This is a genomic window from Rubrobacter taiwanensis (assembly GCF_004337705.1).
Lineage (GTDB): Bacteria > Actinomycetota > Rubrobacteria > Rubrobacterales > Rubrobacteraceae > Rubrobacter_C > Rubrobacter_C taiwanensis.
This window is the reverse complement of record NZ_SKBU01000038.1, coordinates 1-54752: the sequence shown is the minus strand read 5'-3', so window position 1 is coordinate 54752 and position 54752 is coordinate 1. Positions and strand designations below refer to the sequence as shown.

Sequence of the window (54752 nt, the reverse complement as noted above, 5' to 3'; positions counted from 1 at the left end):
GGAGGGGCGACTCCTCCTTTCCCTTTCCCCACCTATCACCCCTAAAGACCCTCCGGACTCCTCCTTCCCCACCCCTTTCCCGGAGCTCTGGGCTCCGGGCCTTTCTTTTCGTTCATCTTCTGTGGGAGAGTCCGGCGCGCTGTTTGAGGATCGTGTGGTAGAGATCTCCGCCGACGGTGCGTGCTATGCCGAGAAGGGCGATCTCGGCGTCGGCGGGGAGGGTCTGGAGGCGGTCTTCTGAGATTGCGAACGCCAGCAGGAGGGCGGAGCCGTCCCGGGAGACGGAGCCTGTGACGGCTGGCTCGCCGGGGATGCTGCGGAGGTGATTCAGGACGGCTCCTATACGGGAGGCGGGGATGAGGATCCGGCCCGGGGACGGCGTCGGCCGGGCCGGCACGACGGGGAAGAACCTGCTGCCCCAGATCCTGTAGGCTTCGGCGGGGGCGAGGGGCCGGCCGCGGTTTTGTCCCAGCGCTTTCAGGAGTTCGTTCTCGGCCGGAGCGGCCCCGCTCGCCGGGTAGGCTCCGAAGATCAGGTACCGCTCCTGCGAGTGCATGGCGCGCGCCATCGGGGGGTTCATGAAGCCCAGATGCCAGAGGGGGGGATGGCGCTCCAGCAGCGAGCCGATGGCGTTCTGGAGGGCTTCCGCTGCGGTGAAGGTCGCGGCGAAGGGCCGGTCTCCCCGCGTCTGGCGCAGTTTCAGGGTGGCGTGCACGATCAGGCCGCTCTTCCCCATCGCGCCCACGGCGAGGTCGAGGTCTTCGCCGGTGAGGGTGCGTGGTTCTCCGGCGGGTGTGATCACCCTCGCGCAGAGAACGTTTTCTTTAAGCCAGCCGTGGGCGAAGGAGCCGAGTCCCAGACCGTCGCGGGCGATCCAGCCCCCGACCGTGCTCCGGGGTGCGCTGGAGGGGTAGACGGTGAGCGCCCGGTGCGAGGCGCGGAGTTCGTCTTCGAGGTCCACCCAGAGCACGCCCGGCTCCACCTCCACCGCGACGCGTTCGTCATCCGGGAAGCGGATGGTCCGCATCATGCCGGTGCTCACCAGCACGATGTCTCCCGCGGGCTCCGGGAGGTCGGGGTCCACGCCGGCTCCGGCCGGGCTCAGCTTTACGGAGTATTGGCGGGCCGTGCGTGCCAGGTACTCGGCCTCCCCGGCGTTCACCGGCGAGACCGTGGCCAGCGCCCCCGCGCGCCCGGCGGCCGGTTTGCAGCGGCTCCCGAAGCGCTCCCCGAGCTTCCTCAGCAGTTCTTGGCGGGCAGTGACGTCCATGGCTTTACCTCTCAGTAGATTCTTCCGGCGCTCTCAGGCTACCGCCGCGATCCCGGAGCCGGGGGCCCTGGGGCCCCCGGCTCACTTCGCCTCCCGGTCTCAGGCCTGCGAGTCGGCCTCCTCGCCGCGGCCTCCGGTGGTGCGCTCCCTCCGGAGCAGGGGGCCCGGAGCGCCGGGGACTCCTATGAGCGGCAGAGCCCAGCGGTCGAGGCCCCAGTGTCCGGCCACCCGCCAGCTCATCATGAGCAGGATGGCCAGGATGAACATCAGGGGGTTTGCCCCGGCCGTGCCGGCGAACATGAAGCTGGCGTTCATGAAGCCTCCGAAGAAGGCCGCTATGCCGGTGAACAGGCCCGCGATCAGGGCCGCTCCCACCAGGATCTCCCCGAAGACCACCAGATAGGAGAAGAGGGTGGCGTTGGGGATGACGATGCTCTCCAGGAACCAGGCGTACCAGCCGGTGACCTGCGGGTGTTCTCCCCCGGTTAGCTGCAGCGCTCCCTGCGAGAAGCCCCTCACCGCGGCTCCGGCCTCGGCGCCGGTCCATGCCGGATCGAAGAGCTTCCCCCAGCCGGACATGAGCCACAGGATACCCAGGTAGAGCCTGACCAGCAGCCACACCGGGGCCATCCGGGCGTCGGCGAACAGGAAGCGCGTGATGTTCGGCTCGGGGATCTGGGATCTTCTCGCCTCCGCGTTCATCTCTTTCCTCCTTCGTTCTTCTTGCTGTCTCGGTTCAGAGGCTAGCAGGGGGGAGGTGAGGGGACATGATCAGGGTGCCCCATTTACATGGCCAGAATTGATCAGTACCGCCGGGAAGATGGGGTAATATGAGGGTAACGGAGTTTGGAAGCGAAGATCACCGGGGTACGGCTGATGGGGTCTGAAAGCGGGGTGCATGAGCTGCCCGAGGCGGTACGCAGGATAGTCGAGGCCCGCACGGGGGATGCGGTCTTCGTGGTGGGGCCGGACTACAGGGTCGTGCACTGGGACGGGGCGGCGGAGTCGCTCACCGGGATTCTGGCCGGGGAGGTTCTGGGCAAGCAGTGCTACGAGGTGATTCTGGGTGAACGCGAGGGGGGCGGGCCGTTCTGCACCTACGGGTGCTCGGTCATGCATCTGGCCCGGGCCGGACGGCCCGTCTCGAGCTACGACATGCGCATCACCACCCGCTCGGGAGAGAAGCGCTGGGTGAACGTGAGCATCCTGAGCCTGGAGGGCGGTGACGGTCCGTACCTCGTACACCTGCTGCGCGACGCGCAGGAGGCCCACGAGGCGCTGGAGATGGCCCGCGGGCTCATCCAGATCTCCTCCAAGCGGGACAGGCCCGCCGCTTCGGGCCGTAGGGACGTCCCGGCTCTGACGCCCCGGCAGCTGGAGGTGCTGGAGCTGCTCTCCAGGGGCAAGACGGTCCGGGAGGTCAGCCAGGAGCTCTACCTCTCTGAGGCCACGGTCAGAAACCACGTGAGCGCCGTGCTGCAGGCGCTCGGGGCGCACTCCCAGCTCGAGGCCGTCTCCCGGGCGCGGGAGCTCGGGATACTGCCCCGCTGATCAATTCTGATCATGCGAATGATGTGCCCTCATCATGGCAGTAGCCTCCCGCTCGTCTAAAGTTCGCCTTAAGAGAGCTTAAGGTATCCCCGAGCAGAGGGAGGAGGCGTAGAAGGAGATGGATGGTCCGGCGAGGAAGGTGCTGCTGGCGGCCGACGGCTCCGGAGAGGCCCGCCGCGCCGCCGGGATGGCCCGGGAGCTGTCGGAGGCGCTGGGGGCGGAGCTGCACCTAATCTACGTGAGAACCGTTCCGGAGGCTTACGTCAACCAGTGGTCCCTGGCCGAGCCCGGGATGCTGGAGGAGATCTTCGAGCGCGCGCGGGCCGAGGCGCAGGAGCGGGCGCAGGAGGAGGCGGCGAAGCTTGGTGAGGCGGGCGTGAAGGTGGCGGGTGTTCATGCGGCGGTGGGGCGCGCCGACGCGGAGATCGTGCGCCTTGCGGAAGAGCTGGGGGTGGAGATCGTGGCTGTGGGTAGCCGGGGCCTCGGAACCCTGCGGCGCGCCTTAGTGGGTAGCGTCTCGATCAGTGTGCTGCGCCACGCCCACACCTCTGTGCTGGTCGTGCGGGGGGAGCCGCAGAACGAATCCTATCTGCCGGGGAAGATCCTGGTCGCTGTGGACGGCTCCCGGGAGGCCGAAGCCGCCTCCCGGATGGCAGCCGAGATCTCGGCCGCTAGCGGCTCCGGGCTGCACCTCCTGTACGCGCTCCCGCTTACGGAGCGGCAGCCGTACACGCCCCCCGTTCTGATCGAGGGGTGGGAGAGCTACGTCGAGGAGGCCAAGAGGAAGGCCCGCTCGTTCATAGAGGAGAAGGCTCAGCAGATGAGGGCGGCGGGCACGGAGGTCGCCGTGGCTAAGGTCGCCTTTGGCGAGCCGGACGAGGAGATAGTAGAGGAGGCCGAGGAGCTAGGGGCGAGCCTGATCGTGATGGGCAGCCGGGGACTGGGCGGAGTGCGCCGGGCTCTCGTGGGCAGCGTCTCGGACTCCGTGGTGCGCCACGCGCACTGCCCGGTTCTGGTGGTCCGCCGGAGCCCCGCAGCCTAGCGGAGGCCGGAGGAGAGGAGGCTATGATGAACATGCAGCCCGCCCCGGTGGCGAACCTGCTGCACAGGATAGAAGGACGCATCGAGCAGTGGCGTCGGCAGGACGCGCTCCACAAGGCGGAGGCGCAGGCCAACAGAGAGCGGCTCTGGGAAGAGGCGCTCGAACGCGAGAGGCTGCTCAGGGAGGCGTTGAGCCGCGAGGAGGGCGAGGAGAGGTCGTTCGAGGAGGTGAGCGGGGAGCAGGGGACGGTCTTCGTCGTCCACTCCAGAGAGGCCGGCAGGGTCCTGGAGAGGTTCGCTGCGGAGGGCGGCCGGCTGGTGCGGGTGATCCCCGGCGGGGTGGACGGCCGCCAGACGGGAGAGATCTGCGGCTCGTGGCTCATCTTCAGCCGGGAGAGGTAGGCCGCCGGGTCGGACGCTGAGCCGGAATGGAGAACGGCTTGAGGGGTTCGGGGCATCGGCCGCGCCCTCCGGTAACCGGGGAGCTTCTGCGGCCTCTCGGGGAAGGGGCGGCCGGAAGAGACGCCGGTCTGGTAGGAGCTCTGGACCGGCTGGCGGGCGCCGGGCTGCCGGTGCCCGAAGGAGTGGTGCTCACCCGGGCGGCGCACGCGAGGTTTCTTAAGGAGAGCGGCCTCAGGGAGCGCCTCGCCGGGGCCGCTTCAGAGGCGCTCCGGTCTCAGGCGCGCGGGCATCCCGCTGCGCCTCTGAGCGACGAGATAAGGGAGGCGCTGTGTGAGGCGCTGGCCGAGCTCGGAGCCAGGAGCGCCCTTGTGCTCTCTGAGTACGGCCGGAGCGGCGATCTGAGTACCATCCCGGACATCCTAGACGCCGTGCGCGCGGCCTGGCTTGCGCCGCGGGGGCTTGAGCGCCAGATCCGGGCTCTCGCTGCCGGCAGGGAGCCTCCCTTATGGCCGGTCCTCGTGCAGAAGGAGCTTCGGCCGGAGCTAGCCGGCTGGACGGACGCGGAGCTCCGCGCGCCGGAGATCTGCCTCGCGCGGCCCGGGAGGGAGGAGCTGGAGCGGATGATCTCCAGAGCCCGCTCCGTGCTGGGCCGACCGGTGCGGCTGGAGTGGGGGTTTGAGGGGGGGAGGTGGCACATCCTCGGTATCGGCCCTCCGGGGCGGAGCCCCGCCGGGCGCGAGCGGTTCGCCCGCTACGTGGACCGGCTGGAGCTCGGCACGTGCGCCGGTATCCTGGCGGCCAGCCCCGTAAGCCTGGCCGCTCTGGTGTGGAGCAGCGCCGAAAGCCGGGTGGAGGCGGGGGATGTGCGGAGCTTCGAGGAGGTGATCCGGACCTGGACTCTGGAGGTTCTCTCCCGGATAGAGGGCGGGTAGCCGTTGGAAGTCGAAGCGGGAGGTTGAAGGTGTTGTCGGTGGAGGGCTTGCTGAGCGTCGTGAGGGCTACCGTTGAGCAGGCGGAGTACGGCTTCTTCGTGACGCTGAACGCGTCCGGAGCGCCCGACGTGCGGCTGATGCAGCACTTTCCCCCGGAAGAAGACCTGTCAGTCTGTCTGGGCACCAGCCGGGGATCCCGCAAGGTGGGCGAGGTGCGGAACGACGGCCGCAGCGCGCTGGCCTTCCAGGATCCGGTCGAAACGGCCTACACAGCGCTCTACGGTCTGGCGCGGGTGCGGGACGACGCCAGCGCGAAGGAGCGGTACTGGCGGGAAGAATGGAGCGCCTTCTGGCCTGCAGGGCCGGGTGCGGAGGACTATGTGCTCATAGAATTCGTGCCCCACCGGATCGAGCTCATGAACCTCTCCCGCGACATCGCGCCCGATCCCTACGGCCTGCGGGCCGTGACGCTAATCCGGAAGGGGGACCGCTGGGAGCCGGCGGAGGGATGAGGGTATATATATTGAGAAGAGAAAGGCAAACCCATCCCCGGACCGAAGCGGAGGCGGATATGACCCATGTCGAAAGTCTGGCACGGTTCGTCGCCCGCGCCTCTTACGAGCGCCTCTCGGAGGGGGCGGTGGAGGAGCTCAAGGTGCGGATTTTGGACTCCCTGGGGTGCGCCATAGGCGCTCTGGGAGGGGAGCCGGTGCGGATGATCCGGGAGCAGATCGCCGAGTTCGGGGGCAACCCTTTGGCCACGCTCGTAGGCGGGGGCAAGACCGCTCCCGACCGTGCCGCCTTCTACAACGGCGCGCTGGTGCGCTACCTGGACTACAACGACTCCTTCCTGGCCGGAGGGGAGACCTGTCACCCCTCCGACAACCTCGGAGCGGTCCTGGCCGCGAGCGAGTACGCCGGTGGGAGCGGGCGGGAGCTGCTCACGGCCCTGGCCGTGGCCTACCAGGTGCAGGGGCGGCTCTCGGAGGAGGCTCCGGTGCGGGCGAAGGGCTTCGACCACACCACTCAGGGGGCTTATGCGGCCGCGGCTGGGGTCGCCCGGGCGTTGGGCCTCGACGAGGAGAAGACGGCCAACGCCATCTCCATCAGCGGCACGGCCAACAACGCCCTGCGTGTCACGCGCACCGGGGCGCTCTCGCACTGGAAGGGGCTGGCCTACCCCAACACCGCATTTGCGGCTACCCACGCGGCGTTTCTGGCGATGCGGGGCATAACCGGCCCTCCCGAGGTCTTCGAGGGGAACAAGGGTTTCATGCAGGCCATCGCCGGCCGCTTCGAGATCGACTGGGAGGGTGAGGATCTGGAGCTGGTCAGGCGCACGATTCTGAAGAAGTACAACGCCGAGATCCACTCCCAGTCCGCCCTCGAAGGCATCCTGGGGCTCAAAGAGCGGCACGGACTCTCCGGCGGGCAGATAGAGCGCATCGAGCTCGACACCTTCGATGTGGCGTACAACATCATCGGCGGGGGAGAGGAAGGGGACAAGCGCCGGGTGCGCACCAAGGAGGAGGCCGACCACAGCCTGCCCTACATGCTGGCCGTGGCGCTTTTGGACGGGGAGGTCGGCCCCGGTCAGTACCGGCCGGAGCGGATAGGGAGCGAGGACGTGCAGGACCTTCTGCGCCGGGTTGTGGTCCGGCCCGCCTACGACCTGAGCCGGCGCTTCCCGCAGGAGATGCCCTGCCGCATCCGCGTCTTCCTGCAGGACGGCCGAACCCTGGAGGCCGAGAAGCGCGACTACGAGGGCTTCTTCACCCGGCCCATGTCCTGGGAGCGGGTGGTGGAGAAGTTCGAGCGTCTGGCGGCGCCTCACGCCGACGGAAAGCTCCTTGAGGCTACGGCGGATGCCGTCGGTCGGCTGGATGAGATAGAGGTCCGGGAGCTAACCGGGCTGCTCGAAAAAGTCGGCGAGCGATAGAGAGAGAGGAGGCGATGCGATGAGCGAGACGGCCATCACCAACAGGACCGCCTTCGGCTTCCTGCGGATGAACGAGCGGGAGGGCAAGCCGAGGAGCCGCGGCATAACCGAGATCCGGGGCCCTTACTACTCGGCCATGGGCAGGCGTTACCTCAAAGACGTGCTGGAGACCATGGGCGAGTACGTGGACTCCCTGAAGTTCGCGGGCGGGTCCTTCACGCTGATGCCGGATGAGGCGCTCAAAGAGATCATCGAGACGGCCCACGAGCACGACGTGCTGGTCTCCACCGGCGGGTTCATCGAGTACGTCTTGACCCAGGGGCCGGAGGCCGTGGACAAATACATTCAGGCATGCCGGGAGGTGGGCTTCGACATGATCGAGATCTCGGGCGGATTCATCACCATCCCCACCGACGACTGGCTCCGGCTGGTAGAGCGGGTTCAGAAGGCGGGCCTTAAGGCCAAGCCGGAGGTCGGCATCCAGTTCGGCGCCGGGGGTGACACCGCCGCCGGGGAGCTTCAGGCCGAGGGCACCCGCGATCCGGAGTGGATGATCTCCCAGGCCCGGCGCTTCTTGGAGGCCGGTGCCTACATGGTCATGATCGAGTCCGAGGGCATAACCGAGAACGCCGACCCCTGGCGCACCGACGTGCCGGCGGAGGTCATCAACGCTCTGGGGCTGGAGAAGGTCATGTTCGAGGCCGCAGACCCGGAGGTCTTTGAGTGGTATGTGAAGAACTACGGGCCCGAGGTGAACCTGTTTGTGGACCACTCCCAGATCGTGCAGCTTGAGACCCTGCGGCGCGGCATCTGGGGCACCAAGAGCCTGTGGGGCCGCGTGCTCACCTATAAGGGCTAGAGGAGACGGAGGGAAGATGTCACAGACGCTTATGCAGCGCTTCGTCGACGCTCTCCCCTTCCTGGACGGGGTGGCGGAGAAGGTGCAGCCCCGGGTGCGGGAGGCGGTCGAGGCGGGCGGGAGCCGGGTCCGCAACGTCCTGGACGGGGTCTGGTTCGAGGCACCGCTGCACCCGGCCCTCACGGACGTTCCCATCGGGTCCTGGACCGCGGCGGCCGTCTTCGACGGGCTGGATGCCGCCGGCGGCTCCCGGGCCGTGAGAAACGCGGCTGACGCCTCGGTCGCGCTGGGGGTGGTCGGCGCGGCGGGTGCGGCCGTGACCGGGCTCTCCGACTGGCGCTACCTCAGCGGCGGGTCGAGGAGGATGGGGACGGCGCACGGGCTCCTGAACGCGCTCGGGCTCCTGCTCGCCGGCGCCTCGCTCCTCCTGCGGGCCGCCGGGCGCCGGCGGGCCGGACGCCTCACCTTCCTGGCCGGCTATTCGGTGACGGGTATGGCCGCCCACCTCGGTGGAGAGCTCTCCTACCACTACGGCCTGAGGGTCAGCAGGAACGTCTTCGAAGGGAGCGGCCCCGAGGAGTTCACCCCGGTTCTGGACGAGGCGGAGCTGGACGGCGGCGGCCTGCGGCGGGTCGAGGCCGCGGGGGTGGGCATCCTGCTCGGCCGTGCTTCGAGCGGACGGCTTTGCGCCATCTCCGCGACCTGCAACCACTTCGGGGGTCCCCTGGAGCAGGGGGAGCGGAGGGGCGACACCGTCGTCTGCCCTCTGCACGGCTCCCGTTTCGACCTGTGCAGCGGAGAAGTACTGGACGGTCCCGCCGTCTTCCCCCAGCCGCGCTACGAGGTTCGGGTGCGCGGCGGCAGGGTTGAGGTGAGGGCCGCCGCGGATAACATTCAGAACAGGGTGGTGTAGCCCGAGATCAGCTCCCGATACGCCCCCGATCCTGCCTGAAGACGCTCACCACCGAGGGGCGCGGCTGTTCGCCGTCAGGCCAGCGGCTGGCCGGGTCGTCCGGGGAGGCTCCGTCCACCTCGCCGGGGTGCTGCACCGCGCAGAAGATGGTTCTCTCATCCGGCGTGATCCGGGGCCCGCAGGCCTCGGCCCCGAAGGGGACTGTGAGGAACTGGCGCAGATACCCCCGCTCGGGGCCCTCGACGGGGACGGCGAAGAAGCCGTCGTTCTGCGGCAGCGCGCGGGCGCTGTCCGAGGCGATCCAGAGGTTCCCCCGCTCGTCGAAGGTTACGTTGTCCGGCGAGGAGATGGGGCTGACCTGCGACTTATCGAAGCCGGCGAAGTAGGTGGAGGAGTCGTCCGGGTCGCCGCAGAGCAGGAAGACCTTCCAGGTGAAGCGGGTTGCGGCCGGGTCGTCGCCCTCCTCGGAGATCTCCAGCACGTGCCCGTGCTTGTTGTCGGTGCGGGGGTTGGCCTCGTCGGGGCCGGGGTTGCCGGGCGCGCCGCGCCGGGTGTTGTTGGTGAGCGCGGCGTAGACCCTGCCGTTCACCGGGTTGCGCTCGATGTCTTCGGGGCGGTCCATCTTGGTCGCCCCTACCTTATCTGCGGCGACTCGCGTGTTGATGAGCACCTCGGCCGCGCTCATGCCGGGCACGAAGCTCTTCTCGCCGCTGACGAGCGGCACCCACTCGCCGGTGCCGTCGAATGCCCCGTCGGAGGGCAGCTCTCCGCTGCCGTCTATCTCCTGCTGCGGGCTGTCGCCGCTGAAGCGGGCGACGTAGAGCGTTCCGTGATCCAGGAGCGTGAGGTTGTGCTTGCGGGCGCGCGGACCGTTGCCCTTGGCCATCTTGCGGGAGCTTACGAACTTGTAAATGTAGTCGAAGCGCTCGTCGTCGCCCATGTACGCGACGGGCCGTCCGTCGCGGGAGAGCGTGGTCTCCGCGCCCTCGTGCTTGAAGCGCCCGAGCGCCGTGCGCTTGCGCGGGGTGAAGTCCGGGTCGAACGGGTCCACCTCCACTACGTATCCGAACCGGAAGCCCTCGTTGGGTTCTTCGGCGAGGTCGAAGCGCTCCTCGGTGCGCTCCCAGCCCCGGTAGCCGAAGGGCGGCAGCGTCTCTCCGAAGCCGTAGCGCTCGTAGGACTCCCGCTTGGCCCGGTCCTCCACCATCCCGGCGTTGACGAAGTACTGGTTGAAGTTCTCCTCGCCCGAGAGGTAGGTGCCCCAGGGGGTGTGTCCCCCGGCGCAGTTGTTCAGGCACCCGAGCACCGTGCGCCCCTCGGGGTCGGTGCTGGTGCGCAGCCACGGATGTCCTGCGGCCGGTCCGGTGAGCTCCATCGGCGTCTGCGCGGTGATGCGGCGGTTGTAGCGCCGGGAGCGCACCATCTCGTAGCCGCCCTGCCGCCGCCTGCGGATCTCCACGACCGAGATGCCGTGCGCCATCAGCTCTATCTGGATGCGCTCCAGATCTTCCTGGGAGGTGCCCTCGGGATCGAAATCGCGGAACATCAGCTCGCTGTTGGTGTACTCGTGGTTGACCACCAAAAGCGCGCGCTCGCTCTCGCGCCCGCGGCGGCTCAGCGGGAAGAAGGCCACGTAGTCGCAGTTGTAACCGAACTGCCTGGATTGGGCCTCTGCTGTCTGGTTCTCGAAGTCGAACTCGGGAGCTCCGGGCAGGATCGGATCCCCCCACCGCACGACCACGTTGTAGTCGTAGCCTGAGGGTACGATCATGTCGTCGAGATCGTTGGGCGGCACCGGCTCGAAGGTGAGCCCGGAGCGCCGGCCGCCGTTCCGCGCCGGTTGGGCCCCGGCCGGTGAGGGACGGGCTCCTGCATAGAGCACGATCGCCGCTGCCGCTCCCAGCTTCAGAAATCCGCGCCGGCTCAGGACCTGATCGAGTATATCGCCGAAGTACGGGTTGTCGCTGGTGTTCGGCGCTTCTCTGGCGCACGCACTGCCGCAACGGTAGGCACAGGTCATGGCCGAGCGCCCGCTGTGACCGAGGATGGGCAGGGATTCTGCGGTCTCCGGTCGCTTCTTCATGGTTCTCGCCCCCTCCTTCATCGCCACCCCATCAGCTCCGGGACGACTAAAAACTATAGTGATCGCGCGGATTCCGGTCAATCATGGCGAGCTCAATCTACAGGATGCGTCCGGAGGCCGTGTTAAAGGGCCATAAAATGCGGGATAAATCCGGGTAAACTGTTGCCCGGACTCTCTCCGGGGTGGTAAATTTCCGTATCCGTTCGTTCTGAGAGGAGGGTCGACGCGATGCGCAGGGGTGCCGCCGTTCTGCTTGTTCTCGCCGTCGCCGTGTTCGGCACGGCTCTGCCGGCCGCCGGTCAGCAGGGAGCGTGGTGGAACACCGTACCGGAGGAGAACCGGGATCTGCCGCCGGGCCTCGTCGCCTACCACGAGATCGGTCCCAAGCTGCGGGAGATCGAGCGCCGGAGCAACCGGGTGCAGGTGGAGGTGATCGGGCAGTCGGTGCAGGGGCGGGACCTCTACCTGGTCACGGTCTCCGACCCCCGGTCCTTCGGGAAGTTCGGGCGCTACAAGGCGCTCCGGAACACGATGCTCCGCGATCCCGAGCGGGCCCGGCGGATGGCGGCGGAGTTTGAGGACTTCAAGGTGCCCTTCTTCGTGAACGCCTCGATCCACGGTGACGAGTGGGAGGGGGTGGATGCTTCGCTGCGGCTCATAGAGCGTCTGGCGTTCTCGGACGATCCGGAGACGCGGAAGATCCTCGCCAACACCGTCGTGCTGTTCAACGTCTCGCAGAACCCCGACGGGCGGGTCCTGGGCACCCGGGCCAACGCCAACGGGTTCGACGTGAACCGGGACTTCATTACCCTCTCGCAGCCCGAGTCGCGCCTCACGGTGGAGCAGATCCTGGAGTGGCACCCGATGGTCTTCCTGGACCTGCACGGCTATGTGAACCCGTACCTGATCGAGCCCGCAACCCCGCCCCACAACCCGAACTACGAGTACGACCTGTACATCAAGTGGGCCCTCGACCAGGCCGAGGCGATGGAGGAGGCGCTGCAGCGGGAGATGGGGCTTGGCGCCGTGATCCCGTTCCGGGACTGGGAGGACGGCTGGGACGACTGGCCGCCGATCTTCACCCCGATGTACGCGATGTATCACGGGGCCTACGCGCACACGCTGGAATCCCCGTTCCGCGTTAACCGCTCGGACGTGAATCTCCCGCCCGGGGAGCGGCAGCGGCGGGCGGAGCTGAACGTCCGGTCCCACATGACCACGGTCTGGGCATCACTGCTCTTCGCCTCGGAGAACCGCCGGGAGATGGTCCGCGACCAGATCGAGGTCTTCCGCCGCGGGTGGCTGGGCGAGCCCCAGGTCCCGATCGGTGACACCTACGGGGAGCAGCACGAGTTCCTGGCCGAGTTCCCAGAGGCGTACGTGATCCCCGCCGGAGAGAGCCAGCGGAGCCTCTCGGCCGCCGCCGGGCTCGTAAACCACCTCCTGGACAACGGCATCGAGGTGGAGCGGGCCGCCCGGCCCTTCTCCGCCGGGGGCGAGACCTACCCCGCAGGGTCGTACGTCGTCCGCATGCAGCAGCCCAAGCGGGGACTGGCGAATACGATCCTCGAGCCGGGCTGGGATATCACGGAGGTCGTGCCGGTGATGTACGACATCTCCGCCTGGAGCCACGCGCTGCTGTGGGGCGCCACCGTGGACGTCATCCCCAAGGGCACGCCGCTCTCGGCCTCCACCCGGCCCGTCACCCGCCACGAGCGGGCTCAGGGTTCGGTGGCCGGCGGCCCGACCCCTTACTACGAGCTCCTGGTGAACAGCCCCGCCGCGGTCCGGGCCGTCAACCACCTCCTGCAGTCCGGCATCGAGCTGCAACGCTCGGATGACGGCCGGGTGTTCGTGCCCTCCGCGGCCCGCACGGAGGTGCAGCGCCTCGCCCGAGATGAGGGCCTGACCTTCGCCGCCGCAGCACCGGATGCCGCCGAACCGCTGGACGCCGTGCGGGTGGCCGGGGCCATCTCCGATGAGGAGTATTTCGTGCTCACGAACCTCGGCTTCGAGGTGGACCGGATCTCGACCTCCGTGCTGAACGGGGGCTTCCAGCTCGATGAGTACGACGTCCTGTTCGTGAGCACCGGGCTGAACTACGTCGCCCTGAACGGCGCCGCAAGAGCCGAGGTGGACGAGTTTCTCTCCTCCGGCGGCGGTCTGGTCGCCCGGGGAGCCGTGGGAGCGCGGTTCAACCGGGATGCCGGCGTGCTGGACGTGAGCTACGCGACCGGGCCCTCCCGCGCCAACGGCATCGTCCGGGTCGAGAACGCCGCAGACTCGCCGGTGACCTCCACCGCGCCGACCCACGGCTTCGTGTACGCGCCGCTGTGGTTCACCGATCCCGGCGCGGGCGTGGAGGTCTCCCAGCGGTTTGCGGGCGGCGACTTCTTCGTGGCCGGACACTGGACCGGTCAGGAGAACGCGGCGGGCAGGATCAGCGCCGTCCACGGAACCTCAGCCGCCGGAGGCCGGGCGGTGCTCTTCGGCACCGACCCGCTCTTCAGAGCGCACCCCCGCGGCCTGTTCCCCCAGGCCGCTCACGCTCTGTGGTGGGCGGCGAACTAACGGAGACGCGGCACCCGTAAGAGAGGAGAGCGAAGGGCCTCCGGCCGGAGGCCCTCCCGCCAAGGTTACTCCCGTTCGCTCTTCTCCTCTTCCTCCACCTGAGTCAGGTAGTAGAGGGTGTGCATGAGCTGGGCGGTGGGGTCTATGCGGTGGGTCTCGATGCCCGGCGGGACGTGCAGCAGCACGTCGGTATAGTTGAGGATGACCTTGATCCCCGCCTTCACCATCCGCTCGGCCACCTCCTGCGCGGCAGAGGCGGGGGTGGCGATGATGCCGATGATCTCATCAGCCTCGGCGACGCTCTTCTCCAGCTCGTCGATGTGCTTGACGACCACGTTGCCGACGGTGCGCCCGATCTTCTTCGGATCGTTGTCGAAGACGTCGTGAATGATGAAACCCCGCTTGGGCAACATCGCGCTGCTCGCGATCGCCGCCCCGAGATTCCCCGCCCCGACCAGCGCCAGATTGTAGGTCTGCCGCAACCCGAGGATGTTGCGCACAGCCTCCACCAGATCATGCGCCTGATAGCCCACGCCCCGGGTCCCGGAGAAGTCTATCGCGTTCAGATCCCGCCGCACCTGTACGGGGTTGATCCCCGTGTACTCCCCAAGCTCCTTGCTGGAGACCGCATCCCGCCCCTCTTCTATGAGCTGCTGCGTCGTCCTCAGATACTTGGTCAGGCGGTTGGTCAATCCGGGTTGTAGCGTGGCCTTCATCTTGGGAACAACTCCTTTTGTTCGGTTGCGCCGTAAACATTGTAATAGAAAGCCGGGTGCTTGCAATGGCTGTGTTCTTAGCACGAAACTAAGCTAAAAGCAAGACCTATTGCAGGCACGCCCTGGATTGTAAAGGGGTATGACGATCGTTGCAAGTCTGTTGGCGGGGCCTTCCGCGGGCGGCTCGGCTGGTGTAACATGAGAAGCGTGGGTGGAGTTCTCACAGGGTTTGGCTGCGGGCGGCTGGCTCGACCGTCCATGCCCCGCGCGGGCGTCTTTTAGGGTCGTCTGCGCTGGGGCTTCCTTCGGTTCTTTTCTCTCTTTGGTATCCGGATATACGTCAAGAGCATCGGGGGAGACTTGCTAGCTTCGAGACCGGGGATCTCGCACCTGGAGCGCGCGGCCGGCTTTCGGGTGCGACCCATGAATGATGTGGATCTGGAGAGCATTTTGGAGCTGCGCGCGGCTGTGCGGTGGAGTGCGGATCCGGGGGCCTTCGAGCTTCTGCGGGGGTTCCGGGACGCCCGCTGGGCCGTAGCCGAGGCTCCGGGGGGTGCGCTGGTGGGGATGGTCGGTGCCGTGCCGTTCGGGGGGGTTGGGGTTTTGTGTCATCTGGCGGTGCACCACTCCTGCCGGCGGCGGGGTCTGGGCCGCCGGCTCGCCGGGTGGGCCGTTGCTTACCTGCGTTCTCAGGGGGCGCGGGTTGTGAGGTTGGAGTCCACTCCGGAGGCCGAGGGGCTCTACCGTTCGCTCGGCTTCCGGGAGGTCTCCCGGCGGAGGCTCTATCGGCTGCAGCATCCCCGCGGGGGAGTGTTCGAGAGCTCCCGGTATGGGATCTCGCCGCTGCTCGTGGGCGACCTGCCGGAGCTGTATGGCCTGGATCTCTGGTCCTTCGGGGCCGACCGATCCCGGCTGCTGCAGACCATCCTGCGGCTGCATCCCGGTTGGGGGATAGCTGCGCGGGATGCGGCCGGCCGGATGGCCGGCTATCTGTTGCGCACCGGGAGGCGCATCGGGCCGTTTATGGCCGAGAACGACGAGGCGGCGCGTGCTCTGCTCTCCCGGGCGCTCGCCGGGCGGGGGGAGGGGCCGCTGGAGGTCATGGTCCCCGGGGAGAGTCCGGCGCACGGGCTGCTGGAAGAGTTTGGGTTCAGCGGCGTTCCCGACCGGCTGCGGATGGAGTTGGGTGAGGCTCCTGAGCCCCGGGGGCTTAGCGCCTACGGCATGACGCCGTACCTGGCCACGTAGAGCAGAGCGGCTATTTCAGCCGGTACAGTATCGCCTCGGAGTCGCCGATCACCCGTTCGAGGTTCGGGTTCGCGTCGGCGGCCCGGATTCGGGCTGAGCCGTCTTCGCCGTCCTCGTCGTATTCGCCGGGGTGCAGGATGATGTACCGTACGCCCAGATTTTGTGCCCGCTTTAGGCTCCGGTCGTCCGGGAAGGTATTGAGCGCCGTGCGGGTCTCGGCGTAGCCCTCCGGGAAGTAGCTGGCGTAGCCGTTGACGAGCCTCCACCAGCCGTAGGTGGAGCGGTACATGCGCGGGGTCTCGCGGAAGGGGTCGTTATCGCTGGCGAACGGCACCTCGGCCACCACGGTGTCCGGGTCGTTCTCCGCCAGCCACGCGTAGGCCGGCTCCGGCGTGGCCGGGCCGCGGTCTATGTAGCGGTCCCACGGCAGGGTGGGCATGAACTCCAGGGCGGCGAAGACCGAGACGGCCGCCAGCGCCAGCGCCGCCTTCCGGCCCCGGAGCTTCTCCAGCAGCGCCCGGAGGCCGAAGCCCGCCAGGACGGCTATGCACAGCATGACTATCGCCCACATCCGGGCGGGGACCCGCAGGTTTCCGAAGCCCGGCAGGTACTCGTAGAGCAGTGCGTAGGGGGTGGGGATCTCAGCGAGGCCGAACGGGGAGATACGGGGTCCGAGCGAGAGGAGGGCGAGGGTGAGCCCGATCCCGGCGTAGAGCGCGGCGTGGCGGGGGATGCGGTGCCGGAGACCGTAGAGGGCGAGCAGGGCGGCTGCCAGCCCCGGGTAGAGTGTGAGCTCGTAGAGCGGGCGGCCGCCGCCGTGCGGGAGGCCGAGGGCCTCCGGGGTCCAGCCCAGGAGCAGGCTCTCCGGCGGGGAGACCAGGAGCGCTCGCGGGATGAAGGAGCCCCCGATTACCTGCTCTATGTCGCGGCTGTGCTCCTGGCCGCCGCTCAGGGCGATGTACGGGTAGAGCAGGAAGGTCAGGACCGCTCCGAACACCGCGGCGGCCGGGAACGCCCGGAGTGCGTCTCTCGCTTCGGGCAGGCTGCGGCGCAGGGCGAACCAGATCGCCAGGAACGCCGCCACCATGAGGGTGGCGAAGACGCCGTAGTAGAGACCGGAGACCGCGTTCAGGGTGAAGAAGAGTCCGGCGAGCCAGAGGTCGCGCTTTCTGCGGCCGCGTTCCAGGTAGCGGTGCATGAAGAGCAGGATCAGGGGCAGCCAGTAGGTGGTCATGGAGTTGAGCTGGGTTATGTGACCCATGCGATAGGGAGAGAACGCGTAGACGGCCCCGGCGAACAGAGCCGCGGGTACGGCGTAGGGGCGCTCCGCAAGCAGGTGTCGGACGAGCAGGAACGTGGTGTACCCCGAGAGCACGAACGTCAGAAAGAGGACGACGTTCATCCCGAGCAGGGCGTTGCCGGTCAGGTGGTAGAAGGGGGCGGCGGCGAGCGCACTCGGGAGCAGGATGTCCGTGTAGGCGAGCGAATTCTCGGTCGGGAAGAAGATGTTGGCGTCGTAGAGGGAGAGCGGGTCGGTGGCCAGAGCGTGCGCGATCCAGGCCATGCTCCAGACCATCACGGCCGGATCTCCCGCGGCGTTCACCCGGTCCAGGTTCAGCGCCAGCGGGAAGGTGAACACGAACGCCAGAACGGTGTAGAGCCCCAGCGCCAGCAGGTGCGGGGCGGCCGTGCTCCGCTGTTTCTCTCCCATACCCTCCGTTTTCTACCCGCCCGACGCGCGAAAACGAAGACGGACCGGCCGTGCGTGGAGGGGGGATGCAGAATATGACCGGTCCGCCGGTATGCGCCTTTACCAAATTACTACCCGTTGTGCGGTTCGCTAAACCTGCTCCTCCTCAATTAACAGGATCGAAACACGCCCTTGAACGCCGTTTAACATTCCTCCTGTAGAATACCGCCCGAAGACGGCATCTCTGTCTGGAGGAAGAGGGTGTTCAGGAAGATCATCGGGGTTCTGCTGCTGGCTCTGATCTTGACGGCCTTCGGCTGCGGGACGGCTCCGCAGGAGGACGGCGAGGCGGGCACCGCCCGGAGCGGCGACGAAGCGGCGGAAGAGACGGTCGACGGGACCACGACCCGGACCGAACAGGACCGCGAGGCGACGACCGGGGTCTTGCCGGAGGATGAGACGACGGCAGGTCAGGCCGGCTCCGACGAGGAAGAGCAGTACGCCGGCGGGCAGACTGCGGACGAGGCTCCCGCGGCGGCCGGCGGGCCGGATTTTACCGCCGCGGTACAGATGCGGGGCGGCTCCAGCACCGAGGCGAACGGCATACTGGCCGTGCGGTTCGGCAGCCACGAGGGCTTCGAGCGCGCGGTAATAGATCTCGGTTCCGGGAACAGCCCGGCCGGCCGGGTCCCGGAGTGGACGATCAGCAGCCCGGAGGGCGAGGGGTACGTGCGGGTGAGCCTCCCGTCGGTGAACTCCACGCTGGTCTCCGACGGGCTCTTCCCGGGGGACGTGCTGCGGGACTTCTACGTGGTGCGCTCCCCGGACGGCGGGATGTTCGTGGATCTCATCGCCCGGCAGGGCTTCCTCTACCGGGTGATCGAGCTCTCCGACCCCGCCCGGCTGGTCGTGGACTTCAAGCCTTCCGGGATACCGCTCGCCGTACCGCTCCCGGTCCGGGAGGGGAACACGGTGCTGGTGAGCCCTGCGAGCGGGGCCCGGGTCAGCAGTCCGCTCACCGTGAGCGGCTACTCCCGCAACTTCGAGGCGACGAACGTCGTAATCCTCCGGGACGCCGGCGGGGAGGTCATCGCGGAGAAGACCGTCCAGGGCAACGACTGGAGCGCCACCTGGGGCTACTTCGACACGACCCTGGACTTCCCGCCGTTCCGGGGTGAGGGTACGCTGCAGGTCGGGGCGCTGAGTGCCCGGGACGGCTCGTTTGAGGGCGTGAGCATCCCGATCTCTTCCGGCCGGTAGGCCCGCTTTATTAGCCGAGCGACCGCACGAAGTGCGCGGGGTCGAGCTCCTCTCCGGTGGCGCGGACGACCGTAGCGTCCCAGCTCTCCCGCGCTCCGGGGGCGAAGAAGGCCTCCTTCAGGTGGTCGCCGGCGTCTTCGCTCAGGAAGAAGGGGCCTCCGGCCACTTCCCGCTCCAGGTATGCCCGGAGCTGCGCGGCGGTCAGGTCTCCGAGCACGTAGTTGTGGTAGTAGACCGGTGCGGTGGCTATGTGGATCTTGGCCGCCCAGTCCGGCTCGTCGCGCTCCGGCGGGCGCTCTACGAGCTGCAGCCGCTCTACCAGATCCCACCAGACCCGGTTCAGGTCGTCCCGGTCCGGGTTCTCGTACAGGACTTGCTCGAAGTGGAACATCACGAGCGCCCAGCGGGTGAAGACGAGCCGGTCGGCCCGGCGGCGGAGATCCAGCTTCGGGGCGTCGGCGGCGAGCTCTTCCCGCGGGACGCCGGCGATCTCGCGCAGCCATCCCTCGTCGTCGGCCAGAGCGCCCATCATGAGCGCGATGGCCTCGGTGGAGCTGGTGTGGGCCACGGTGCGCAGCAGGTAGGGCAGGGAGGGGTCTATGTACTTGTCGTAGACGGCGTGCCCGAACTCGTGCAGCATGGTGTTCATCCAGTAAGAGTCGGGGCGGACGTTGGCCAGCACCCGCACGTCGTAGGGGTGCTCCCGCCCGATAACGGTACAGAAGGCGTGCTGGTCCTTGTTCGGCCGCTCGTAGAGGTCGCTCTTCTGCATGACGTCCCGGACCTCCAGCCCCATCGAGCCGTAGGTGCGGGCCGTAAGATCCTCCAGGCTCTTGCCCCGGAAGTAGCGGTCTACGTCCAGGTCCGGCTGCTCGGGCGGCTCCTGGAAGAAGGGATCGGAGAGAAGCCACGGGTGGACGGCCTCTACGCCGAACCGCTCTTCCAGCTCCGCGTCCAGCCCCTCTTTGAACTTTCGGAAGGGCTCTTCGGTGGACCGCTCCAGCTCGGCCATGATGCTCCGGAGCCTGCCGCCGTCTATCTCCTGCAGGTCGAGTGAGCGCTCGTAGTGGTTCTCATAGCCCTGCTCGCGGGCGAGCTCGTTGCGCAGGCGGGCGAGCTGGCGCACCACCGGCTCCACCTCCCGGCCGACCGTCTTGGAGGCCTCCCACGCCTCGCGGCGCAGCTCCGGGTCGCCGGAGAGGCGCAGGATCTCCCGGATCTCGTTCTCCCCGACCTCCCGGCCGCGCAGGACGCTCCGGTGGTTGCTGTAGATGGCGTTGGCTTTGGCTTCCAGCTCCTCGACGTGTTCCAGGACCTCCCGGGCGCCCTGATTGCCGGCGAACATCCGGTAGAGGATCTCCACCTGCCGCCGGAGCGCGGGGTCCCGGATGTCCTCCCGCTCACCGTACCAGCCGCGCACCCGCTCGAACTCGCCGGTGTCGGCGAAGAGCTCCGTATAGGCGAGGCCGGCGCGCACGAGCTCGTTTTGAGCCTCCTCGGTGCCCGTGGTGGCGAGCCTCCACCGGGCTTCCCTGTAGGCGCGCTCGGCCGGAGAGAGACGCTTCGTAAAGCGCCGGATGAAGTCTTCTATCCCGGAGTGCATGATCTTAGAAACCCCCTCCCTCTCGAATCCTCAAGAGCGGCTCACCGGCGGCGGCGGTTGCCGAGGTAGATCAGGACCAGGACGAGGACGATGCCGAGCGTGACGTACTGGAGCAGACCCTCCGGGCCGCCGGAGCCGCTGACGACCAGCCCCGCCACGAACGTCAGGCCGACGGCCGCATACCCGGCCGAGCGGTAGGCAAAGTACGCCGCTACGAGCCCGGCCACCAGGTAGAGGACGGGCATGAAGGGCGTGAGGTTCAGGACCCAGGGCTGCAGGAAGCCCGGCGTGTCCACGCCCTGAGTCCACCACCCGAGCTGGCCGACCAGTATGAAGCCGAAGAACGCCGCCAGGAAGGTCACCGCGGCGCTCTTGAGCGTGATCGGCTCGGGGTCGAACTCGGAGAGTTCGTGCCACCGGGGCTCCTCACGTCTCCGCCGCCTCCCCTGCCGGATGTCTTCCGGTTCGGAGCGGCGGAACTTCTCCCGCAGGCGCTCGCCGAGGCTCGGACCCCTCTCCTCCCTCTCCGCGCGCTTGGCGGCGAGCTCGTCCTCCAGCTTGCTGAACTCCGCCTCCAGGTCGGAGAGCTGGTCGGCGGCGTAGGCCAGATCTAAAGCCTCGTTGTGCTGCTCCCGCCGGTTGGGGTCGGAGAGGACCTCGTACGCTTCCTGAATGCGGGAGAACTCGGCCTCACTGCCGCCCGGGCTGTCCGGGTGCTTGTCCTTGGCGAGCCGCCGGTAGGCGGCCTTTATCTCGTCCTGCGAGGCGTCGCGGGAGACTCCGAGGACCTCGTAGTAGTTGACCCGTTCGCCGTTCATTGCAGGTCATTTTAACCCACGAAGGCCTCTCCGACTTCAGGGAGATCGGGGCGCCGACTTCTTCGCGCAGGAGGTCTCCGCTGCGCGGATCTCCTCCCGGCAGCGGGGGTCGCCTTCCGCCTCTGCCGCCCGCCGGAGCGCGGCTCCGGCCGCCGCGCCCCCGATCTCACCCAGCGCCCACGCCGCGTGAGCGCGCACCACTGGAGACTCGTCTTCGGTCAGGCACCGGATGAGAGCCGGGACCGCAGCTTCGAGCCTCAGGTTCCCGGCGACCACGCAGCAGTTGCGCACCAGCCCGGCGCGGCCGGGGCGGGTGAGCGGCGTGCCGGCGAAGTGCCGCTCGAACGCTTCTTCGTCCCGGATCTCCAGCACCTCCAGGAGGTCCAGGTACTCTCCGGCGCCGGCCTCGGCGGAGAACTCCGGCCAGCGGCTCTTCTGCGCCTTGCGCTTGTTGTACGGGCAGACCTCCTGGCAGACGTCGCAGCCGAAGGCCCAGTCCCCGACGAGCGGCCGCAGCTTGCGTGGGATCTCGCCCCGGTTCTCGATGGTGAGGTAGGAGATGCAGAGCCGGGCGTCCACCACGCCGGGGGCCTTTATGGCGCCGGTCGGGCAGGCGCTCATACAGCGGGTGCAGCGCCCGCAGGTCCCGCTGCCGGGCTCGTCCGGCTCCAGCTCCAGGTCTACTATCAGGTCCGCTATGAAGAAGTAGGAGCCGATCTCGCCGTTGATCAGGCACGAGTTGCGCCCGAAGAAGCCCAGGCCCGCGCGCTGGGCCGCCGAGCGCTCCAAAAGCGGTACGGCGTCGGTGAAGGCGCGGGCCTTTATCTTCACCCCCAGCTCTTCTTCCAGCTCCCGCCGCAGCCGGAACAGCCGCTCTTTGATGACCTCGTGGTAGTCCCGGCCCCAGGCGTAGCGGGCGACCCGCCCGCCGCTCCCGGGGTTCTCCGGGTGCTCTCCGGGGTAGTAGGAGACGCCCAAAGAGATTACGCTTCGCGCGCTCTTCTGAAGCTTGCGCGGGTCCGAAAGCAGCTCCACCGGACGGTTCATGTACGCCATCTCCCCGGCCATCCCGGCCGCCTGCCACTCGCGCAGGCGCTCGCCGCCGGCCTCCAGCGGCTCCGCCCGCGACACTCCCACGAGGTCGAAGCCGAGCGCCCGGGCCTTCTCCGCGATGATCTCCTTTGCGCTCCCGCTCATGGGACTGAGTGTATATCCTTGATGCCGCTTCTGACGTTGACCGGATCGGCTGCCCAGAAGATGGTTCCCCGGCGGCTGATAGCCTCTGCCATCGGAGCGCCGGCGGGATGTTACACTCCCCGGGCAGGAGGTGTATCCGGGGTGCGAGGCCTGTCTTACAAAGACCGGCGGGAGCTCTATGGCCTCGCCATACTGGCCGGGGTTCTGGCCCTGGTCGGGCTTGCGGCGAAGACCGGATCTGCGCGGGCCGGGGAGGTCTTTCAGTACGGGGTCGGGTTTCTGGGCGGCTACGCGCTGGTCTTCCTGCTCACCCTCTCGAAACGGTGGGGCCGCCGGGTGGCCGCTCTGCTCGCCCTGATCTTTCTCGCCTACCTCGCCTCCCGGCCATCTCTGGAGGTCTCCGGGGCCTCGCTTGCGGCAGGGACCGGCTTCGGGTTCTCCATAGCGGTGGTCAGGCGCCTCTTCCCTTCGCCGTTCGAGCCGCGTTCCCCGGAGGAGGCCCGCCGCCGGGGCAGAGAGGCTCTCCGTAACTGGCTGGTCGTGGGTAGCCTGTGGCTGGGGCTGGCCGTCCTGGTCCTGACCCTGTTCGGCGTCCTGGTCCTCTTCGTCTACGCCGTCGGGACGTTCGCGGAAAGGGGATGGTAACCGCGCCGGCTTCGACTGCCGGGACCGGATCGCTCCCCCTTGAGGGACGTCGAGAAGAGGGATCAGGCACGTCCGTCGACCCTGGAACGCTCCGGCCGGCGATCCGGGTCTCTCGCGTGCGTTGCGGTCAGCAGAAGCTGCGCCGCCAGGGGCCGGATCACCTCCCGCGCCGCCCGCCTTGCGCGCTCCCGGCCGGACTCACGCGGTTCTCCCGGCACCAGCCGGGCAGCGGCCTCCAGCGCCTCCGGCACGTCGCCGTTGGCGTGCTCCACCTCGTCCGCCAGTTGTGTCAGCCAGACCCCGGCCGCCAGCAGGCGCCGTGCCGCCTCCCGTTTCTCGGCCTCGGCGGCGAACGAGGTGAGCCTGAGCGGCAGCTCCTTGATGAACAGCGTGGCCGCGAAAGCCAGCAGGGCCAGCGGGATGCCGGCGAGGAAGACCGGCTGCATCGCGGCGGCCAGCCCCTCCCGGATACCGGCCTCGACGGCGGGGGAGAGGCCGGTAAGTGTCTCCGGGTCCAGTACCGCTCCCACTCCGCCGCCGTTGGCAAGCTGCGCAGGGGCGGCCCCTTCCGGCAGGTATCTCGGCATCTCGCGCGCCATCCCGCCGGTCATTATGGTGCCGAAGAGCGAGATGCCGAGCGTCGCTCCCGCCGAGCGGGAGAACTGGGTGGTCGCGGTCGCCACGCCCAGATCCTCCCGCGAGGTGGCGTTCTGCACGATGAGCGTGTAGGTCTGGATGACGGCCCCGAGCCCGATCCCTATGACCGCCATCGCCAGCGTGAGGTCGAGCTGTGTGGAGCCCGGGCCGAGCCGGGCGAGCAGAATGTAGCCGAGCGCCACGGCGAGCGTCCCGGCCAGTACGAAGGCTTTGTAGCGCCCGGTGCGGGTGATGAGCCGCCCCACCAGGATGCTGACGAGGATCATGGAGAGCATTAGCGGCACGATGACCGCCCCGGAGCCGGTGACGCTCATCCCGATCACGCCCTGCGCGAAGACCGGGATGTAGATCGTGGCTCCGAAGAACGTCATGATGATCGTCATGCTGGCGAGATTGGAGAGCGTGAAGACGGGGTTTCTCCAAAGGCGGGGCGGTATGACGGGGTCCGGAGCCCGCGTTTCGTTGACGGCGAAGGCCGCCAGAGCGAGAATCCCGGCCGCGTACAACCCGAGTATCTGCCACGAGCCCCACGGGTAGACCGTCCCGCCCCAGGAGGTGGCTAGCAGCACGGCCGTGAGCCCGAGGCCCAGCGTGACGAACCCGATGTAGTCTATCTTGTGCCGCCGAACGAGCTGCGGCGGGTGGAGGTACATCGCGATGAACGCCAGAGCCGCTATCCCGATGGGCAGGTTCACATAGAAGAGCCATCGCCAGCTCGCATTGTCCGTTATCAGGCCTCCGGCGAGCGGCCCCGTTACCGAAGCGAGCCCGAAGACCGCCCCCATATACCCCATGTACCGTCCGCGCTCCCGCGGCGAGATGATGTCCCCGATTATGGTCTGGGAGAGCGGCATGATCGTCCCCATCCCCATACCCTGTACCACCCGGGCCGCCACCAGCCACCAGAAGTCCTGAGCCGCCCCGGCCAGAGCCGAGCCGGTTAGGAAGAGCACAAACCCCCCGATGTAGAAGCCACGCCGGCCGTACATGTCCGAGAGCTTCCCGACGATGGGTACGGTCACCGCCGAAGCGAGCAGCCCCGAAGTGGGCAGCCAGCTGTAGTGGTCCATGCCGCCCAGCTCGGCGACCATGACCGGCAGGGCGGGGGAGATGATGGTCTGGCTGCTCGCGGCGACGAGCATCCCCGCCATCAGCGCGATGAATATGACGTTCTCCCGGCGCAAGCCGGTCACCTCTTCATCGCCTCCGCCAGCGCCTCCAGCATCCGCTTGAGCTCCGCCTGCTCAGCCTCGCCGAGCGCCTCCCGAATGCGCCGGTGGATGCCCTCCCGAAAGGCGGGAAGCCTCTCGAGATGCTCCCGACCCTTGTCCGTCAGGTACATGCGCACCACCCGGTTGTCCGCCTCGCACCGGTCGCGCCGGATGAAACCGTCGCTCTCCAGCGCCTGACCGATCCGGGTGACCCGCGAAGGATCCAGCTCAAAGAGCTGCGATACCTCGCCCTGACTCAGCCCGTCTTCCCGCTCCAGTACCGCCAGAATGAACCACTTGGGCGCCGAAAAACCCGACTCCCGCTCAAAGAGCCGCAGAAAGCGCCGGGTCGCCAGCCCCAGCGGTGCCAGCAACGGATGAAACGGACTGAAACCTTCGAACTTCTCCGCCAGCTTCTCGCCTCTCGTCATTCTCCGCTCGCAGTCTCTGAAAATACTTGCCCCAGCAAGTATACGCCCGTCGCCTGCGAGGGCAAGCGGTCTGCTAGAGCCTCACGCCCTCGAGGGCGAGGAGGTGGAGTTTAAGCTTGAGTCCTTCTGCGGGTGGCAGGGAGCGGACGGCGTAGCTGCCTGGGGTTCCGTCGCTCCGGATGACGCGGTGACACGGGATGATGAGCGGCACCGGGTTGGTGGCGACGGCGTTACCGGCGGCGCGGGCGGCGCGGGGATGGCCGGCGCGGTAGGCCAGCTCGCCGTAAGATACGACCTCTCCGAAGCGGGTCTTGTAGAGGGTGAGCAGGATATCGCGCCGGAACCCGCCGATGCCGGAGAGGTCTGGCGGGGCGTCGAGGCTGGGGCGCTCGCCGGTGAGGTACTCTGTGAGCTCGCGCTCCAGGGCCTGCAGGCGCTCCGGGGTGTGTTCGGGCCGCAGTGCGCGGGCGGTCAGGGAGCGGCGAAGGTCTTCTTCGGTACGGTGGAGTTCGATGGCGCAGACTCCGGCGTCCGTCGCGGCGGCCCAGAGGGGGCCGAGCGGGGTGGAGATCCTGTGGTAGCAGGCCGTCGCGTTCGCCATGGGAGGGGATTCTAGCAGAGGGTGGTGAAAAATATTGCTGCAGGAGCCCTCCGGCGTGCTACCTTCTGTAGTGATCGGGCGCGGGGGTTTTTGCGCCCGTTGCGGGGGCTCTGTCCGGTCCGCCGCCGCAACGCTTAACAAACCGGATGGTTCATACGGAGGATGACAGGTGATGTTGTTCGGCAGGTTGCTAGGAGTCGGGCTGGTGTACGGGGTGGCCTTCACGGTCATAAAGTCCTTCTTCCCGTTCCCGCTGGTCATGCTGTTCACGGTGCAGGGGGAGCACCCGGAGGGTGATCTGGGACTGCTGGCCACGGTGTATCTGGCTTCGGGGTTGCTGGCCGGTCTCGTCGGGGGGCCTCTCTACGGGCTTCTGCTGCTGTGGCGGGGCGGTAACACCCGGTACGCCGTCTCCTCGGCGCGCCGGCTGCCGCTCAGCCTCGGGCTGGGGATCTTCATAGGGGTCATCTCAACGGCGCTTACCGTCGCGGCGTACCTCACCGGGCTGCTGCCGCCCGGCGGTGTGATGGACCCGCTCAACCTCATCCGCGCCTCCATCCACGAGGGCGGGGGCATACCGCTCCTGATCGGCTGGACGCTGGCGCGGGATCTGTTGCCGGCGGGCCTTACGGGCCTCTTCCTGGCTCCCATCGGCGGGGGGCTGCTGCTCAAGCTGCGGGCGAAGGGCGGGGGCGAGACCCGGGTCTCCGGCGAGGGCGGCCTGTAGCCCGCACTGGCGCGCTGCTATATTACTCCGGTGGCTTCTTCGTCTGCCGGAGGTGCTTCGGGTATGGCTCGTCGGATCTCGACAGGGTAGGCCGTGGAGTCGGTCCACTCGGCCGCTCTGGCGGTTCTGCTACAGCTCGTGGCCCTGTACGCGCTGGGCTCCTACGCGCTCTCGCATCTGGGCGGGATGGCGTACGGGTCGTCCGGGAGGCGTCTGATCTTCTACCTCTTCGTGGCCCCCGGGGTCATCCTGCACGAGACGGCGCACTATCTGGCGTGTCTGGCCACCGGGACCCGGGTCGCCGGTTTCGCCCCGTTCAAGCCCGGTGTGCGTCCGGACGGCCGGATACAGCTCGGCTACGTGCGCCACGCCCGGCGCGGGGTACTGGTGGAGGCGTTCATCGGGCTGGCGCCGCTCCTGCTCAACTCTCTGGGCGTGTGGCTGGTGACCATGTGGCTCACGCCGGTGAACCCGTCCGAGCTGGTGGGTCTGGGGGCGGGGGAGATGCTGGAGCGGCTGCGGCAGGCCTTCGAGCAGCCGCTGCTGGGAGCTCTGTGGCTGTATGTAGCGGGGTCGTTCGCCCTGGGTGCGGTCCCGAGCCAAGAGGACCTCGTGGGCGCTCCGGCGGCCCTGATCGCCGGCGGGGCGCTGGTGCTGAGTGCCGGCGCTCTCTCGCCACAGCCGGCGCTGGAGGCGGCCCGGCTCGCGCTCTCCGGAGCCTTCGCCCTGCTGCTGCTCCCGACGCTGCTCGCCGGAGTGCTGGCGATCCTGGCGGCCGTGGCGGGAGATTAGACTTCTACTTGCGTGCGAAGAGCAGCGGCAGCCCGCCCAGGATGAGGAGCACCGGCCAGAACGAGGCAACCGCCGGGTTCAGCAGCCCCTGCTCCACCAGCAGGTAGAAGGTCCCCAGCGGGGTGAGCACCAGCCCCAGCGCCAGCGCCGAGGCGCCGGTGGAGCGGTCCACGCCGTAACGGGCCAGGAACGCCAGGCCCGCTACGAAGAAGACGGCCGGCAGAAGATCCCCCACGCCCGCTCCGTAGCCGCGAAGGGTGTGCAGGAGCAGCACGGCTCCGAGGCCGGTCAGGGCGAGGCCGAAGAAGATCTCCTCCGGACCGCCCCGCCGGGAGAAGTAGGCCCAGAGCGAGATGATGCCGGCCAGCAGGATGGGAGCGGGCCAGTAGGCCCCTATGGGAGGAAGCCCGAGAACCCCGAAGCCGGGGAGGAGCAGGTAGATCCCGGCTGCTACCAGGACGATCCCGCTTGCAACCAGCGCCCGCATGATGGCGGATTATATAGGAGAACGCCCCCGGCGGACGAGGCCGCTAGAGGATGCTTACCAGAGGCCGGATACGGCACTCGGGGAGCGTGTAGCTCTCCCGCTTGCGGAAGGACTCCACCATGTACTCGATGCAGTTGGCCCGGCAGTCCACCTCCCCGCAGGGGATCTCCACGGTCCCCAGATCCTCTACTATGCGCACCACCGGGTCCACGTTGTTGCCCGGCTCGGCATCCTTGCGCCGGACGTAGTCTCCCTCCCGGAGCTCCCTCTCGTACCGGAATATCGTCATGTATGTGATTTTACCCGCATTCTCCCCGAGTTGCATCAATAATTCTTCCTGATTTTCTGCCCCGGCGGGGCTCCCTTATCCCGGATTCTCCGCCCCGGTAGAATTACCCCATGCGGGATGAGCGCGAAAGGGAGCGGCGGGAGGAGGGCGGGGAGGGACGCGGGCGGCGGACCCTGATCCTGGCCGCCGTCCTTGCGGCGCTCATCGGGCTGGCGGCGGCAGGCCTCTACCTCTGGCGCTCCTACGACACGCGGGCCGGAGGCACGAGCGAGTACGGCGAATCGGTCAACACCGGTGAAGAGCCGGCCGTGACCGTCCGGGGCGGCGTGGGGCGCGTGATCGTGGAGGGGCGGGAGGGACTTGAGGCGGTGGAGATTACGGCCCGCCGGCACGCCCGCGGCCCGGATGAGGCCGCCGCGGAGCAGCGGGCGGCCGGCATCCCGATAGACATCGAGCGCGAGGGCGACACGCTCTACATTGAGAGCGGCGGCGGCCGCAACACTGCCGTAGATTACGAGCTGGCCGTGCCCGCCGGGAGCTCGGTGACGGTGGAGACGGGCTCGGGGGCGGTGGAGGTCCGCGGCGTGCTCGGGGACGTGACGGCGGGCACCGGAGCCGGCGACGTCACCGTCGCCGGATCGCGGGGCTCGGTAACGGTGGAGACCTCCGCCGGCGACGCTACGGTAGAGAACGTGACAACCGAGACCGGTCGGCTCTCCCTGCGCGCCGACGCCGGCAGCGTGGAGCTGCGGGACCTCACCCTGGGGACGCTGGACGTGCGGGTCGGTGCCGGGGACGTCGAGCTTGCGGGCCGCATCCGGGGAAGCGGCGAGATCCGGATCGAGCGCGGCAACGTGATCGTGGGCGTACCCGAGGAGGACACGGCGAGCCTGAGCTTCGAGGTCTGGCTCGGAGAGGTGATGCGGGAGGGGGAGGAGTAGTGGGACGCCGGGTGGCAGGCTACCGCTCGCCGGAGGGCTTCCGGGAGGCGCTCGGGGGCGTGTGGCTCAGGCCGCGGCGCTTCTTCCGGGGTCTGGACCCCGAGGGCGGGCCGTTGCGCCCGGCACTCTTCGCCGCCGGAGTGCTGTACGTCAACCTGGTGCTGAGCGCGCTGCTGGAAGCGGTGTGGGCGCGGGAGTTCAACCCCGTGCTGCTCTACGCACCGGTGGTCGGGCTCGTTGTGGCCGCGGTGCTGGGACCGGCGTTCGTGGCGGGGCTCGCGGCGCTCTCGCTCATGGTCCTCAACCCCGACAACTCTCCGACCCGCGGGTTCCTGCCCACCTTCCGGGCCTACGGCTTCGCCACGGCCATAGCGGCGGTGCTCTGGGTTCCCTACGCACCACTCGTCGCCGTCCCCTACGGGCTGTACGTGGCAACGGCCGCGATGCAGGAGACGCACCGCCTGAGCTTCGGGCGGGCAGCGGCAGCGGCGCTGATCCCGCTCGGGGCGCTCCTGCTTATTATCCTGCTGCTCACCGGCCCGGCCGACGCGTGGGAGCTGTTGAAGAACCCGCCGGGGTAGCGGGCCCGTTGCCGGAGGACCGGCACGGGTGCTAGATTCGCGGGGAAGGGGCTGCTTATGGTATGAAGGCAGGGTCCGGCTCATGGACCAGACACGCCTCCCGCAGGAGGATCGCCGAGCTGGGCGTGGTCCGTCCCGGCGAGGAGAACCTGCGCGCCTTCCTGGAGTCCGCGGCGCGCTACCAGCCCGCCGGCCCCGGGGGCGCTTCGCCGCCACCTTCGAGGTGAGCGGTGGAGCCCAGCTCCAGCAGCCGAGGGGCGGGATCTGCGAGGAGCAGGCGGGTCACGGAAGCGTTGGGCAGCCGGCGGCCACCGAGCGCCTCCGCGCCTAGCAGGTCCATCAGCAGGGTCTCCAGCAGCCCCCCGTGCGAGACGACAACGGCCGCTTCGTCCGGCCCGTGACGGCCCCGGATCTCCTCCAGGGCCTGCCGGGACCGCTCTACGACCGCCGGGGTGCTCTCGGCTCCGAGGAGCTGCCAGCGTTCCCCGTCCGGCAGGCTCCAGAACCTCCGTACCAGCTCCGGGTCGCGCGCCTCCAGCTCTGCCCAGGCAGTGCCCTGCAGGATACCTCCGTGGCGCTCGGCGAGCCCGTCCAGGAGGACCACCGCGCCCGGCGGGCGGCCCAGCTCGCCCGCTACCGCGCGGGCCGTCTGCACCGCCCGGAGCTGAGGGCTGCTGTAGATTGCGGCCACCGGCCGGGAGCGCAGCGCCCGGCCGAGTTGCGCCGCCTGCCGCCACCCCTGCCGGGAGAGCGGGAAGTCCAGCCGGCCCTGCCAGATCCCGCGCGCGTTCGCGGTGGACTCCCCGTGGCGGACGAGGATCGCCTCCACCCCGCCCTCCATCACGCGCCCCCCGCCGAAAGACCGACCAGGACCAGCGTCCGGGCCAGCTCCCCGGACGCCCCGCAGACGTCACCTCCGATGCCGCCGAAGGCCCGCCGCGCGACCGCGAGCGACAGTCCGGCCGCCGGCAGCCAGAGCAGCGCGAGAATCGGGGCCGGAGCGCCTGAGGGTATCGCCACGAGCGCCGGCAGCGCCAGCGCCAGCGCCAGCCCGGCGTGCCTCCTGCGCCGGTCCTTGAGGGCGGCCGTGAAGGGCGCGGCGGACGAGGTTCGCTCCGCCGCCTCCCCGAAGCTCAGCAGGCAGAGCATCGCCGAGCGGGCCGCCGCCTCCCCGGCGAGCAGCGCCAGAGCCGCGGAGATGGGGGAGCGCTCCACCAGACTCGCCAGCGCGGCGACGGCGGGCGCGTAGACCAGGAAGGCCGCGGCCAGCGCGCCGGCGCCGACCCGGAGATCCTTCAGCACCTCCCGCCGGCGGGCCGGGCTCCCCCGCACCATGAGGGCGTCCCCGACGTCCAGGAGACCGTCGGCGTGGTGCAGCCCGGCGGCCAGCAGCACCGCTCCGAGCGCCAGCGCGGCCGCGACCCCGGCCGGCAGGAGGTAACCGGAGAGTGCGAGCGCCGCCCCCGGCAGACCGGCCACAAGCCCGACCAGCGGCAGCAGGTGTACCGAGCGGGCGGTTTCCTCCAGCGTCGCCGCCCGGGCGGGAAAGACCGTAAAGAAAGAGAGCAAGCCCCGCACGTTACTTGATCCGGACCGGTATACCGGCCACGCAGAGGTAGACCTCGCCGGCCGCCGCGGCGGCCCGCCGGTTGGCCGCGCCCAGAAGGTCCCGGAACCTGCGGCCGGCGGCGCTCTCAGGCACCACCCCCTGGCCCACCTCGTCGGTGACCACGACGAAAGGCTCTGCGGCGGACCCGGCGCGCCGGAGGAAGCGGTCTAAGCTCTCCAGGATCTCCTCGTCGCCTGCGCCTTCGAGCATGCGCCCCGAGACCCAGAGCGTCAGGGAGTCCAGCAGCACGGCTCCCATGCCGGCCGCACGCTTCAGAACCGGGGCCAGATCCCCCCCGGCCTCCAGGGTCTCCCATCCGGCGGGCCTCCTGCGGCGGTGAGCGGCTATCCGGCGCTCCATCTCCTCGTCGCCCGCGCCCGCCGTCGCGACGTACAGCACCCGCTCCCCGCCCAGCCTGCCGGCGAGCTCCTCGCCGGCGGCGCTCTTGCCGCTCCCGGCCCCGCCGATGAAGAGCGCCCGCACGCTCACAGCTCCTCCCGGAGCGCCTGCACCAGAGCCGCGTTCTCCTCAGCCCTGCGCACCGCGACGCGGAAGTACTCCGGGCCGAGACCCATGAACGGCGCGCAGCCGCGCACCAGGACGCCCCGGCGGGCCAGGCGCTGCGGGAGCCCGGCGGGGCCCCGCACCAGCAGGAAGTTCGCCGCCCCGGCGAACGGCGCGATGCCGGGAAGCTCGCTTAAAGATTCGAAGAGCTCCCGGCGGAGGCGGGCCACCTCCCTCAGGGTGCGCGCGGCGAACTGCGCGTCGGAGATTGCGGCCGCTCCGGCCGCGGCGGCCACCGCGTTCACCGGCCAGGCAGGCTGCAGGGCCGCCAGACGCCCGGTCTCCGGGGAGACGAGGCATCCCAGCCGCAGCCCGGGCAGGGCGAAGAACTTGGTGAGGGAGCGGGCCGCGGCGAGCCCCGCGCCGGTTTCGGAGGCCACTCCGGAGCCCGGCGCGAAGTCCGCGAACGCCTCATCCACCACCAGGACGGCCCCGGCCTTGCGCACCCTCTCTGCCACCTCCAGCACCTCCTCCCGGGAGAGCGCGCCGCCGGTGGGGTTGTTGGGGTTGCAGAGGAAGACGAGCCCGACGCCGGAGAGGTCGTCCAGCGCTGCGGGGTCCAGAACGAATCGGTCCCCCTCGGGCCGCCAGGCTACCCGCCGCCGGCACTCCAGCCCCGCCGCCCGCGCCGCGGCGGCGTACTCGCTGAACGTCGGCTCCAGGATGAGCGCCGCGCCCCCGCCGGAGAGGCGGGCGGCCAGAAAGAGGGCCTCAGCACCCCCGTTGGTCGGCAGCACGCGCCCGGGCGGAACCCCCAGGTATCCCGCCAGCGCCTCCCGCAGCTCCGGGTAGCCGGGGTCCGGGTACTGCCGGGTCTCCTCTTCCAGGGCGGCGCGCGCGGCGCGCAGTGCGACCGGAGGAGTCCCCAGAGGATTGATGTTCGCGCTGAAGTCCAGGAAGTATCCGGGATCGGTGCCCAGCCGGCGGGCGGCGAGGCCCCGGTGAGCGCCGTGGTGGCGGCCGCCGGCGTGATCCGCCCAGCCCTCAACCACGCCGCAGAGCCTCCGCGAGGACGGCGGCAAGCGCCGCGAGCAGGCAGGTCCGGCGCATGAGGCGCACGGCCCGCCGGATGTCCCGGGCCTCCGGTGGGCGGCCGTCGCCCAGGAACCTACCCTCGTTCGGTACGCCCCAGTAGTAGTTGCGGCCCCCGAGCCTGATCCCCAGCGCCCCGGCGAAGGCCGCTTCGACCCGCCCGGCGTTGGGGCTGGAGTGCAGGGGACCGTAGCGCCGCGCCGCAGCCAGCACGGGGCCGGGTCTGCCGGAGGCCGCCGCGGCGGCGAGCACCGTGAGCCGGGCCGGCAGGAGGTTTGCGAGGTCGTCCAGCCGGGCGGAGGCCCAGCCGAGCTCGCCGTAGGGCGGGCGGGTGTATCCCAGCATGGAGTCCAGCGTGTTCGCTGCCCGGTACGCCAGAGCCCCGGGCGCACCGAAGAGGCACGCGTAGAATACCGGAGCCACGACACCGTCGCTGGTGTTCTCCGCCACCGACTCGACGGCGGCCCGGGCGACCTCCCCTCCGGAGAGGTGGTGGGTGTCGCGGCCCACCATCTCTCCCGCCAGGTTCCGCGCCTTCTCAAGGTCTCCCCGCTCCAGCGCGCGCTCCACGGCGAGCGCCGCCTCCCCGAGCCCGCGCGGACAGAGCGTGGTGGAGATCAGGGCCCACTCCAGCACCCCCCGCAGCGCCGGCGGCATGCACCGCAGGACCGCCAGCGCCAGAAGCGAGCTCGTGGCCGGGACCGCCGCGGCGATGAAGACCCCGGCCATCCTGCGCCCGAGGGGCGAGCGCAGCTTCAGCGCCCGCTCCTCCAGAAGCGAGATCCCCCACCCCATCCACACGGTGGGATGCAGGCGGGCAGGAGGCTCCCCGAAGAGCGCATCTATAACGAGCGCCGCCGCTGCCCTCATCCTTCCGCGATCCCCGCCGACTCGAAGGTGTCCATCCGCGCGAGCACCGCGGCGGCCGCCCGCACGAGCGGCGCGGCGAGCAGCCCCCCGGTCCCCTCCCCGAGCCGCATCCCGAGGTCGAGCAGGGGTTCGAGCCCCAGATGCTTGAGGGCCGCGCCCGCGCCCGGCTCGGCCGAAAGATGCCCGGCCACCATGTACCCCGCACACTCCGGCGCGAGATACCGGGCCACGAGCGCGGCCGCGTTCGCGGCGATGCCGTCCAGGATCACGGGCACCCGGCGCGCGGCGCCTTCCAGGATGACGCCCGCGAGCGCCGCGTGCTCCAGTCCCCCCAGCGCCGCCGCCACGCCCAAAGCGTCGGCCGTCTCCGGCCCGTGCAGCTCCAGCGCCTGCTCTATAACCCTGACCTTCAGCCTAAATGTATCGTCGTCTATGCCGGTCCCGCGTCCGGTGACCTCTCGCGCCGGCCGGCCGGTGAAGGCCGCGACGAGCGCGGCCGCCGGGGTGGTGTTCCCGATGCCCATGTCCCCGGTGACGAGCAGGTCCGCCCCGCTCTCCACGAGCTCTCCGGCGATGCCGGCTCCGGAGATTACGGCCCGGGCGGCCTCTTCCCGGCTCATCGCCGCCTCCCGGCTGATGTCCCGCGTCCCCGGGCGCACCTTCGCGCTCCGCAGGCGGGGGTGGGGCTGCAGGGGAGAGGCCACCCCCACGTCCAGCACGCTGACCCGGGCCCCGACCGCCTCGGCGATGGCGTTGACCGCCGCCCCGCCGGAGCAGAAGCCGGCGACCATCGCGGCCGTCACCTCCTGCGGCCAGGGGGAGACGCCCCGCGCCAGCACGCCGTGATCCCCGGCCGCTACGACCACCGCCGGATGCTCCGGCACCGGCGGCGGGCACTCCCCGGCCATCGCTGCGAGCCGCGCGCCCAGCTCCTCCAGCGCGCCCAGGCTGCCCGGGGGTTTGATCAGCCGCCGGTGCCGCTCGCGCGCCGCTCCGGCCGCGGCCCCGTCCGGAGGACGCACCGCGCGCGCAAGCTCTCTAACTCTCTCCTCCAGCCTCAACCTTCTCTCCTAGTGATGGTGATGGTGCCCCGGCTCGTCCGGGTGGTAGTGCGGGGTGGCGGGCGCTCCCACCTTCTCCTCGAAGCCCGGCAGCGCCACCCGGTGCACGCAGACATCGCAGTTCATCCGGATGTCGCCCTCGACCGCCTCCCGGTAGCGCTCCAGGACCAGATCTGCGACCGGCCCGGAGGCCCCCAGGTACCCTGCATAATGGACTTCTACTTCAGGGTGAGTGTGGGCGAACTCCCGGCTCTGATCCCGGATGCGCTCCTCCAGGACGCCGGTGAAGAGGAAGTAGGAGAAGACCGCCACGCGGCGGGCGCCGAGCCGGCGGCAGCGCTCCAGCCCTTCGGGGACGTTCGGGGGCGCGAGGCTGACGTAGGCGCTCTCCACGATCGGGTAGGGCCGGCCTTCGTAGAAGAGGCGCGCGATCTTGGCCAGGTCGGAGTTGGCGTCGGGGTCCGAGGAGCCGCGGCCCACGACGAGCACCGCCGTCTCATCTCTCTGTTCCGCCGGGACGGTGGCCGAGATCCTCTCGTCCATCAGCGCGAGCAGCTCGGGGCGGACGCCGAGCGCCCGGCCGTAGCGGAACCTGAGGCCGGGGTGCCTGAGCCCCTCGCGCACCAGCGTTGCGGGGATGTCGTTCTTGGCGTGGCCGGCGGCGAGCAGCATGAGGGGGACGGCCGCGATCTCCCGCGCTCCCCGGTCTGCCAGGCGGTTTACGGCCTCGGAGATGGGCGGCGGGGACAGCTCGATAAACCCGCCCTCGACGGCTAGGTCCGGGGCCCGGGCCCGCACCAGCTCTAGGAGCGCGTGAAACTCGCGGGCTCCCCGGGGGTCCCGGCTGCCGTGGCCGGCCAGCAGGAGGGCGGGGCGTCCGTTCTCCTGGCTCATGCGTCTACTAATCCTCCTTCCGATAGTACAGCAAGGCGTTCAGCGCTGCGGCGGCGACCGCCGAGCCCCCTTTCGGGCCGCGGTTGGCGAGGGCGGGCAGGCCGCTCGCAAGTAGCGCCCGTTTAGCCTCAGAAGCTCCCACGAATCCCACCGGCAGCCCGATGACCAGAGCGGGCCGGACTTCGAGCCGCAGGAGCTCGAAGAGTGCGGTGGGGGCGTTGCCCACAACCCAGACCGCTCCGGGCCCGGTCGTGGCGGCGGCGAGGCGGAAGCCGGCGGCCGAGCGCGTGGTGCCGGATCTTTTGGCGAGAGCCCGGGCGCGGGGATCGGCCACGAAGCAGAGCGTTCGGCGGGATGTAATAGCCGATGCGACGGTCTGGACGTCGGCCACGATGGGCGCTCCCCGGTGCAGGGCGTCGAGGCCGCCGCGCAGGGCGTCCTCGTTCAGGACCAGGTCGCGGGCGTACTCCAGGTCCGCCGAGGCGTGGATCACGCGCTCGGTCACGGCGCGCGCGAGGGGGGGGAGGTGGGAGAGGTCCACGAGCTCGCGCAGTATCCTGTAGCTCTCGCGCTCTATGGGGTGCGCCTCCCTCAATCCTCCTCCCCGGAGATCTCGACGCAGGCCCCGGCCGGACACACCTCGGCGCACTCGGCGCAGGCCGTGCAGCGTTCCTCCAGCACCACCAGCGGCGCGGGGTGGTCCTCCGGGGCGGGCCGGATCGCCCGCTCCGGGCACGTGATCAGGCAGGCTCCGCAGCCCGCGCACAGCTCCGTGACGGCGAAGACCCTCATCCTTCGTACCCCCTCGGCGTGACCATCCGGCCCGCCACCACGCGCGTCCGGGAGCTGCCGACGATCACGATCGAGCGCATACCGACCTCCTCCACCGGCAGGGAGGCCAAATCCGTCAGGGTTACCCGCTCTTCCGGCCGGTAGGCATCGGTGACGATCCCTACCGGCGTCTCGGGGTCGCGGTGCGCAAGCAGCAGCCGGCGCACCTCCGCGAGCTGCCGGTCGCGGCCCTTCGAGCGCGGGTTGTAGAGCGAGATCACGAAGTCCCCCCGGGCGGCGCAGAGAATCCGCTCCCGGATCGTCTCCCAGGGGGTCAGCAGGTCCGAGAGGCTGATGGAGCAGTGGTCGTGGCCCAGCGGCGATCCCAGCAGGGCGGCCGCGGCCTGGGCGGCGGTGATGCCCGGGACGACCGTGACCTCCACCTCTCCTCTCTCCCGCTCCAGCGCCGGGGAGGCCATGCCGTACACCCCCGCATCGCCGCCGCTCACCAGCGCGGCGCTGCCGCCGGCCCGGGCCTCCGCCAGCGCCAACTCGGCCCTCTGCAGCTCCTGGCCCAGCGGCGGGGTGAGAACGCGGGTCCCCGGCCGCAGCAGGTGCCGGACGCGCCGCACGTACTGCTCCAGCCCCACCACCACCTCCGCTCTGGCGAGCGCGTTTCGGGCGAGCGGGGGGATGAGGCTCTCGTCTCCCGGTCCCAGCCCGATCAGGTACAGCCTCCCCCGCACCGGCAGCCGCCCGAGCGCGACCGTGGCGTTCTGCGACTTCCGTTTCTGCAGGACGAGGCGGGCCCCGGAGGCCAGGACCGCGGCCTCGGCCACGCTCGGGGTCCCGACGGCCCGCCGGACCTCCTCGGAGGGGTTGGGGACCTCCAGTCCGGCCAGCTCCTCCGCCGGGTAGAACCGGAGCGGCACCTCCAGAGCCTCCGCCGCCCGCAGGAGACCCTCCTCCCCGGCCTTCAGATCCACCGTGGCGAGCGCCGCGAGGCTCCGCGGCGAGAGCCCGGCCTCCGCGAGCGAGCGTTCCAGCAGCTTTAGGATCTCCTCCGCCCCCGCTCCGCGGCTTGAGCCCACGCCCGCGAGCAGGGTGGGAGGGCGGTAGACGGCCGCCGGGCGCGGGACCGGGACGGTCCGGTCGGAGATGAGGATCAGGGGCGGCTCCAGCTCCCCGGAGGGCGCCACGTTCTCCGGCAGCGGGCCCAGCGGCCACCGCCGGTCGCAAACCAGGTTGACGCGCTCCCCGGAGAGAAGCGCCGCGCCCACCGCGGCCAGATCCGAGTCCTCCTCAAGCCGGAAGCCCAGCTCCCGGCCCAGAGCGTCCAGGCCGGGGAGGTTCAGGGCGTCGCTCGCCGTGGTGATGACGGGCTCGGCCCCCAGGGTCGCGGCCACCCGCCGGGCCAGGGCGTTGGCCCCGCCGCCGTGCCCGCCGGCCAGCGGAACCGCGAAGCGCCCGGCGTCATCCACGCAGACCACGCCGGGATCGGTGCGCTTGTCCCGGAGCAGGGGGGCGAGCAGGCGCACCGCCGCCCCCGCCGCGAGGAAGAGGACTATTCCCCCGCACTCCTCCCAGGCCCGGGGCAGGGCCTCCTTCGGCCCTCCCTCGTAGAGCCGGGCGTCCTCCCAGGCGGCGGCGAGGTGAGAGGCCAGCCGGCGGCCGTTCGCAGTCGCGGCGACGAGCCCTAGCACGGCCGCCTCCCGCACACCACGAAGGTCGGGTTCTCCGCCGCCAGGCGGTGCCATGCGCCCACCCCGCGCAGCCGGGCGGTCTGCATCAGCGCCGTCTCCACCTCCAGCCCGCATTCTGCCAGGATCTCGCCGGCCGGGACCACCCGCTCCAGCGAGATGAGGGTCAGCACGACCGAGCGGCGGGCGCGCGCGGCGCTCGTCCTCAGGATCTCCTCGAAGGCGCCACCCGTGCCCCCCACGAAGACCGCATCGGGCTCCGGCAGATGGCTCAGCGCCTCCGGGGCCTCGCCTTCCACCACCTGCAGGCAGACCCCGTGGCGGGCGGCGTTCTGCCGGATGCGGGCGGCGCTCGCCCCCTCCCGCTCTACGGCGACGGCCGCGGCCCCGAGCCGGGCGCACTCCACCGCCACGGACCCGCTGCCCGCGCCGACGTCCCAGACGAGGTCTCCCACCCGCGGGCCGAGCCGGGCCAGCACGAGGGCCCGCACCTCGGAGCGCGTGATCATGCCCGCCCGGTGCTCGAACTCTTCTTCTGGGAGCGCCCACCCGCCGCCCGGCGGCCGGGGCCAGGCCCAGCCCTTCTGTGTCGCGGGCCGCCGCCCGTCCAGGACCAGCACCACGTTCGGGTCGCGCCACTCTTCGCCCGCCAGCGCCGCCGCGTCGCCGCAGAAGAGGCGCTCATCCGGCTCTCCCAGCCGCTCGGCGACCAGGAAGATGCGCTCAAGGCCGGCCAGCTCCCGGCCGAGCTCCGCCGGTCCGAAGCCCGGGGCGGTGAGCACCGCTACCTTGGGGTGCGCCCGGCAGGCGTTCAGGGCCCGGCGGGGCTCCCGGCCGTGGGCGCTGACCACCAGCGCGTCGTCCCAGGGGAGTCCGGCGCGCGCGAAGGCAAGCGCGACGGAGGAGACGCCCGGGATCACGCACAAACGCTCCCGTCCGAAGCGCTCCGAGAGCAGCCGCACGATACCGAAGAAGCCCGGATCGCCGGAGGCCAGAACGGCTACCGGCCCTTCGGAGGACTCCAGCTTCGCCAGCGCCTCCGAGAGGTCGCCCCGCAGCTCCACCGAACGGGAGGGGTCGACGCCCGCGGCCTCCAGGTGCCGCCGCCCGCCGGCCACGAGCGCCGCCTCCTTCAGCGCACTCCGGGCCTCCTCCCGGAGCGGCGAGCCGTCCAGCCCGATGACCGAGATCCGGCTCAAGAAGGGTCCCTCCAGGCGGTTAGCTCCAGAGCGCCCGGGCTGGCTCCTGCGGGCTCCAGCGTGTCGAAGTCCACCATGATGGCGTGGATCTCCAGCCGCCCCTCGACGAACTCGGTAAGGCTCTCCGCCGCCAGGGTGCAGAGGATGTGCGGGGCCCGCTCCAGCCCCGCGGCCCGCCACAGCTCGTAGGCGTGGCGGGCGGTGTTGGCCCCGCGCACCTCCTCCACCAGGCCGGGCGGACCCCCGGCCTGGCGCGTGATCCCGGCCAGAAGCTCGTTGTCCACCTTCGAGCGGGTCCAGTGGGTCATCATGACCCCGGCGGCGAGCTTGGTCAGCTTGCCCGCCATCCCGACGAAGAAGCCGCGCCGGAGGCCCTGCTTCGCGGCCCGCTTCAGGGCGTAGCCGGTGAAGTCCCCGACCTCGATGAAGCAGACCTCCTCCAGATCGGGCAGCAGGCGCATCGCGGCCCTCTCCGTAAGCCCGCCGGTGCTGAGGACGAAGGTCTTTATGCCCTGGGCGGCCATCACGTCCACGGCCTGCCCCACGCTGGCCCGCCAGGCGGCGGTGGAGAAGGGCCGGACGATGCCGGTCGTGCCCAGGATGGAGATGCCGCCCAGAATCCCCAGGCGGGCGTTGGTGGTCTTCTCGGCCATCTTCTCGCCGCCCGGCACGCTTATCTCGACCAGCAGGCCCCGCTCCTCCGGGTCCAGGACCTCGGCGACGGAGTAGGAGATCATTTTCCGCGGCACCGGGTTTATGGCGGGTGCCCCCACCTGAAGCCCCAGCCCGGGCCGGGTTACCACGCCCACTCCTTCGCCCCGCTCCAGCGCGAGTCCCGGCTCGTCCCGCCAGGAGACCCGGGCGGTGAGGTGCGCCCCGTCGGTCACGTCCGGGTCGTCCCCGGCGTCCTTGACCACTACGGCCTCGGCCCAGCCCTCGCCCAGCTCGCACCGTTCGACCGCGAACTCGACCCGCCGCTCCTCTCCCTTGCGCGGGAGCCGCACGTCCACCCGCTCCTGCACTTCGCCGGTGAGCAGCGCGCGGGCGGCGGCCTTGGCGGCTGCTGCGGCGCAGGTCCCGGTGGTCCAGCCGGTGCGCAGCCTCTTGCCCCGCACGCGCTGCATGCTGGGCGGCATGGAGGGCTCCCGGACCTTACGCCGGTCCATCGCCCCCCTTTTCGGCCCGCCGGTAGCTGTGGCTGAAGTGGGGGCTGTAGAGGTGCGAGCGGGTGCCTCCAGCACCGAGGGCGGGACCGACCAGTATGAGCGCCGTCCTGGTGATCCCGGCCTCCCGGATGCTCCGGGCCAGCTCCTTAAGCCGGCAGCGGATCACGGCCTCGTCCGGCCAGCTCGCCCGGTAGACGACCGCGCAGGGCGTGTCGGGGCCGTAGCCGCCCTCCAGCAGCTCCCGCTGCAGCTCCCGCGGCCGCGCCGCCGAGAGGAAGATGGCCATCGTGGTCCCGTGCGCGGCGAAGCCCGCTATGCTCTCGCCCTCCGGCATCGGGGTCCGGTGCGCCCGCCGGGTCAGGATCACCGACTGCGAGATCTCCGGCACCGTCAGCTCCCTCCCCAGAGCCGCCGCCGCGGCCCCCAACGAGGAGACGCCGGGCACCATCTCCCATTCCAGCCCCAGCTCTTCGCAGAGCTCTATCTGCTCCTGCACGGCCCCGTAGAGGCCGGGGTCGCCGGAGTGCACCCGGGCGACCGCCAGCCCCTCGCGCGCGGCGCGCGCGTAGATCCCGCGCATCCGCTCCAGCGGGAGGCCGCTGGACTCCACGATCTCGGCCCCCGGCCGGACGTGGCGCAGAACCTCCCGGTTGACCAGGCTCGCCGCCCACACCACCACGTCGGCCTCCGAGAGGACGCGCGCCCCCCGGAGGGTCAGCAGGTCCTCCGCGCCCGGCCCGGCCCCGACGAACCACACCTTACCGCTCACGGCCGCCTCCGGAGGTGAATATGACGGTGGAGAGGTAGGGACCCTCCCGCCCCGCCATCTCCCGGGCCGGCCGGATCTCCTCCCCCGGCAAGCCCAGCCGCGCGCCGTAGACGGCGTCCTGCAGGCGGCCCGCCGCCCGGGCGACCTCCAGCACCTCTGCCAGACGCCCGCCGCCCTTGTAGCAGATCACGCTCTCGAAGCCCTCCAGCGCCTCCCGCAGCCGCTCTCTTCCGGCGGTGAAGGGCAGCAGGGCCAGCCGCTCCTCCCCCTCGACCAGCACCGTCCCGCTCCTGGAGGCCAGATCCTGCATCGCCGTCACACCGGGTACGGTCTGCACCCGGGCTTCGGGCAGAACCTGCCTCAACCGCCGGGCCAGGTAGGTGAACGTGGAGTAGAAGTTCGGGTCGCCGAGCGTCGCGAAGGCGTATGCCCCGCCCCGCTCCAGCGCCCCGGCCGCCTCGCGCGCGGCGCGCTCCCAGTTGAGGCGGCGCGCTGCGGCGTCTCCGGAGAGGGCGAAGACGAGGCGCCGGATCCGCTCCGGCGGCACGTGGTGGCGCACGATGGCCTCGGCCCGGCCCGCCTCGCCCGCATCCCCGACCGGGACGAAGACCGCGCGCGCCTCCCGCAGCGCCCTGAGGCCCTTGAGCGTGATGAGCTCCGGATCGCCGGGCCCGACGCCGACCCCGATCAAGATCCCGCTCACACCCGCACCCCCGCGGCCGCGCGCACCAGGCGCCGGGGGAGCTCCGGGAAGGCCGCCCAGTGGGTGTGCAGGTAGCTCGCGTGCACCCCGCCGGAGACGAAGCCCTCGGCGCGCCCGGTCTCCGGAAACTCCCAGGCCGGGCGCGCGCCGCAGCCGGGCTCGACGGCGGAGTAGTGGAACTCGTGACCGCGCACCTGCCCGCCCGCCGCGGCCAGGACCGAAGGCGTTGCGGCCCGGGCCTCCCGGTAGCCCAGGGTGAGGCGCTCCGTCATCCGGGCCCGGGCCTCCAGGACGCCGCACATCGCCGCCCCGTCCAGCTCCCGGCAGAGGTAGAGCAGCCCGCCGCACTCGGCCACCACGGGACGCCCGCCGCAAGCGAACTTGCGCACCTCCCGCTTCAGGGGCTCGTTCGCCGCCAGCTCGCCGGCGTAGGTCTCGGGGAACCCGCCGCCCAGGTAGAGGGCGTCCGCACCCTCCGGGAGGGCGGTATCGAGGGTGGGGTCGAAGCGCAGGACCTCGGCTCCTGCCGCCTCCATGAGCTCCAGGTTCTCCGGGTAGAGGAAGCTGAAGGCCGCCCCCCCGGCGACCGCGACCCGCGCCGGAGGCCCCGCCTCCAGAGCCTCCCCCGGCTCCCAGGCCTCCGCGCGCAGCGGCCCGGCGGAGCGGGCCAGACGCAGCGCGCCCTCCAGGTCCAGCTCCCGGCGGACGATCTCCCCCAGCGCGGCCGTGGCCCGGCGGGCCTCCTCCGGGCGCTCCGCCACCGGCACCAGCCCCAGGTGTCGGTCGGGGGCGGAGATCCCCGGCTCCCGCCGCAGCGCGCCCAGGACGGGTATCCCGAGCGGGGCGAGCGCCTCCCGGAGCATCCTCTCGTGCCCCGCCGAGCCCACCCGGTTCAGCACCACCCCTGCGACCCGCAGCTCCCGGTCGAAGGTGGCGTAGCCGTGGACCACCGCCGCCGCCGAGCGGGCCATCGCCCCGGCGTCCACCACCAAGAGCACCGGGGCCCCAAGCAGCTTCGCCACCTGGGCCGTGGAGGCCAGCTCCCCGCCGCCGCTCTTCCCGTCGAACAGGCCCATGACCCCCTCGATCACGGCGACGTCCGCCCCCCGGGCCCCGTGCATGAAGAGGGGGGCCACAAGCTCCTCCCCGCTGAGGAAGGCGTCCAGGTTGCGGCCGGGCCTCCCGGTAGCCAGAGCGTGGTAGGAGGGGTCTATGAAGTCCGGGCCGGCCTTGAACGGGGCCACGCGCAGCCCGCGGGCGGCGAGGGCGGCCATCAGGCCGGTCGCCACGGTCGTCTTCCCGACCCCGGAGTGGGTGCCCGCCACGACCACGCGGGGGACGCTCACCACTCTATCCCCTTCTGTCCCCGGTAGCCCTCGTCGAGGGGGTGCTTGACCTTCCGCACCTCGCTTACCAGGTCCGCGGCCTCGATGAGCTCCGGCGGCGCGTCGCGGCCGGTTATGATGACGTGCTGGAAGCCGGGCCTGTTCTTCAGCACCTCGACCACCTCTCCCGTCTCCACCCAGCCGAACTTCATCGGGTAGGTGAACTCGTCCAGGATCAGCATGTCGTAGGTCTCCGCCTCTAAGCGCCGCTTGACCTCCTCCCAGCCTTCCCGGGCCAGATCCGCGGAGTGCTCGATGTCCCGGACGGTCCACGTCCAGCCGTCGCCCATCTTGAACCAGTCGATGTTGCCTAAAGCTCCGGCCGCCTTCTGCTCGCCCACCTTCCACTTGCCGCTCTTCACGAACTGGTAGACCCCGATACGGTAGCCGCGGGCCCAGCCGCGCAGCATGATGCCGAACGCCGCCGTGGACTTGCCCTTGCCGTGCCCCGTGTTGACGATCAGGAGCGGCCGCTCCCTCCGGGACCTCTGCCGCAGCCTCTCTTCCCGCGGCGGGCGCGCCTCGCTCACGCCGGCCTCCTCTCCCTCACCGCCCGGGCCAGGGGAGAGGCGGCCAGCTCCTCCAGCCGCAGGCACCGCCCGCCCAGGGCCTCTGCCAGCTCGCACGCCAGCCCGAGCCGCAGCGCACCCTCCTCCGTGTCCACGACCACCGAGGCCACGCCCGCGGCGGCCAGCTTCGCAGCCGGCTGGCGCGGGTCCGGGCCGGAGGTCGCCCGGCCGTCGGTGAGCACGACCAGGAGCGGCCGGCGGTCCGGGTCCCGCAGCCGCTCCAGCCGGAGCACCTCCGCCGCCTTCTCGAGCCCCGCTGCGAGCGGGGTGCGGCCCCCGGTGGGGAGCTCTTCTAGGCGGGAGGCGGCCAGCTCGACGCTGGAGGTGGGGGGCAGGAGCAGCCGGGCCTCCTCGCCCCTGAACGCCACCAGGCCCACCCGGTCCCGCCGCTGGTAGGCGTCGGCGAGCAGCGAGAGCGCGGCCCCCTTGACGGCGGACATGCGGCGGCGGGCGGCCATCGAGCCGCTGGCGTCCACCACGAAGAGGATCAAATTCCCTTCCCGGCCCTCGCGTACCTTCTCCCGCAGATCCTCCGGCTTCAGGATGATCCCGGGCCCCTTGCGGCCCCGCCGTTCTTGGTGGGGAGCCGCGGCCCGCACGGTGGCCGCCGGCGCGAGGTCCCGCGGCCTCTCCGCCGGGCGGGAGCCTACGGGGTGCCCGCCCTCTCCGAGAGACCGGCTCCTGCGCCCCCAGGGACCGCCCGCGCCCTTCTCCGGCACCTCCAGCCGGACCGGCCGGAAGGGACGGGAGGCGGAGTAGCTCCGCTCGCCTCCCCCGGTGCGGCTCTCGGAGGGCTCTCCGGCGGAGCTCTGCGGGCGGCCGCCCCCGGACGGTCCCCCTCCGCTGCCGTCCGGGGGGTCGTCTTCGGGGAGGGCCGCCTCTATCTCCTCCGGCTCGAGGCCCGGCTGCTCGAAGGGGCCGCGCCGGCGGCGGTGAGAGAGGGCCATGAGCGCCGCCTGGCGCACGTGCTCCGGGGCGACCTCCCGCACGCCCTCCCAGGCGGCCAGCGCCCGGGCGGTTCTGGCGGTCACTATATCCCCGCGCAGGCCGTCCACCCCGAGTCCGGCGCAGAGGGCGGCTATGCGGTGCAGGGTCTCCTCCGGGAGGCTTACGTGCTGCAGCTCTTCGCGCGCCTCCCGCACCCGCCGGGCCAGCTCCGCCTCTGGGGCTGACCACTCCCGCGCGAAGTCCGCAGGGGCCGCCTCGTAGCGCAGGCGGCGGCGGACGATCTCCGAGCGCTCGGCGGGGTCCGGGCTGCCGGCGGTCTCCACGGCGAGGCCGAAGCGGTCCAAAAGCTGGGGCCTCAGCTCGCCCTCCTCCGGGTTCATCGTGCCGACCAGGATGAAGCGGGAGGGGTGCCGGACGCTCACGCCCTCCCGCTCTACGTGGTTCACGCCCATCGCCGCGACGTCCAGCAGCAGGTCCACCAGCCCGTCGGGCAGCAGGTTCACCTCGTCCACGTACAGTATGCCGCGGTGAGATTCCGCCAGCAACCCGGGCTCGAAGGCCCGCTCGCCCTCGGCGAGCGCCCGCTCCAGGTCCAGCGTGCCCGCAAGCCGGTCCGGGGTCGTCCCGACCGGCAGCTCCACCAGCCGCACCGGGCGGCGCTCCCGGGGAGCGTCCTCCGGATGGGGGCCCGCCGGGCAGTCCGGGTCGGGGTTGTGGGGATCGCAGGAGTACGGGCACCCGCTCACGACCTCCACGGGCGGCAGGAGGGAGGGGAGGGCGCGCACGGCGGTGGACTTCGCGGTCCCCTTCTCGCCCCGGATCAGGACCCCCCCGATCTCCGGGGAGACGGCGTTCAGGAGCAGCGCCAGCTTCAGCTCCTCCTGCCCCACGATGGCCGAGAACGGGTAGGGGTTGTTCATCCGGGCTCCTCCTCCAGCATGCCCTCCAGCTCCAGGTACGTCTGCTTGATCCCTTCCAAATCCTCCGGGGCCGGCTCGGACCACAGGCCGCGATCTGCGGCCTCCAGCAGGCGCTCGGAGATCGCCCGCAGCGCCCAGGGGTTGGACCGCTGCATGAACTCCCTCACCTCCCGGTCGAAGACGTATCTGCGGGTCACCTCGCGGTACATCCAGTCCTCCACCACCCGGGCGGTGGCGTCGTAGCCGAAGAGATAGTCCACGGTCGCCGAGAGCTCGAAGGCCCCCTTGTACCCGTGGCGCTGCATGGCCGAGATCCACTTCGGGTTCGCAACCCGGGAGCGGAAGACGCGCCGGGCCTCCTCGCTCAGATGCCGCGTCCCCACCCGCGAGGGGTCGGCCGAGTCCCCGATATATCCCCTGGGCTCCCGGCCGGTGAGCGCCCGGACGGCGGCGATCATGCCCCCGTGGTACTGGAAGTAGTCGTCGGAGTCGAAGAGGTCGTGCTCGCGGGTGTCCACGTTCTTGACCGCGACCCGGACGCGCCGGAAGCTCCGCTCCAGCTCCTCCCGCGCCTCCGCGCCGTCCAGCCCCTCGCCGTAGGCGTAGCCGCCCCACACGGCGTAGACCTCGGCCAGGTCCGCGTCCGTGCGCCAGTTGCGGGCGTCTATGAGCGGCAGGAGGCCGGCCCCGTAGGCCCCCGGTTTGGAGCCGAAGATGCGGGCCGTAGCCCGCCGGGGGTCCGCCCCGGCCGCCGCGTCCTCGCGGGCGTGCTTGCGGACGAAGTTCATCTCTTCGGGCTCCTCCAGCGCCGCCACCCGCCGGACCGCCCCGTCTATAAGCGAGATGAGGTTCGGGAAGGCGTCCCGGAAGAAGCCGCTGATGCGCACCGTGACGTCTATCCTGGGGCGGCCCAGCTCTTCGAGCGGGATCACCTCCAGCCCCTCCACCCGCCGGGACTCCCGGTTCCAGACCGGCCGCACCCCGAGGAGGGCCAGGATCTCGGATATGTCGTCGCCCTGGGTGCGCATCGCCGCCGTCCCCCAGACCACGATCCCCACGCTCTCCGGGTAGCCGCCCTCTTCCTCCAGGTAGCGCCGCAGCAGGCTCTCTGCCAGCTCCCGCCCCACCTCCCAGGAGAGCTCGGAGGGCAGGGCCTTCGGGTCCACCGAGTAGAAGTTGCGCCCGGTCGGCAGCACGTTGACGAGCCCGCGCGTCGGAGAGCCGGAGGGCCCGGCCGGGACGTACCCGCCCTGAAGGCCCTTGAGCAGGTTCTCGATCTCATCCGGCGTCCGCAGGAGGCGCGGAACCACCTCTTCCGCGGCGAACCGGAGGGAGGAGATCACCCCCTCATCCAACGCCCCCAGCACGACCTCGCACACCTCCGGGACTGCCCCGGCGTCCCAGCCGTGCCGGGCCAGCTCCTCGAGCAGCGCCCGGGAGGCGTCCTCCAGCCGGTCCAGCAGGTCCGAGGCGGTCGCCGCCGGGCCGGGGAAGCGGGAGACCAGCCCCTCCGGAGCGCTGACCCGGGCGCCGCCGTCCTGCGCGAGACCCCTCTCCTCCAGGCCGAACGCCGCGGCGACCGCCCGCCGCAGGCCCGGCACCTCCCCGGCCCCCAGGCGCATTATCTGGGCCACGAGATCCCGCAGCGCCTCCCCGGCGGGGGGCTCGCCCAGCACGTGCAGCCCGCCGCGGATGGGGAGGTCTTTGATCTCGCAGAGGTAGCCGTCCAGGTGGTTCAGGAAGTCCGAGAACTCCTCCGGCTGCTCCTCCACGCCCAGGTCCCGGTGCAGCTCGGCCTCGCGCAGGGTCTCCCAGATCCTGACCCGGATCGCGGGCAGCTTCGAGGGGTCCAGCGTCTCTACCTGGTAGTACTCGTCCAGGAGCTGCTCCAGCCGGGCCAGGGTGTCGTAGGTCTCGGCCCGCGTCATGGGCGGGATGAGGTGGTCCAGGATGACGGCGTGCGCCCGCCGCTTGGCCTGCGTGCCCTCGCCCGGGTCGTTGACCACGAACGGGTAGAAGAGCGGCAGGTCCCGCAGCGCCGCGTCCGGGGCGCAGGCGCCTGAGAGACCGAGCCCCTTGCCCGGAAGCCACTCCAGCGTCCCGTGCTTGCCCAGGTGGACTACGGCGTCCGCTCCGAACTCCTCGGCGAGCCACCAGTAGGCGGCGAGATAGTGGTGGGTGGGGGGTAGGTCAGGGTCGTGGTAGATGGCGACCGGGTTCTCCCCGAAGCCCCGCGGCGGCTGGATGCCGACGAAGACGTTGCCGGACGTGATCCCGGCCACCACGAGCGCCCCGCTCTCGACGTAGAGCTCGCCGGGCGGCGGCCCCCAGTGCTCCTCCACGGCGGCGCGTAGCTCCTCCGGAAGCCGGGCGAACCACTCCGCGTAGCGCCCGGCTTCCAGCCGCCCGGCGGCGCTTCTGAGCTGCTCTTCTGTCAGGAACTCCGGGTCGTGCCCGCCGGAGGCTATGAGGGCGCGGATCAGGGCGTCGCCTTCCTCCGGAGCCCCGTCGACCCGGTAGCCGGACTCCCTCAGGGCCCGCAGCAGCCGGACGGCGCTCGCCGGGGTGTCCAGGCCCACCGCGTTACCGACCCGCGAGTGCCTGGTCGGGTAGTTGGAGAGCAGGATCGCTACCCGCTTCTCCCGGTTCGGGACGCGCCGGAGGCGGGCGAGCCGGACGGCTATCCCGGCGAGCCGCGCGGTCCGCTCGGGGTCGGGCCGGTAGACCGTGAGCGGGGCGCCCACGCGGGAGCCGCCCTCCAGACGCTCCTTGAACGAGAACGGGACCCCGATGATGCGGCCGTCGAACTCGGGTATCGCCACCTGCATCGCGGTGTCCAGCGGCGAGAGCCCGGCGTCGGAGTCCGCCCAGGCGGCGCGCGGTGAGGTGGCGCAGATCCCCTGCACGACCGGCACGTCCAGCTCCGCCAGCGCCGGGACCTCCCACTCCAGCCAGCCCTCGGGGCTGCCGGCCCGCCGGGCGTCGGCGGCGTTCGATCCTCCTCCGGCGAGCACGGTGACGATCAGGGCGTCCACCAATCCCCGCAGCGCCTCCAGCGCCGGGACCCGCCCGTCGGCGTCCGGGCGCAGCGAGTAGCAGTAGAGGGGCAGGGCGTTCGCCCCCTCGCGCTCCAGCGCCCGGACGAGTCCGTCCACGAACGCGGTGTTCCCGCTCATCCGGTGCGTCCGGTAGAAGACGATCCCCACGGTCGGCTTCGCGGGGTCGTGCCGCGCCCGCAGCGCTTCGAGATCGCCGTCCGCCGGGAGCTCCGGATGGTAGAAGCCCAGCTCCGGCAGGGGGGAGGGGGGCTCGAAGCCGTAGCCCTCCAGCAGCAGCGAGTCGGCCACGAAGCGCAGCAGGTTGGCGACGTTCGCCACCCCGCCGTGCCGCAGGTACTCGAACGCCTCGGCCACGACCCCGGCGGGGGCGGTGGAGGCGGCGGTGAGCTCGGCGTCGGGCTCCGCCTCGCCGCTCAGCGCGATAAGGGGTATATCCAGCTCCTCGCAGCGGCGGCGGAGAGCCTCGAAGCCCTCCCAGCCGCGCCGCCCGCCCAGCAGGCGGGCGATCACGACCCGCGTTCCGGGCAGCGCTTCTTCCAGAAAGCGCCCGGTGTCCTCCAGGCCCGCGGGGTTAGCGCAGCGCACCCCGGGGAAGCCCTCCGGCAGCCGCTCGACGGCCCGGGATGCGGCCAGGATCTCGGTGTCCGCGGTGGTCAGGAAGAGCAGCACGCCGCCTCCTTCCCCTCCGGCGCTCCCGGCGGGATGAACGGCAACCCCTCCGGCGGCCCGTACTCTATCAGGTGCAGGAGGGTTCCGGTGTCCACGTTCCCGGCCACGAGGTCCGCCAGCCGGTCCAGCCGCTCCTCCCGCAGCCCGGCGAACGAGAGGTTCCCCGGGACCCACTCCCGCCCGCGCTCTCCGGCGACCCAGCTCAGGAACGCCCGGCGGAACTCGTCGGACTCGAAGATACCGTGCCAGGAGGTTCCCAAGGTGCTATTAACCCGGCAGCCCTCCGCAGAGCCGTCCCCGGCGACGAAGAGCGGGTCTCCGCCGCGCGGGCTCACCCGGCCGTGGTGGATCTCGTACCCTGCGACCTCCGCGCCGCCGAACTCCGGGGCGCATCCCGCCGGGCGGCCCAGCTTCTTCTCCCGCTCGAAGCGGGTCTCGACCGGCAGGAGCCCGAGGCCCGCAACCTCGCCCCGCCCGCTCTCCACGCCGTCCACTATCCGCTCGCCGAGCATCTGGTAGCCGCCGCAGATGCCCAGGGTGGGCAGCCCGGCGCGCGAGCGCCGCAGCAGCGCCTCGTCCAGCTCGCCGGAGCGCAGCAGCTCCAGGTCCTCCACGGTCGCCTTGGTGCCGGGCAGGATCGCCAGATCCGCGCGCCGGACCTCCGCCGGGGAGCGGGTGAACCGGACGTTCACGCCGGGCTCGGCGGCCAGGGCGTCGAAGTCGGTGAAGTTGCTTATCCACCGCAGCCGGACGACGGCGACCTCCAGGCTATCCCGGCCCGGTGATGAGCCGGCGCGCGGGGCGTCCAGGGCGAGCGAGTCCTCCGCGTCGAGCCAGAGGTCTTGCACCCAGGGCAGGGTCCCCAGCACGGGCCGGCCGGTGAGAGCCCGGATCCGGTCCAGCCCCGGGGCCAGCACCGCCGCATCTCCCCGGAACTTGTTGACGAGGAAGCCCCCGATCATGGCCTGGTCCTCCCGGCTCAGCAGGGCGAGCGTCCCGTAGAGGCTGGCGAACAGCCCGCCCCGGTCTATATCTCCGACGAGCAGGACCGGCAGCCCGGCGGCCCGCGCCAGCCCCATGTTCGCCAGGTCGGCCGCCCGCAGGTTTATCTCGGCCGGGCTTCCGGCCCCCTCGCAGATGACGACCTCGAAGCGGCTTCTCAGATCCTGCAGCGCCTCCAGCACCACCGGCAGAAGCTCGCGCTTCATTCGCTGGTAGCTGCGGGCGCCGGCCTCGCCCCGGACGCGGCCCATCACCACGACCTGCGTGCGCCGCTCGCCGGAGGGCTTGAGCAGGATGGGGTTCATCGCCGCCTCCGGCTCGACGCCCGCCGCTGCGGCCTGCGTGGCCTGGGCGCGCCCGATCTCGGCCCCGTCCCTTGTGACGAAGGAGTTGAGCGCCATGTTCTGCGCCTTGAACGGGGCCACGCGCACGCCCTCGCGGGCGAGCCAGCGGCAGATGCCCGCCACCACCACGCTCTTGCCGGCGTCCGAGCAGGTCCCGCAGACCAGGAGCGCGCCCCTCAAGCCACCCTCCTCTCCGCCCGCCGGGCCAGGAGCCCGAAGAGCACCCCGATCCCGGCCCAGAGCACCCCCTGGGTGCCCAGTACCGAGAGCCGGTAGTCCCAGAGCAGACCGGCCGGAAACTCCCCGGCTGCGGGTACCGCCGGCAGCAGGAAGAAGAGGAGCGCCCAGCAGCCGGCCAAGAACCCCCCGGCCGCCAGGTGCCGGGCCGGGCGGGAGAGGTCGCTCAGCCTCTTGGCGAGCCGCCAGGCGAAGAAGATGGCGAGCGAGGAGAGGATCAGCGCCGCCAGGTAGTAGAGGGTGCGGCTCCCAACACCGACCGCGGGCTCCACGCCCGGCGGGTACGGGGGGTACTTCAGGAACGGCAGCAGGAAGGTTCCTAGGAAGGCGGCCCCGGCGAGGATCAGGCTCCGGCTCCACCCGTCCCGCAGATCCGTCCGGCCGCGGAGGTAAGCAGAGAGCAGCCCGAAGACACCGCCGGCCGCCAGGCCGTACAGGGAGGTGGCCGCTATCAGGCCGGCCTTCTGGGCCGTCCGGCCGAAGGGTTCGGGGTGATGGTGGTGGGCGTGCCGCTCTTCGAGCCGGATCGCCTCCTCAAGGAGCGGCTCCCCGGCCAGGAAGGCGAAAGCGCCCGCCAGCAGCCCGGCCAGCAGCCCCGCCGCCAGACCCGCGCGCAGGTAGACCGAGAACATGTTACGCCTGCCCTTCCCGGATCAGTGGCAGGGAACGCCGAGCATGTGCCGCCCGTCATGGAACAAGGCGTGCAGGTAGTTCTGCGCGTGAGCGGCCTCCCCTAGCAGCGGGACCAGCAGCAGCCCGTTGTCGTACAGGACCGCGAAGGCAAGCAGGAGCAGCCCGGCGAGGGCCGGCCAGATCGCGGCGGGTGCGTCCCCCAGAGTCCTCTGCATGAAAACCTCCTTCGGAGTCCTCGCTCCGGTTTGGGTCTCTGAAGAGCGACGGCCCAGTCTCCTGGCTCCCGGATCTCCGCTCCCCCCGGCCTTCCCACCCCTCTTCAGGGGCAGTGGCGCTCTTCGAGGTTCGCTCCCCGGTTACAGTGGCGGGACCGCGCCGGACTCTCACCGGCTTCCTGGTTCCCGTCGCCCCGGCTGGCGGTCAGAATAGACCGGCGGGCGTCCCGCGTCAACACCGCATCTTCAGGAGAGGCGGTCCAGAGCGAGAGCCGCCAGCAGCGCCGAGCCTTCGAAGAGCACGCTCTCGTCGAAGTCGAAGGTGGGGGTGTGCACGCTGGAAGTATGCTTCTCGTCCCGGATGCCGAGCCAGACGTAGGCTCCCGGCACCTTCTGGAGCATGAAGGCGAAGTCCTCCGCTCCCATCGAGGGACGCTCCGCCTCGATGACCCGCTTCTCTCCGAAGAGCTCTCCGGCTACCCGGAGCGTCCGCGCCGCCGCCTCCGGGTCGTTGACGGTCACCGGGTAGGAGAGCTCGTACTCCAGCCCGGCGTCGCCGCCCAGGCCCGCGGCGACGCCGCGGACCAGCTCCTCGATGCGCCGCGGGATGCGCCGCCGGGTCTCGTCCGCCAGGGTGCGCACGGTGCCGCCGAGGCGCGCCTCCTGCGGGATGACGTTGAAAGCGGTACCGGCGTGTATCTTGCCGACCGTCACCACCACGGAGTCCGCGGGGTCCGTCTCCCGCGAGACCAGGGTCTGCAGCGCGCTCACTATCTGGGCCGAGATGACGACCGGGTCCACCGTCTCGTGCGGCATCGCCCCGTGTCCGCCGCGGCCCCTCACCCGCAGCTCGAAGCCGTCGGCAGCGGCCATGATCGGGCCGGGCTTCGTGGCGACCGTGCCGAGCGGCAGGTCCGGCCACAGGTGCAGCGCGAAGACCGCGGAGAGTCCGTCCAGCGCGCCCTCCTCGACCATCACGCGCCCGCCGCCCTCGCCCTCCTCGGCGGGCTGGAAGAGGAACCTCACCTCGCCCCGGAGCCTCTCGCGCAGCCCGCAGAGCGCGTGCGCCGCTCCGACCAGCATGCTGGTGTGACCGTCGTGACCGCAGGCGTGCATCTTACCCGGAACCTCCGAGGCGAACGGCAGCCCGGTCTCCTCCCGGATCGGGAGGGCGTCCATGTCCGCCCGCAGGCCGACCGCCGGACCGCTCCGCGCGCCCCGCAGCCGGGCTACGAGGCCGTTCTTCGCCACGCCGGTCTCTATCTCCAGCGGCAGGCCGTCCAGCGCCGCCATGACCTTCCGCGCGGTCTTCTCGGTGTCGAAGCCCAGCTCGGGCTCGCGGTGGATGGAGCGCCGCAGCTCCACGATCTTCTCCCCGTGGCGGGTGCGGATCTCATCCCGCAACCCGCCGAACCCCCGCGTCTCTACTGCCAAGCCTGCAACCTCCTCAGTCAAGAACTTATATGCCCTGCTCGGGCGGGCTGCTCTGTGATGCAGGCCGCCTTCTCCGGCAGCTCCGGCCCTCGGGCTGCCTGCGTCCGGTACACACCCGGACCGGACGGCGCTTCGGCCCTACAGCGCCCAGACCCCTACCGGACCCTCCTCCGGCAGGTTCGCGCCGACGACGGTCTCCAGCCCGAGACTACGGAGCTGGCGCGCCACCACCGCGGCGTCGAACATGCTCCGGCCCGGCTCCGTGCCGGTGATGAGCGCCGCCCGGCGCACCCCCTCCGGCGTGTTGCGCAGCGACCCGAGGACCAGCGCCTGGGCGAAGGCTTCGGGCGTGATGGTGTGCCCGGGCCCGATGCCGGTGAGCCCGGAGAAGACCTCGGGCCGGTGCACTACCTCCTCGCTTAGCTCCCGGCCGAGCGCCCGGATCCCGCCCACCGCCACCACCAGCGTCACACCCGCCGGCAGCACAGGCTCGTGTTCGGCCGTTCCCTTGAGCGGCCGGCGGCGCGCCCCGTCGGCCTCGACGAGCGTGACATCCGCGAGCCCGGCCAGCGTCCCTACCGTCTCCGGCGCTACCCCGCCCACCCGCTTTTTGGAGAGGAGCTCGCTCCCGGCCACCGCCGTTCCGGACTCCGCGAGGGCCTCCTTGACACCCCGCACCAGCTCCGCCTCTTCTCCGGAGACGACGAGCGGTCCGATCTTCTCGGCCTCTGAGAGGAACATCTTGGTGGTCGGCGCGGCGATGACGGTCATGCCCGACTTCCGCAGCTCCTGCGCGATCTGGACGATGGCGCTGGACTTGCCGCCGGCACCGGCGAAGGCGACCGTGTCTCCCGCGCGTATCCCCAGTGCCGCAGCGAGCCTCACCCGCTCCTCCCTCACCCCACCAGCACCACGTGCACGTCCCCCGGCCCGTGCACCCCTATGGCCAGCGACTGCTCGATGTCTGCCGAGCGGCTGGGGCCGGTGTGGAAGCAGAGCCCGGAAGGTAGCTCACCCCGCCCGGCGTATGCCCGGATCACATCCGCCACCCCGGAGACCACCCGCCCCGCCGGGACCACGGCGACGTAGGTCGGCGGCAGAAGCGTCACGCTGCGCCCGGCCCCAACGCCGCTGCACACCACCAGACTCCCGGTCTCGGCCACCGCATACTCGGCCGTAGAGAGCCCTATGTCGGCGCGGGCTGCCTGCTCCCTTGCATCCTCCCCCTCCCCCCATACAGATACTCCTACCCCAGCCTCCTTTAGCGGCTCATCTGCCCCAAGCTCCTCCAGGTAGGGCTCATCCCACCTTATAACCAGCTTCGCCCCTACCTCCCGGGCTAAAGAGAGCACGTACTCCCTGGCCTCTTCGAGACTCCCAACCCTTACCCCATGCCCCCCCAGCGCTTCAAGCTCCTCCACAAACATCTGCGGCAACTCCTCAGCCTCAGCACGCCTGAGCTCAGGGCGGTGTTGGTATCCCCTAGAGCTCCACGCCACATCAGGGGAGAGCGTGGGCCTGTAGCCTCCTCTTCCTTCTTCTAG

The 54752-nt window shown here is 70.7% G+C and carries 53 protein-coding genes and 1 riboswitch; of the genes, 16 read left to right on the top strand and 37 right to left on the bottom strand.

The window, feature by feature from the left end; translation table 11 throughout:
- Positions 1-112: 112 nt before the first annotated feature.
- A complete protein-coding gene (locus E0L93_RS14705; RefSeq protein WP_132692832.1) occupies positions 113-1270 on the bottom strand; it encodes an FAD-binding oxidoreductase in 1158 nt (385 codons plus the stop codon).
- A 99-nt stretch (positions 1271-1369) separates the two neighbouring features.
- Positions 1370-1972 carry a DoxX family protein gene (locus tag E0L93_RS14700; RefSeq protein WP_132692831.1) on the bottom strand — a complete coding sequence of 201 codons (603 nt, stop codon included), beginning with the start codon at positions 1970-1972 and terminating at the stop codon, positions 1370-1372.
- Positions 1973-2116: 144 nt separating this feature from the next.
- On the opposite strand from E0L93_RS14700, the gene E0L93_RS14695 reads away from it, so the two are divergent.
- The 8 genes from E0L93_RS14695 (at position 2117) to E0L93_RS14665 (ending at position 8907) form a co-directional block, all read left to right on the top strand.
- Positions 2117-2821, top strand: coding sequence for a helix-turn-helix transcriptional regulator (locus E0L93_RS14695; RefSeq protein WP_132692830.1), 705 nt, complete (start codon positions 2117-2119; stop codon positions 2819-2821).
- 118 nt (positions 2822-2939) lie between these two features.
- Entirely contained in the window at positions 2940-3863 is a 924-nt protein-coding gene (locus E0L93_RS15955) for a universal stress protein (RefSeq protein WP_165874406.1), read from the top strand.
- Between the two features lie 23 nt (positions 3864-3886).
- On the top strand, positions 3887-4264 hold the full coding sequence (locus tag E0L93_RS14685; RefSeq protein WP_132692829.1) for a hypothetical protein: 378 nt from the start codon (positions 3887-3889) through the stop codon (positions 4262-4264).
- 38 nt (positions 4265-4302) lie between these two features.
- Positions 4303-5196 (top strand): hypothetical protein, encoded by an 894-nt coding sequence (locus tag E0L93_RS15950; protein WP_165874405.1) that lies wholly within the window; start codon positions 4303-4305, stop codon positions 5194-5196.
- Positions 5197-5225: 29 nt separating this feature from the next.
- Positions 5226-5708: a pyridoxamine 5'-phosphate oxidase family protein gene (locus tag E0L93_RS15945; protein ID WP_243638261.1), complete on the top strand. Its 483-nt coding sequence runs from the start codon at positions 5226-5228 to the stop codon at positions 5706-5708.
- A gap of 59 nt (positions 5709-5767) precedes the next feature.
- Complete coding sequence (locus E0L93_RS14675) at positions 5768-7135, top strand: MmgE/PrpD family protein (protein WP_132692827.1); 1368 nt, start codon at positions 5768-5770, stop codon at positions 7133-7135.
- Positions 7136-7154: 19 nt separating this feature from the next.
- Positions 7155-7994 carry a phosphosulfolactate synthase gene (locus E0L93_RS14670; protein ID WP_132692826.1) on the top strand — a complete coding sequence of 280 codons (840 nt, stop codon included), beginning with the start codon at positions 7155-7157 and terminating at the stop codon, positions 7992-7994.
- 16 nt (positions 7995-8010) lie between these two features.
- Positions 8011-8907, top strand: a complete 897-nt coding sequence (locus tag E0L93_RS14665) for a Rieske (2Fe-2S) protein (protein ID WP_132692825.1) — start codon at positions 8011-8013, stop codon at positions 8905-8907.
- A gap of 7 nt (positions 8908-8914) precedes the next feature.
- Here E0L93_RS14665 and E0L93_RS14660 read toward each other — a convergent pair whose 3' ends face one another.
- Positions 8915-10990: a PhoX family protein gene (locus E0L93_RS14660; RefSeq protein ID WP_132692824.1), complete on the bottom strand. Its 2076-nt coding sequence runs from the start codon at positions 10988-10990 to the stop codon at positions 8915-8917.
- 228 nt (positions 10991-11218) lie between these two features.
- On the opposite strand from E0L93_RS14660, the gene E0L93_RS14655 reads away from it, so the two are divergent.
- On the top strand, positions 11219-13561 hold the full coding sequence (locus tag E0L93_RS14655; RefSeq protein WP_132692823.1) for a M14 family zinc carboxypeptidase: 2343 nt from the start codon (positions 11219-11221) through the stop codon (positions 13559-13561).
- Positions 13562-13626: 65 nt separating this feature from the next.
- On the opposite strand, the gene E0L93_RS14650 is transcribed toward E0L93_RS14655, so the two are convergent.
- On the bottom strand, positions 13627-14277 hold the full coding sequence (locus E0L93_RS14650; protein WP_132692822.1) for a redox-sensing transcriptional repressor Rex: 651 nt from the start codon (positions 14275-14277) through the stop codon (positions 13627-13629).
- Positions 14278-14637: 360 nt separating this feature from the next.
- Here E0L93_RS14650 and E0L93_RS14645 point away from each other — a divergent pair, with 360 nt between their 5' ends.
- On the top strand, positions 14638-15525 hold the full coding sequence (locus tag E0L93_RS14645; protein ID WP_132692821.1) for a GNAT family N-acetyltransferase: 888 nt from the start codon (positions 14638-14640) through the stop codon (positions 15523-15525).
- A gap of 10 nt (positions 15526-15535) precedes the next feature.
- Here E0L93_RS14645 and E0L93_RS14640 read toward each other — a convergent pair whose 3' ends face one another.
- The gene (locus E0L93_RS14640) at positions 15536-17236 is read right to left on the bottom strand and encodes a DUF6311 domain-containing protein (protein ID WP_132692820.1); all 1701 of its coding nucleotides are present in this window, start codon (positions 17234-17236) and stop codon (positions 15536-15538) included.
- Positions 17237-17476: 240 nt separating this feature from the next.
- On the opposite strand from E0L93_RS14640, the gene E0L93_RS14635 reads away from it, so the two are divergent.
- Complete coding sequence (locus E0L93_RS14635) at positions 17477-18475, top strand: Gmad2 immunoglobulin-like domain-containing protein (RefSeq protein ID WP_132692819.1); 999 nt, start codon at positions 17477-17479, stop codon at positions 18473-18475.
- A 10-nt stretch (positions 18476-18485) separates the two neighbouring features.
- Here E0L93_RS14635 and E0L93_RS14630 read toward each other — a convergent pair whose 3' ends face one another.
- Genes E0L93_RS14630 through queG form a run of 3 tightly spaced genes read right to left on the bottom strand, consistent with a single transcriptional unit; the run spans position 18486 to position 22093 of the window.
- Positions 18486-20078: a M2 family metallopeptidase gene (locus E0L93_RS14630; RefSeq protein WP_132692818.1), complete on the bottom strand. Its 1593-nt coding sequence runs from the start codon at positions 20076-20078 to the stop codon at positions 18486-18488.
- A 41-nt stretch (positions 20079-20119) separates the two neighbouring features.
- Positions 20120-20896 carry a DnaJ domain-containing protein gene (locus E0L93_RS14625; protein ID WP_132692817.1) on the bottom strand — a complete coding sequence of 259 codons (777 nt, stop codon included), beginning with the start codon at positions 20894-20896 and terminating at the stop codon, positions 20120-20122.
- Positions 20897-20932: 36 nt separating this feature from the next.
- Positions 20933-22093, bottom strand: coding sequence for a tRNA epoxyqueuosine(34) reductase QueG (gene queG, locus E0L93_RS14620; RefSeq protein WP_132692816.1), 1161 nt, complete (start codon positions 22091-22093; stop codon positions 20933-20935).
- A 141-nt stretch (positions 22094-22234) separates the two neighbouring features.
- Here queG and E0L93_RS14615 point away from each other — a divergent pair, with 141 nt between their 5' ends.
- Positions 22235-22738: a hypothetical protein gene (locus E0L93_RS14615; RefSeq protein ID WP_132692815.1), complete on the top strand. Its 504-nt coding sequence runs from the start codon at positions 22235-22237 to the stop codon at positions 22736-22738.
- Positions 22739-22800: 62 nt separating this feature from the next.
- Here E0L93_RS14615 and E0L93_RS14610 read toward each other — a convergent pair whose 3' ends face one another.
- From E0L93_RS14610 to E0L93_RS14600, 3 genes are all read right to left on the bottom strand, one after another.
- Positions 22801-24588 carry an MDR family MFS transporter gene (locus E0L93_RS14610; protein ID WP_243638257.1) on the bottom strand — a complete coding sequence of 596 codons (1788 nt, stop codon included), beginning with the start codon at positions 24586-24588 and terminating at the stop codon, positions 22801-22803.
- On the bottom strand, positions 24585-25037 hold the full coding sequence (locus E0L93_RS14605; RefSeq protein ID WP_132692814.1) for a MarR family winged helix-turn-helix transcriptional regulator: 453 nt from the start codon (positions 25035-25037) through the stop codon (positions 24585-24587). The genes E0L93_RS14610 and E0L93_RS14605 overlap by 4 nt, the downstream gene beginning before the upstream one ends.
- Positions 25038-25110: 73 nt before the next feature.
- The gene (locus tag E0L93_RS14600) at positions 25111-25638 is read right to left on the bottom strand and encodes a methylated-DNA--[protein]-cysteine S-methyltransferase (protein ID WP_165874403.1); all 528 of its coding nucleotides are present in this window, start codon (positions 25636-25638) and stop codon (positions 25111-25113) included.
- Between the two features lie 172 nt (positions 25639-25810).
- Here E0L93_RS14600 and E0L93_RS14595 point away from each other — a divergent pair, with 172 nt between their 5' ends.
- On the top strand, positions 25811-26365 hold the full coding sequence (locus E0L93_RS14595; protein WP_165874402.1) for a hypothetical protein: 555 nt from the start codon (positions 25811-25813) through the stop codon (positions 26363-26365).
- 93 nt (positions 26366-26458) lie between these two features.
- Positions 26459-27157, top strand: a complete 699-nt coding sequence (locus E0L93_RS14590; protein WP_132692811.1) for a hypothetical protein — start codon at positions 26459-26461, stop codon at positions 27155-27157.
- A gap of 4 nt (positions 27158-27161) precedes the next feature.
- On the opposite strand, the gene E0L93_RS14585 is transcribed toward E0L93_RS14590, so the two are convergent.
- Complete coding sequence (locus E0L93_RS14585; RefSeq protein ID WP_132692810.1) at positions 27162-27644, bottom strand: hypothetical protein; 483 nt, start codon at positions 27642-27644, stop codon at positions 27162-27164.
- A gap of 43 nt (positions 27645-27687) precedes the next feature.
- Positions 27688-27933 (bottom strand): hypothetical protein, encoded by a 246-nt coding sequence (locus E0L93_RS14580; RefSeq protein ID WP_132692809.1) that lies wholly within the window; start codon positions 27931-27933, stop codon positions 27688-27690.
- 110 nt (positions 27934-28043) lie between these two features.
- Here E0L93_RS14580 and E0L93_RS14575 point away from each other — a divergent pair, with 110 nt between their 5' ends.
- Together E0L93_RS14575 and E0L93_RS14570 are read left to right on the top strand one after the other, a co-directional pair.
- Positions 28044-28874 (top strand): DUF4097 family beta strand repeat-containing protein, encoded by an 831-nt coding sequence (locus E0L93_RS14575; RefSeq protein WP_132692808.1) that lies wholly within the window; start codon positions 28044-28046, stop codon positions 28872-28874.
- Positions 28874-29455 (top strand): YIP1 family protein, encoded by a 582-nt coding sequence (locus E0L93_RS14570; RefSeq protein ID WP_165874401.1) that lies wholly within the window; start codon positions 28874-28876, stop codon positions 29453-29455. The genes E0L93_RS14575 and E0L93_RS14570 overlap by 1 nt, the downstream gene beginning before the upstream one ends.
- Before the next feature lie 178 nt (positions 29456-29633).
- Here the strand turns inward: E0L93_RS14570 and E0L93_RS14565 are convergent, their stop codons facing one another.
- The 24 genes from E0L93_RS14565 to E0L93_RS14450 form a co-directional block, all read right to left on the bottom strand.
- Positions 29634-30296, bottom strand: coding sequence for a histidine phosphatase family protein (locus E0L93_RS14565; protein ID WP_132692806.1), 663 nt, complete (start codon positions 30294-30296; stop codon positions 29634-29636).
- Positions 30296-31033, bottom strand: coding sequence for an adenosylcobinamide-GDP ribazoletransferase (cobS, locus tag E0L93_RS14560; protein ID WP_165874400.1), 738 nt, complete (start codon positions 31031-31033; stop codon positions 30296-30298). The genes E0L93_RS14565 and cobS overlap by 1 nt, the downstream gene beginning before the upstream one ends.
- A 1-nt stretch (position 31034) precedes the next feature.
- Positions 31035-31553, bottom strand: a complete 519-nt coding sequence (gene cobU, locus E0L93_RS14555; RefSeq protein ID WP_132692804.1) for a bifunctional adenosylcobinamide kinase/adenosylcobinamide-phosphate guanylyltransferase — start codon at positions 31551-31553, stop codon at positions 31035-31037.
- The gene (gene cobD / locus E0L93_RS14550; RefSeq protein ID WP_165874399.1) at positions 31550-32620 is read right to left on the bottom strand and encodes a threonine-phosphate decarboxylase CobD; all 1071 of its coding nucleotides are present in this window, start codon (positions 32618-32620) and stop codon (positions 31550-31552) included. Before cobD ends, cobU begins: the two co-directional genes overlap by 4 nt.
- A complete protein-coding gene (gene cbiB, locus E0L93_RS14545; protein ID WP_132692802.1) occupies positions 32613-33530 on the bottom strand; it encodes an adenosylcobinamide-phosphate synthase CbiB in 918 nt (305 codons plus the stop codon). Before cbiB ends, cobD begins: the two co-directional genes overlap by 8 nt.
- Positions 33527-34591, bottom strand: a complete 1065-nt coding sequence (gene cobT / locus E0L93_RS14540) for a nicotinate-nucleotide--dimethylbenzimidazole phosphoribosyltransferase (protein WP_207890536.1) — start codon at positions 34589-34591, stop codon at positions 33527-33529. Before cobT ends, cbiB begins: the two co-directional genes overlap by 4 nt.
- Before the next feature lie 9 nt (positions 34592-34600).
- A complete protein-coding gene (locus E0L93_RS14535; protein ID WP_132692801.1) occupies positions 34601-35485 on the bottom strand; it encodes a sirohydrochlorin chelatase in 885 nt (294 codons plus the stop codon).
- A 7-nt stretch (positions 35486-35492) separates the two neighbouring features.
- Complete coding sequence (locus E0L93_RS14530; protein ID WP_132692800.1) at positions 35493-36080, bottom strand: precorrin-8X methylmutase; 588 nt, start codon at positions 36078-36080, stop codon at positions 35493-35495.
- A complete protein-coding gene (locus E0L93_RS14525; protein ID WP_132692799.1) occupies positions 36077-36277 on the bottom strand; it encodes a 4Fe-4S dicluster domain-containing protein in 201 nt (66 codons plus the stop codon). Before E0L93_RS14525 ends, E0L93_RS14530 begins: the two co-directional genes overlap by 4 nt.
- Positions 36274-37959: a precorrin-3B C(17)-methyltransferase gene (gene cobJ / locus E0L93_RS14520; RefSeq protein ID WP_132692798.1), complete on the bottom strand. Its 1686-nt coding sequence runs from the start codon at positions 37957-37959 to the stop codon at positions 36274-36276. The genes E0L93_RS14525 and cobJ overlap by 4 nt, the downstream gene beginning before the upstream one ends.
- Positions 37953-39155, bottom strand: a complete 1203-nt coding sequence (cbiE, locus tag E0L93_RS14515; RefSeq protein WP_243638256.1) for a precorrin-6y C5,15-methyltransferase (decarboxylating) subunit CbiE — start codon at positions 39153-39155, stop codon at positions 37953-37955. The genes cobJ and cbiE overlap by 7 nt, the downstream gene beginning before the upstream one ends.
- Positions 39152-40321: a cobalt-precorrin-5B (C(1))-methyltransferase gene (locus tag E0L93_RS14510; protein ID WP_132692797.1), complete on the bottom strand. Its 1170-nt coding sequence runs from the start codon at positions 40319-40321 to the stop codon at positions 39152-39154. The genes cbiE and E0L93_RS14510 overlap by 4 nt, the downstream gene beginning before the upstream one ends.
- A complete protein-coding gene (gene cobM / locus E0L93_RS14505) occupies positions 40308-41090 on the bottom strand; it encodes a precorrin-4 C(11)-methyltransferase (RefSeq protein WP_132692796.1) in 783 nt (260 codons plus the stop codon). The genes E0L93_RS14510 and cobM overlap by 14 nt, the downstream gene beginning before the upstream one ends.
- Positions 41080-41793: a precorrin-2 C(20)-methyltransferase gene (gene cobI, locus E0L93_RS14500; protein ID WP_132692795.1), complete on the bottom strand. Its 714-nt coding sequence runs from the start codon at positions 41791-41793 to the stop codon at positions 41080-41082. Before cobI ends, cobM begins: the two co-directional genes overlap by 11 nt.
- Entirely contained in the window at positions 41790-43142 is a 1353-nt protein-coding gene (locus E0L93_RS14495; protein WP_132692794.1) for a cobyrinic acid a,c-diamide synthase CobB, read from the bottom strand. The genes cobI and E0L93_RS14495 overlap by 4 nt, the downstream gene beginning before the upstream one ends.
- Complete coding sequence (cobO, locus tag E0L93_RS14490) at positions 43136-43708, bottom strand: cob(I)yrinic acid a,c-diamide adenosyltransferase (RefSeq protein ID WP_132692793.1); 573 nt, start codon at positions 43706-43708, stop codon at positions 43136-43138. The genes E0L93_RS14495 and cobO overlap by 7 nt, the downstream gene beginning before the upstream one ends.
- Positions 43705-45615, bottom strand: a complete 1911-nt coding sequence (locus E0L93_RS14485) for a putative cobaltochelatase (protein WP_132692792.1) — start codon at positions 45613-45615, stop codon at positions 43705-43707. Before E0L93_RS14485 ends, cobO begins: the two co-directional genes overlap by 4 nt.
- Entirely contained in the window at positions 45612-49343 is a 3732-nt protein-coding gene (cobN, locus tag E0L93_RS14480) for a cobaltochelatase subunit CobN (RefSeq protein ID WP_207890535.1), read from the bottom strand. Before cobN ends, E0L93_RS14485 begins: the two co-directional genes overlap by 4 nt.
- Entirely contained in the window at positions 49328-50869 is a 1542-nt protein-coding gene (locus E0L93_RS14475) for a cobyric acid synthase (protein WP_132692791.1), read from the bottom strand. Before E0L93_RS14475 ends, cobN begins: the two co-directional genes overlap by 16 nt.
- Positions 50866-51558 carry a CbtA family protein gene (locus tag E0L93_RS14470; RefSeq protein WP_132692790.1) on the bottom strand — a complete coding sequence of 231 codons (693 nt, stop codon included), beginning with the start codon at positions 51556-51558 and terminating at the stop codon, positions 50866-50868. Before E0L93_RS14470 ends, E0L93_RS14475 begins: the two co-directional genes overlap by 4 nt.
- Positions 51559-51579: 21 nt before the next feature.
- Positions 51580-51774, bottom strand: a complete 195-nt coding sequence (locus tag E0L93_RS14465; RefSeq protein ID WP_132692789.1) for a CbtB-domain containing protein — start codon at positions 51772-51774, stop codon at positions 51580-51582.
- Positions 51775-51808: 34 nt separating this feature from the next.
- Positions 51809-51991, bottom strand: a riboswitch (cobalamin riboswitch).
- A 29-nt stretch (positions 51992-52020) separates the two neighbouring features.
- Complete coding sequence (locus tag E0L93_RS14460) at positions 52021-53208, bottom strand: M20 metallopeptidase family protein (protein WP_207890534.1); 1188 nt, start codon at positions 53206-53208, stop codon at positions 52021-52023.
- Positions 53209-53346: 138 nt separating this feature from the next.
- Positions 53347-54093 (bottom strand): selenium cofactor biosynthesis protein YqeC, encoded by a 747-nt coding sequence (gene yqeC / locus E0L93_RS14455; protein ID WP_165874398.1) that lies wholly within the window; start codon positions 54091-54093, stop codon positions 53347-53349.
- An 11-nt stretch (positions 54094-54104) separates the two neighbouring features.
- Entirely contained in the window at positions 54105-54635 is a 531-nt protein-coding gene (locus tag E0L93_RS14450; RefSeq protein ID WP_243638260.1) for a LutC/YkgG family protein, read from the bottom strand.
- Positions 54636-54752 lie beyond the last annotated feature (117 nt).

What these genes read in the sequence shown, in the direction of transcription:
- E0L93_RS14705 (WP_132692832.1), bottom strand. Translation starts at nt 1,270, where the DNA reads ATGGACGTCACTGCCCGCCAAGAACTGCTGAGGAAGCTCGGGGAGCGC.
- E0L93_RS14700 (WP_132692831.1), bottom strand. Translation starts at nt 1,972, where the DNA reads ATGAACGCGGAGGCGAGAAGATCCCAGATCCCCGAGCCGAACATCACG.
- E0L93_RS15955 (WP_165874406.1), top strand. Translation starts at nt 2,940, where the DNA reads ATGGATGGTCCGGCGAGGAAGGTGCTGCTGGCGGCCGACGGCTCCGGA.
- E0L93_RS14685 (WP_132692829.1), top strand. Translation starts at nt 3,887, where the DNA reads ATGATGAACATGCAGCCCGCCCCGGTGGCGAACCTGCTGCACAGGATA.
- E0L93_RS14675 (WP_132692827.1), top strand. Translation starts at nt 5,768, where the DNA reads ATGACCCATGTCGAAAGTCTGGCACGGTTCGTCGCCCGCGCCTCTTAC.
- E0L93_RS14670 (WP_132692826.1), top strand. Translation starts at nt 7,155, where the DNA reads ATGAGCGAGACGGCCATCACCAACAGGACCGCCTTCGGCTTCCTGCGG.
- E0L93_RS14665 (WP_132692825.1), top strand. Translation starts at nt 8,011, where the DNA reads ATGTCACAGACGCTTATGCAGCGCTTCGTCGACGCTCTCCCCTTCCTG.
- E0L93_RS14660 (WP_132692824.1), bottom strand. Translation starts at nt 10,990, where the DNA reads ATGAAGAAGCGACCGGAGACCGCAGAATCCCTGCCCATCCTCGGTCAC.
- E0L93_RS14655 (WP_132692823.1), top strand. Translation starts at nt 11,219, where the DNA reads ATGCGCAGGGGTGCCGCCGTTCTGCTTGTTCTCGCCGTCGCCGTGTTC.
- E0L93_RS14650 (WP_132692822.1), bottom strand. Translation starts at nt 14,277, where the DNA reads ATGAAGGCCACGCTACAACCCGGATTGACCAACCGCCTGACCAAGTAT.
- E0L93_RS14640 (WP_132692820.1), bottom strand. Translation starts at nt 17,236, where the DNA reads ATGGGAGAGAAACAGCGGAGCACGGCCGCCCCGCACCTGCTGGCGCTG.
- E0L93_RS14630 (WP_132692818.1), bottom strand. Translation starts at nt 20,078, where the DNA reads ATGCACTCCGGGATAGAAGACTTCATCCGGCGCTTTACGAAGCGTCTC.
- E0L93_RS14625 (WP_132692817.1), bottom strand. Translation starts at nt 20,896, where the DNA reads ATGAACGGCGAACGGGTCAACTACTACGAGGTCCTCGGAGTCTCCCGC.
- queG (WP_132692816.1), bottom strand. Translation starts at nt 22,093, where the DNA reads ATGAGCGGGAGCGCAAAGGAGATCATCGCGGAGAAGGCCCGGGCGCTC.
- E0L93_RS14605 (WP_132692814.1), bottom strand. Translation starts at nt 25,037, where the DNA reads ATGACGAGAGGCGAGAAGCTGGCGGAGAAGTTCGAAGGTTTCAGTCCG.
- E0L93_RS14600 (WP_165874403.1), bottom strand. Translation starts at nt 25,638, where the DNA reads ATGGCGAACGCGACGGCCTGCTACCACAGGATCTCCACCCCGCTCGGC.
- E0L93_RS14595 (WP_165874402.1), top strand. Translation starts at nt 25,811, where the DNA reads ATGTTGTTCGGCAGGTTGCTAGGAGTCGGGCTGGTGTACGGGGTGGCC.
- E0L93_RS14585 (WP_132692810.1), bottom strand. Translation starts at nt 27,644, where the DNA reads ATGCGGGCGCTGGTTGCAAGCGGGATCGTCCTGGTAGCAGCCGGGATC.
- E0L93_RS14580 (WP_132692809.1), bottom strand. Translation starts at nt 27,933, where the DNA reads ATGACGATATTCCGGTACGAGAGGGAGCTCCGGGAGGGAGACTACGTC.
- E0L93_RS14575 (WP_132692808.1), top strand. Translation starts at nt 28,044, where the DNA reads ATGCGGGATGAGCGCGAAAGGGAGCGGCGGGAGGAGGGCGGGGAGGGA.
- E0L93_RS14565 (WP_132692806.1), bottom strand. Translation starts at nt 30,296, where the DNA reads ATGGAGGGCGGGGTGGAGGCGATCCTCGTCCGCCACGGGGAGTCCACC.
- cbiB (WP_132692802.1), bottom strand. Translation starts at nt 33,530, where the DNA reads ATGAGGGCAGCGGCGGCGCTCGTTATAGATGCGCTCTTCGGGGAGCCT.
- E0L93_RS14535 (WP_132692801.1), bottom strand. Translation starts at nt 35,485, where the DNA reads ATGAGCCAGGAGAACGGACGCCCCGCCCTCCTGCTGGCCGGCCACGGC.
- E0L93_RS14525 (WP_132692799.1), bottom strand. Translation starts at nt 36,277, where the DNA reads ATGAGGGTCTTCGCCGTCACGGAGCTGTGCGCGGGCTGCGGAGCCTGC.
- E0L93_RS14510 (WP_132692797.1), bottom strand. Translation starts at nt 40,321, where the DNA reads ATGGACCGGCGTAAGGTCCGGGAGCCCTCCATGCCGCCCAGCATGCAG.
- E0L93_RS14485 (WP_132692792.1), bottom strand. Translation starts at nt 45,615, where the DNA reads ATGAACAACCCCTACCCGTTCTCGGCCATCGTGGGGCAGGAGGAGCTG.
- E0L93_RS14470 (WP_132692790.1), bottom strand. Translation starts at nt 51,558, where the DNA reads ATGTTCTCGGTCTACCTGCGCGCGGGTCTGGCGGCGGGGCTGCTGGCC.
- E0L93_RS14465 (WP_132692789.1), bottom strand. Translation starts at nt 51,774, where the DNA reads ATGCAGAGGACTCTGGGGGACGCACCCGCCGCGATCTGGCCGGCCCTC.
- E0L93_RS14450 (WP_243638260.1), bottom strand. Translation starts at nt 54,635, where the DNA reads ATGTTTGTGGAGGAGCTTGAAGCGCTGGGGGGGCATGGGGTAAGGGTT.